Annotated in this window: 52 protein-coding genes (1 of these 52 cut by a window edge); 20 read left to right on the plus strand and 32 right to left on the minus strand. The window is 71.2% G+C overall.

The genetic code is table 11. The features are described 5' to 3' along the window. Positions 1-483, plus strand: the 3' portion of a protein-coding gene (locus tag EXE47_RS11060) for a hypothetical protein (RefSeq protein ID WP_137708282.1). 147 nt of this gene lie to the left of the window's left edge; only the last 483 of its 630 coding nucleotides appear in the window; the start codon falls outside the window, past its left edge; its stop codon occupies positions 481-483. 24 nt (positions 484-507) lie between these two features. Here EXE47_RS11060 and EXE47_RS11065 read toward each other — a convergent pair whose 3' ends face one another. From EXE47_RS11065 to EXE47_RS19210, 4 genes are all read right to left on the minus strand, one after another. Beyond that, complete coding sequence (locus EXE47_RS11065) at positions 508-1,035, minus strand: hypothetical protein (protein WP_049929451.1); 528 nt, start codon at positions 1,033-1,035, stop codon at positions 508-510. Positions 1,036-1,082: 47 nt separating this feature from the next. Beyond that, positions 1,083-1,406: a BolA family protein gene (locus EXE47_RS11070; RefSeq protein ID WP_049929450.1), complete on the minus strand. Its 324-nt coding sequence runs from the start codon at positions 1,404-1,406 to the stop codon at positions 1,083-1,085. Between the two features lie 80 nt (positions 1,407-1,486). After that, positions 1,487-2,425, minus strand: coding sequence for a DUF1028 domain-containing protein (locus EXE47_RS11075; RefSeq protein ID WP_049929449.1), 939 nt, complete (start codon positions 2,423-2,425; stop codon positions 1,487-1,489). A 145-nt stretch (positions 2,426-2,570) separates the two neighbouring features. Then, positions 2,571-2,717, minus strand: a complete 147-nt coding sequence (locus EXE47_RS19210) for a TrmB family transcriptional regulator sugar-binding domain-containing protein (RefSeq protein ID WP_303647939.1) — start codon at positions 2,715-2,717, stop codon at positions 2,571-2,573. Positions 2,718-2,865: 148 nt separating this feature from the next. On the opposite strand from EXE47_RS19210, the gene EXE47_RS11085 reads away from it, so the two are divergent. Then, the gene (locus EXE47_RS11085; protein ID WP_137708283.1) at positions 2,866-3,543 is read left to right on the plus strand and encodes a nucleotide exchange factor GrpE; all 678 of its coding nucleotides are present in this window, start codon (positions 2,866-2,868) and stop codon (positions 3,541-3,543) included. 13 nt (positions 3,544-3,556) lie between these two features. Here the strand turns inward: EXE47_RS11085 and surE are convergent, their stop codons facing one another. Next, entirely contained in the window at positions 3,557-4,351 is a 795-nt protein-coding gene (surE, locus tag EXE47_RS11090; protein WP_049929447.1) for a 5'/3'-nucleotidase SurE, read from the minus strand. A gap of 127 nt (positions 4,352-4,478) precedes the next feature. On the opposite strand from surE, the gene EXE47_RS11095 reads away from it, so the two are divergent. Next, on the plus strand, positions 4,479-4,778 hold the full coding sequence (locus EXE47_RS11095) for a DUF5798 family protein (protein ID WP_086216810.1): 300 nt from the start codon (positions 4,479-4,481) through the stop codon (positions 4,776-4,778). Positions 4,779-4,801: 23 nt separating this feature from the next. Here EXE47_RS11095 and EXE47_RS11100 read toward each other — a convergent pair whose 3' ends face one another. Together EXE47_RS11100 and purD are read right to left on the minus strand one after the other, a co-directional pair. After that, the gene (locus tag EXE47_RS11100) at positions 4,802-5,350 is read right to left on the minus strand and encodes a DapH/DapD/GlmU-related protein (protein ID WP_049929445.1); all 549 of its coding nucleotides are present in this window, start codon (positions 5,348-5,350) and stop codon (positions 4,802-4,804) included. A 75-nt stretch (positions 5,351-5,425) separates the two neighbouring features. Beyond that, positions 5,426-6,709, minus strand: coding sequence for a phosphoribosylamine--glycine ligase (purD, locus tag EXE47_RS11105; RefSeq protein ID WP_094494898.1), 1,284 nt, complete (start codon positions 6,707-6,709; stop codon positions 5,426-5,428). A 141-nt stretch (positions 6,710-6,850) separates the two neighbouring features. Between purD and EXE47_RS11110 the strand changes: the two genes are divergently transcribed. Both EXE47_RS11110 and EXE47_RS11115 read left to right on the plus strand, forming a co-directional pair. Beyond that, positions 6,851-9,097, plus strand: a complete 2,247-nt coding sequence (locus tag EXE47_RS11110; protein WP_137708284.1) for a thioredoxin domain-containing protein — start codon at positions 6,851-6,853, stop codon at positions 9,095-9,097. Between the two features lie 58 nt (positions 9,098-9,155). Next, complete coding sequence (locus EXE47_RS11115) at positions 9,156-10,280, plus strand: geranylgeranyl reductase family protein (RefSeq protein ID WP_049929442.1); 1,125 nt, start codon at positions 9,156-9,158, stop codon at positions 10,278-10,280. Positions 10,281-10,319: 39 nt separating this feature from the next. On the opposite strand, the gene EXE47_RS11120 is transcribed toward EXE47_RS11115, so the two are convergent. After that, a complete protein-coding gene (locus EXE47_RS11120) occupies positions 10,320-10,799 on the minus strand; it encodes a TRAM domain-containing protein (protein WP_049929441.1) in 480 nt (159 codons plus the stop codon). A gap of 96 nt (positions 10,800-10,895) precedes the next feature. Between EXE47_RS11120 and EXE47_RS11125 the strand changes: the two genes are divergently transcribed. Beyond that, positions 10,896-12,134: a mandelate racemase/muconate lactonizing enzyme family protein gene (locus EXE47_RS11125; protein ID WP_089307595.1), complete on the plus strand. Its 1,239-nt coding sequence runs from the start codon at positions 10,896-10,898 to the stop codon at positions 12,132-12,134. A 177-nt stretch (positions 12,135-12,311) separates the two neighbouring features. Here the strand turns inward: EXE47_RS11125 and EXE47_RS11130 are convergent, their stop codons facing one another. Beyond that, positions 12,312-13,097, minus strand: coding sequence for a PHP domain-containing protein (locus tag EXE47_RS11130; protein ID WP_049929439.1), 786 nt, complete (start codon positions 13,095-13,097; stop codon positions 12,312-12,314). Positions 13,098-13,277: 180 nt separating this feature from the next. On the opposite strand from EXE47_RS11130, the gene EXE47_RS11135 reads away from it, so the two are divergent. Continuing rightward, positions 13,278-15,389, plus strand: coding sequence for a peroxidase family protein (locus EXE47_RS11135; protein ID WP_137708285.1), 2,112 nt, complete (start codon positions 13,278-13,280; stop codon positions 15,387-15,389). Positions 15,390-15,437: 48 nt separating this feature from the next. Here the strand turns inward: EXE47_RS11135 and EXE47_RS11140 are convergent, their stop codons facing one another. From EXE47_RS11140 to EXE47_RS11165, 6 genes are all read right to left on the minus strand, one after another. Further along, a complete protein-coding gene (locus EXE47_RS11140; RefSeq protein WP_089307593.1) occupies positions 15,438-16,655 on the minus strand; it encodes an MFS transporter in 1,218 nt (405 codons plus the stop codon). Positions 16,656-16,736: 81 nt separating this feature from the next. Beyond that, positions 16,737-17,372, minus strand: coding sequence for a hypothetical protein (locus EXE47_RS11145; protein WP_137708286.1), 636 nt, complete (start codon positions 17,370-17,372; stop codon positions 16,737-16,739). Then, positions 17,362-18,474 (minus strand): DUF3179 domain-containing protein, encoded by a 1,113-nt coding sequence (locus EXE47_RS11150; RefSeq protein WP_086220017.1) that lies wholly within the window; start codon positions 18,472-18,474, stop codon positions 17,362-17,364. Before EXE47_RS11150 ends, EXE47_RS11145 begins: the two co-directional genes overlap by 11 nt. A 103-nt stretch (positions 18,475-18,577) precedes the next feature. Continuing rightward, positions 18,578-19,150: an MOSC domain-containing protein gene (locus tag EXE47_RS11155; RefSeq protein ID WP_094494227.1), complete on the minus strand. Its 573-nt coding sequence runs from the start codon at positions 19,148-19,150 to the stop codon at positions 18,578-18,580. Further along, a complete protein-coding gene (locus EXE47_RS11160) occupies positions 19,150-19,557 on the minus strand; it encodes a hypothetical protein (RefSeq protein ID WP_049929432.1) in 408 nt (135 codons plus the stop codon). The genes EXE47_RS11155 and EXE47_RS11160 overlap by 1 nt, the downstream gene beginning before the upstream one ends. Before the next feature lie 55 nt (positions 19,558-19,612). Then, positions 19,613-20,530: a PLP-dependent cysteine synthase family protein gene (locus tag EXE47_RS11165; protein WP_049929431.1), complete on the minus strand. Its 918-nt coding sequence runs from the start codon at positions 20,528-20,530 to the stop codon at positions 19,613-19,615. A 218-nt stretch (positions 20,531-20,748) separates the two neighbouring features. On the opposite strand from EXE47_RS11165, the gene EXE47_RS11170 reads away from it, so the two are divergent. After that, complete coding sequence (locus EXE47_RS11170) at positions 20,749-21,135, plus strand: thioredoxin (protein WP_049929430.1); 387 nt, start codon at positions 20,749-20,751, stop codon at positions 21,133-21,135. Positions 21,136-21,162: 27 nt separating this feature from the next. On the opposite strand, the gene EXE47_RS11175 is transcribed toward EXE47_RS11170, so the two are convergent. After that, entirely contained in the window at positions 21,163-21,378 is a 216-nt protein-coding gene (locus tag EXE47_RS11175; protein ID WP_049929429.1) for a hypothetical protein, read from the minus strand. 110 nt (positions 21,379-21,488) lie between these two features. Between EXE47_RS11175 and EXE47_RS11180 the strand changes: the two genes are divergently transcribed. Then, on the plus strand, positions 21,489-22,232 hold the full coding sequence (locus EXE47_RS11180; protein WP_049929428.1) for a ThuA domain-containing protein: 744 nt from the start codon (positions 21,489-21,491) through the stop codon (positions 22,230-22,232). Positions 22,233-22,335: 103 nt separating this feature from the next. Here EXE47_RS11180 and EXE47_RS11185 read toward each other — a convergent pair whose 3' ends face one another. After that, positions 22,336-23,004, minus strand: coding sequence for a helix-turn-helix domain-containing protein (locus EXE47_RS11185; protein WP_086216718.1), 669 nt, complete (start codon positions 23,002-23,004; stop codon positions 22,336-22,338). An 84-nt stretch (positions 23,005-23,088) separates the two neighbouring features. Here EXE47_RS11185 and EXE47_RS11190 point away from each other — a divergent pair, with 84 nt between their 5' ends. After that, positions 23,089-24,741: an NADH-quinone oxidoreductase subunit D gene (locus tag EXE47_RS11190; protein WP_049929426.1), complete on the plus strand. Its 1,653-nt coding sequence runs from the start codon at positions 23,089-23,091 to the stop codon at positions 24,739-24,741. A gap of 195 nt (positions 24,742-24,936) precedes the next feature. Here the strand turns inward: EXE47_RS11190 and EXE47_RS11195 are convergent, their stop codons facing one another. The 3 genes from EXE47_RS11195 to pyrB form a co-directional block, all read right to left on the minus strand. Continuing rightward, positions 24,937-25,797: a hypothetical protein gene (locus EXE47_RS11195; RefSeq protein ID WP_089307588.1), complete on the minus strand. Its 861-nt coding sequence runs from the start codon at positions 25,795-25,797 to the stop codon at positions 24,937-24,939. A 395-nt stretch (positions 25,798-26,192) separates the two neighbouring features. Beyond that, on the minus strand, positions 26,193-26,651 hold the full coding sequence (gene pyrI, locus EXE47_RS11200; RefSeq protein ID WP_049929424.1) for an aspartate carbamoyltransferase regulatory subunit: 459 nt from the start codon (positions 26,649-26,651) through the stop codon (positions 26,193-26,195). Next, complete coding sequence (gene pyrB, locus EXE47_RS11205; protein ID WP_049929423.1) at positions 26,648-27,595, minus strand: aspartate carbamoyltransferase; 948 nt, start codon at positions 27,593-27,595, stop codon at positions 26,648-26,650. The genes pyrI and pyrB overlap by 4 nt, the downstream gene beginning before the upstream one ends. Before the next feature lie 210 nt (positions 27,596-27,805). Here pyrB and EXE47_RS11210 point away from each other — a divergent pair, with 210 nt between their 5' ends. Next, entirely contained in the window at positions 27,806-28,123 is a 318-nt protein-coding gene (locus EXE47_RS11210) for an ASCH domain-containing protein (protein ID WP_049929422.1), read from the plus strand. A 21-nt stretch (positions 28,124-28,144) separates the two neighbouring features. On the opposite strand, the gene EXE47_RS11215 is transcribed toward EXE47_RS11210, so the two are convergent. Further along, positions 28,145-28,480: a 2Fe-2S iron-sulfur cluster-binding protein gene (locus tag EXE47_RS11215; protein ID WP_049929421.1), complete on the minus strand. Its 336-nt coding sequence runs from the start codon at positions 28,478-28,480 to the stop codon at positions 28,145-28,147. Positions 28,481-28,562: 82 nt separating this feature from the next. Next, positions 28,563-29,069: a hypothetical protein gene (locus EXE47_RS11220; protein ID WP_137708287.1), complete on the minus strand. Its 507-nt coding sequence runs from the start codon at positions 29,067-29,069 to the stop codon at positions 28,563-28,565. A 105-nt stretch (positions 29,070-29,174) separates the two neighbouring features. Here EXE47_RS11220 and mvaD point away from each other — a divergent pair, with 105 nt between their 5' ends. Together mvaD and EXE47_RS11230 are read left to right on the plus strand one after the other, a co-directional pair. Next, on the plus strand, positions 29,175-30,173 hold the full coding sequence (gene mvaD / locus EXE47_RS11225) for a phosphomevalonate decarboxylase MvaD (RefSeq protein WP_049929418.1): 999 nt from the start codon (positions 29,175-29,177) through the stop codon (positions 30,171-30,173). An 82-nt stretch (positions 30,174-30,255) separates the two neighbouring features. Continuing rightward, complete coding sequence (locus tag EXE47_RS11230) at positions 30,256-30,615, plus strand: hypothetical protein (RefSeq protein WP_086216754.1); 360 nt, start codon at positions 30,256-30,258, stop codon at positions 30,613-30,615. Between the two features lie 27 nt (positions 30,616-30,642). On the opposite strand, the gene EXE47_RS11235 is transcribed toward EXE47_RS11230, so the two are convergent. From EXE47_RS11235 to EXE47_RS11270, 8 genes are all read right to left on the minus strand, one after another. After that, positions 30,643-30,984, minus strand: a complete 342-nt coding sequence (locus EXE47_RS11235; protein WP_089307585.1) for a DUF6176 family protein — start codon at positions 30,982-30,984, stop codon at positions 30,643-30,645. A gap of 76 nt (positions 30,985-31,060) precedes the next feature. Further along, positions 31,061-32,611 (minus strand): deoxyribodipyrimidine photo-lyase, encoded by a 1,551-nt coding sequence (locus EXE47_RS11240; RefSeq protein ID WP_086216756.1) that lies wholly within the window; start codon positions 32,609-32,611, stop codon positions 31,061-31,063. Between the two features lie 71 nt (positions 32,612-32,682). Next, positions 32,683-35,127 carry a DEAD/DEAH box helicase gene (locus EXE47_RS11245; RefSeq protein WP_137708288.1) on the minus strand — a complete coding sequence of 815 codons (2,445 nt, stop codon included), beginning with the start codon at positions 35,125-35,127 and terminating at the stop codon, positions 32,683-32,685. Positions 35,128-35,250: 123 nt separating this feature from the next. Then, positions 35,251-35,916: a GNAT family N-acetyltransferase gene (locus EXE47_RS11250; protein ID WP_137708289.1), complete on the minus strand. Its 666-nt coding sequence runs from the start codon at positions 35,914-35,916 to the stop codon at positions 35,251-35,253. 104 nt (positions 35,917-36,020) lie between these two features. Further along, the gene (locus EXE47_RS11255) at positions 36,021-36,809 is read right to left on the minus strand and encodes a mechanosensitive ion channel domain-containing protein (protein ID WP_137708290.1); all 789 of its coding nucleotides are present in this window, start codon (positions 36,807-36,809) and stop codon (positions 36,021-36,023) included. Between the two features lie 3 nt (positions 36,810-36,812). Continuing rightward, complete coding sequence (gene dacZ, locus EXE47_RS11260; RefSeq protein ID WP_049929410.1) at positions 36,813-37,622, minus strand: diadenylate cyclase DacZ; 810 nt, start codon at positions 37,620-37,622, stop codon at positions 36,813-36,815. A gap of 155 nt (positions 37,623-37,777) precedes the next feature. Next, positions 37,778-39,403, minus strand: coding sequence for a GMC family oxidoreductase (locus EXE47_RS11265; protein WP_137708291.1), 1,626 nt, complete (start codon positions 39,401-39,403; stop codon positions 37,778-37,780). Between the two features lie 110 nt (positions 39,404-39,513). Next, positions 39,514-40,242 (minus strand): SDR family NAD(P)-dependent oxidoreductase, encoded by a 729-nt coding sequence (locus EXE47_RS11270; protein ID WP_049929408.1) that lies wholly within the window; start codon positions 40,240-40,242, stop codon positions 39,514-39,516. A 269-nt stretch (positions 40,243-40,511) separates the two neighbouring features. On the opposite strand from EXE47_RS11270, the gene EXE47_RS11275 reads away from it, so the two are divergent. The 4 genes from EXE47_RS11275 to EXE47_RS11290 all read left to right on the plus strand — a co-directional run bounded on the left by EXE47_RS11275 (position 40,512) and on the right by EXE47_RS11290 (position 44,394). Next, positions 40,512-41,132: a class I SAM-dependent methyltransferase gene (locus EXE47_RS11275; protein WP_049929407.1), complete on the plus strand. Its 621-nt coding sequence runs from the start codon at positions 40,512-40,514 to the stop codon at positions 41,130-41,132. Positions 41,133-41,215: 83 nt separating this feature from the next. Then, positions 41,216-42,328 carry an aldo/keto reductase gene (locus EXE47_RS11280; protein WP_137708292.1) on the plus strand — a complete coding sequence of 371 codons (1,113 nt, stop codon included), beginning with the start codon at positions 41,216-41,218 and terminating at the stop codon, positions 42,326-42,328. A gap of 57 nt (positions 42,329-42,385) precedes the next feature. Continuing rightward, positions 42,386-43,042 (plus strand): hypothetical protein, encoded by a 657-nt coding sequence (locus tag EXE47_RS11285; RefSeq protein WP_049929405.1) that lies wholly within the window; start codon positions 42,386-42,388, stop codon positions 43,040-43,042. After that, positions 43,042-44,394, plus strand: a complete 1,353-nt coding sequence (locus EXE47_RS11290; RefSeq protein ID WP_094580695.1) for a hypothetical protein — start codon at positions 43,042-43,044, stop codon at positions 44,392-44,394. The genes EXE47_RS11285 and EXE47_RS11290 overlap by 1 nt, the downstream gene beginning before the upstream one ends. 145 nt (positions 44,395-44,539) lie before the next feature. Here EXE47_RS11290 and EXE47_RS18710 read toward each other — a convergent pair whose 3' ends face one another. Beyond that, positions 44,540-44,710 (minus strand): HVO_0758 family zinc finger protein, encoded by a 171-nt coding sequence (locus EXE47_RS18710; protein WP_167373059.1) that lies wholly within the window; start codon positions 44,708-44,710, stop codon positions 44,540-44,542. 171 nt (positions 44,711-44,881) lie between these two features. Here EXE47_RS18710 and EXE47_RS11295 point away from each other — a divergent pair, with 171 nt between their 5' ends. The 3 genes from EXE47_RS11295 (at position 44,882) to EXE47_RS11305 (ending at position 47,888) form a co-directional block, all read left to right on the plus strand. Continuing rightward, positions 44,882-46,066: an MFS transporter gene (locus tag EXE47_RS11295; protein WP_049929403.1), complete on the plus strand. Its 1,185-nt coding sequence runs from the start codon at positions 44,882-44,884 to the stop codon at positions 46,064-46,066. A 110-nt stretch (positions 46,067-46,176) separates the two neighbouring features. Further along, on the plus strand, positions 46,177-47,361 hold the full coding sequence (locus tag EXE47_RS11300) for a glycosyl transferase family 2 (RefSeq protein WP_137708293.1): 1,185 nt from the start codon (positions 46,177-46,179) through the stop codon (positions 47,359-47,361). A gap of 2 nt (positions 47,362-47,363) precedes the next feature. Beyond that, entirely contained in the window at positions 47,364-47,888 is a 525-nt protein-coding gene (locus EXE47_RS11305) for a hypothetical protein (protein WP_049929401.1), read from the plus strand. A 19-nt stretch (positions 47,889-47,907) separates the two neighbouring features. On the opposite strand, the gene EXE47_RS11310 is transcribed toward EXE47_RS11305, so the two are convergent. Then, positions 47,908-48,357 carry a DUF5804 family protein gene (locus EXE47_RS11310; RefSeq protein WP_137708294.1) on the minus strand — a complete coding sequence of 150 codons (450 nt, stop codon included), beginning with the start codon at positions 48,355-48,357 and terminating at the stop codon, positions 47,908-47,910. Positions 48,358-48,447: the final 90 nt, after the last annotated feature.

Here is a 48,447-nt window from a genome sequence, read left to right on the forward strand (position 1 = left end):
GCGCCGGTGACGTTCGCCGCGGTCGCGACGGGCGTCGTCGCGCTCGCGGTGGCCGGGATCCTCCTGTACGCCGCGCCGAAGTTCGCGCTGCTGACGCGCCTGGCGCTCGGCGAGGCCGACGCGGAGGGGGACGCTCGCCCGGACCGGATCGCCGAGAACGCGGGCGGCGTGGTCCACTGGCTCGTCGTCTTCGGGGCGGTGCTCGTCGCGTACCGCGGGCTCGCGGGCGTCGCGGTCCCCGTGTTGAACGGCGCCGCGTGGGCGTACGACGCCGCCTTCCTGTTCGTCGCGCTCGTCCCAGTGGTGTTCCTCGTCGCCCGCCTGACCGTCACGGTCGACCCGCTCGCTGAACTGGTCGCCGACCGCGTCGCGGGCGGCGCCGGCGCCGCAAATGACGACGGTGCCGGCGACGACGACGAGGTCGACGACTCCGCGGCCGAATTCGACGAGCCGACTGCGAGCGAGACCGGCGAGGACGGCTGACCGAAACGCCGACGCCGCACTCCATTATTTAAAAACGAACGGGAGCGTGACGAGCGCCCCGTTGATCCCGAACGCGACCAGCAACAGCAGCCCGAGCGGCGGATCGTCGCCCGGATAGGTCGCGAGCAGCACGAGCGCGCCGACTCCCAGCGCGGCCAGCCCGAGCGTCAGCGCGGCGTCCGACCACCGGTTCCAGGCGTCGTCGAGCGCGGGTTCGAGCCTCGCGAGCGGCCGGTCGGTCTCGGGGTCGTCGCCAGCACGGTCGGATCGGTCAGTCCACGCCGTATCGTCGACCGGCTCGTCGAGCCACGCGTCGCCTTCGGCGGTCCGTTCCGCTGTTCCACGTGAACCCGAATCCCCCCGGCCGAGCAGCCGCCGGATCCCGGAGCGGCCGGCGGCCGCGAACAGCGCCGCGACCGCGACCGCGGCGAGTCCGCCGAGGACGGTCGCAGAGGTGACGCGCGCCTCGACGGCCAGAAAGAGCGCGACGAACGCCAGCAGCGAGACCGCGGCGAGGACCCCGCGGACGGCGCGGACGAGTTCGGATCGCATCAGCGTGGAGGGTGGAAGCGGGAAGTCGGCGAAAACGCGGCGCAGTTTCAGGCCTCGTCGACGGGGAGCAGCCCGGCATCGCGGAGGTCACCGGCGAGCGCACCGTCGCCGTGCTCCACGTACGCTTCGGGCGTGTACGTCTTGATTTCCAACGCGTGGACCGACTGCGTCATGTGATCGCCGACCGCGTCGTACACGCGCTGGTGCTGGTCGACGAGCGATTCGCCCTCGAAGGCCGGCGAGACGACGACGGCCGCGAAGTGGGCGTCCTCGTCCTCGTCGTTGTGGATCCGGGGCGCGGTGACCCGGGCGACCGCGTCGGGGAGGTCCGCCTCTATGAGGTCGGCCACCCTGTCGGGTTCGATCGGCATGGTCCCGCTCGGTTGCGGAGGGGCAAAAGTCGACCGACCACGTCCGGCGGGGCGAACGCGCTCTGGCAAGGGGAGCGCGCTCAGACGCGGTCGAGCCGCGAGAGCCCGTTCCAGATAGCGTCGACGAGCCGCGACTCGGCGTCGTCACCGGGGGCCGTCTCCTCCCACCCGCGTGCGACGGCGTCCTCCAACACCGCGAGCGAGTGGTTCTCGAAGTTGTTCATGCCGCGGAAGGACTCCAGCGCGTCGCGAGCGTCCTCGCCGAACTCCGCGGTCGGCTCGCCGTCGTAGAAGCCGAGGTCGGCGAGCGCCGACCCGACAGCGACCGCCGTCTCGCCGGCCAGTTCCCGCGTCTCGTCGGGCGCCTCGCGTTCGAGGAGGGTCACGTCGTATATCTTGAACACGCGCTCCAACTCGTCGATCGGCCGCTCGTGGTCGTCGACGCGCACGTCGACCCAGCGGTCGTTCCTGCCGTCGTAGCCGCCCTCGGGCTTCGCGACGTACAGCGCCGCGGACTGCTCGCCGCGCTTGTCGCCACCGGCCTCGTTGCCCGCGTGGAGCGCGGCGATCAACCGTTCCGGGAGCCCCCCGTCGGTCTCCTCGAACGCCGCGGCCATCGCGTCGAGGGTGTCGGCGTTCTCCAAGATGTTCCCCTGAACCGTGTAGTGGTCACCCTGTCGGTCGCCCGCGTGGTCGTGACACTCGTCGCCCGTGAACGCCGCCGGGGGCTCCTCGGGGTCGACGCCGACGATCCCCACCTGCCGCGAGGGCGCCTCGTCGTCGGCGCCCGTGAGCCGGTCGATCGCCTCCGCGGGGGCGTGCCCCTCGCGGAGCAGGTCGAGCCCGTCGGGGCCGTAGGCGACGTTCGCGAAGCTCTGTGTGGCGACCGCGCCCGCGTCGGCGCTGACGAACGGGACGACGGCGCCGACGCCGACGAACTTGGACTGGACCGCGACGCCGACCGCGTCCGTCTCCGGATCGCGCGCGGCGATCGAGAACGTCGAGGGTCGAGGTGGCATACGGAACCGATCGTGGGTGGCGACGAGCATAAATCCGCCCGTCGCGCGAGCCAGAGTCGAGCGCTTCGGGCGGCGTCACGTCGCCACTTCGATCGGCGTCGCCCCCGCCGCCCCGATTCGCGTCACTCCGCCGCCCAGATTCGCGTCACTCCGCTAGCTCGGCCCAGGTCGGGGCCGCGGCGCCGGTCACGTGGATCCGGTCGGCCTCCACGTCCTCGTAGGCCGCGCCCCACCCGCCGACGGTCCACCGCTCGTTGCCGTCGTCGACGGCGATGGAGGCGATCCCCGTCAGCGCCGTGACGCTCGGGGCCTAGTCGGCGCCGACCGCGGCGTCGGAGCGGTGTTCGGCGTCGACGACCTCGCCGACGAGATCGCGGAGCGCTGGGTCGACCTCGCCGCGGTTCTGAACGCTTATCCCCGCCGACCGACTTCCATCGGGTATGAGCGACGACGACGCCGTCGATGTCGAGTCCGCCGACGACGAGGGCGACGCGGCGAGAGCGAACGGCACGGCGGAGGCGACCGCCGACGGAGCGAGCGGGGAGTCGGCCGCCGGCGACGACGGCGGCGCCCGCGCCGAGAGCGAGGCGCTGGCCGCGGCCGTCGCCGAGCACGACGAGGCGCTCGCCCGCGAGGTGGCGGCGCTGGAGGCGGACCTCGCCGAGACCCGCGAGGCGCTCCGCGAGCGCGACGAGGAGGTCGAAGAGCTGACGAGCAAGCTCGCCCGCGTGAAGGCCGACTTCAGCAACTACAAGGAGCGCGCGAAGCGGAAGCAGGAGGACATCCGGGAGCGCGCCTCGGAGGCGCTCGTCGAGCGGCTCACGCCGGTCCGGAACGACCTGCTGCGCGCGCTCGACCAAGACGAGGGGAGCGACCTCCGCCCCGGCGTCGAGTCGACGCTGGAGAAGTTCGACGACGTGCTCGCCGACGAGGGCGTCGAGGCGATCGACCCCGAGCCGGGCGAGGAGGTCGACCCCGCGCGCCATCAGGTGATGCTCCGCGTCGATAGCGAGCGCCCGGAGGGGACCGTCCACGAGGTGTACGAGCCCGGCTACGAGATGGGCGACCGCGTCCTGAGCGAGGCGAAGGTGACCGTCAGCACCGGCGACGGCGAGTAGCGCGGCCCGCTTTTCACGACCGCACCGTCGCCTCGTAGGCCTCCGCCAGCTCGTCGAGGCCCGCCTCCGGCTCGGCGGCGTGGGGGACCGATAGCGGCGAGACGGACACCTCGCCGTCCACGACGGCGCGCCGGTCGGTGCCGACGGGGTCCGGGACGTCGTCGTCGTTCATCAGGCCCCAGATCGGATCGGAGAACCCGACGCGACCGTCCCCGTTCCGTTCCGCGCGCAGCCCGTACCACGTCGAGGGGGTCGTGACGCGGAGCGGCGCGCGGTCCTCGTCCGCGATCGGCGCGTTGACGTTGAGGTAGTCCGCGCGGTCGAACACGCCCGCCTCGACCGCCTCGTCGACGAGGAACCGCGTCGCCCGGGCCGCGTGCGCGAAGTCGGCGCCCTCGAACTCGCGTTTCCACCAATCGTCGCCGCCGGGCACGTACATCGAGGCCGCCACCGCGGGCACGTCGAAGAACGCCGCCTCGACCGCCGCCGAGACGGTCCCCGACCGCCCGAGCGTGTACGCCCCGAGGTTCGCGCCCTCGTTACAGCCCGCGACGACCGCGTCGACCTCCGGGACGAGCTCGTCGAGCCCCGCGACGACGCAGTCGACGGGGGTGCCGTCGACGACGTATCCGAGTTCGTGGTCCTCGACGGCCACGTCCTCGGAGAGCAGACGGCCGACGGACGACTGGTCGGCCGCGGGCGCGACGACGGTCACCGCGTACTCCTCGGCGAGCGCGTCGTACAGCGCGCGCAGTCCCGCGGCGTCGACGCCGTCGTCGTTGGTCAGGAGGATCCGGTCCACGCTCATACCCGTATCAGGGGCGAGTCGGGCAAAAGTCCACCGTCGGTCGGGGCCGCGGCGGTCGGCGAACCGACGGTTCGGGAGGGCCGCACCGAACGGAAAAGCACACGTATCGCCGGACCGACGCGTCGGTATGGGATTCGGGGACACCGCGAAGAAGATCCAGACGCTCGCCGACCGCGCGGAGCGCACCTACAAGAAGATCAGCGAGCTCCGCGACGAGGTCGACGAGACGCAGGAGACGGTGATAGACACCTCCGAGCGCGTCAAGACGCTCGAAAACGAGATGGCCGAGCAGCGGGCCGTCCTCGACGCCGTCGCCGAGGAGGTCGGCGTCGACCTCGAACGGGTGAGCACCGAGGCACACATCACCGACGCGGAGGAGGAACGGACCGCGAGCGACGGCGGCGACGCGGACGACGACGCCGTGTAAACCGCTGCCGCGTAGCCCCCCGGTCAGTCGTCGCTCGCGGCCGGGTCCGACCGCGAGACGACCTCGGCCGGGACCCCCGCGACGGTCGCGCCCGGCGGCACGTCCTCCGCGACGAGCGAGTTCGCGGCGACGCGCGCGCCCTCACCGATCGTGACGCCGGGGAGTACGACCGCCCCGGCGCCGATCATCGCCTGCTCCTCGACGACAACGTCGCCGAGCCGGTACTCCTCGTGGAGGAACTCGTGACACAGCAGCGTGGCGTCGTACCCGATTATCGCGTCGTCGTCGACCCGGATCCGCTCCGGCCAGAACACGTCCGGTGTCGACTCCAGTCCCCACGAGACGCCCTCCCCGACCGCGACGCCGATCCGCCGGAGCAGCCAGTTCTTCAGCCGGAGGCTCGGGCAGATCCGCGCGAGGACGATGACGACGTAGTTGCGGACGACCGCGAGCGGCGACTTCGCGTCCGGCCACGACCACAGGGAGTTCCGGACGCCAGGCGTCGGGAACCTGTCGAGGCGGTCGCTTCGGGACAAATCCTCGCGCGTCGCGTCTGGGTCGTCGTCTGTCACGTCACGCCGTTCGGACGGGGAGGATAAAAGGGTCGCTCCGGGCCGCCGACCCGCCGACCGAGCGGCCGGGCCGGTTCAGGGTCGCAGCTCGTCCATGTGGTCGATCCGGCGCTGGACGAGGTCGGCGGTCCCGATGTCGTGGCGGATGCGGACGCGGTCGCCCGCGGCGGCCAGGGCGTCCTCCGCTTGCGCCTCGGCGGCCGCGATCGAGTCACCGCGGCCGACGACGGCGAACGCCCGCGAGGTGGTGGTGTACAGCCCGCCGTCGCGCTCGTCGACGCTGGCGTAGTAGAGGAGCGCGTCCCCCGCGCTCTCCTCGTCGACCGCGATCGCCGCGCCCGCGTCAGGGTCGGTCGGGTAGCCGTCGGGGACCGCGTACTTACAGACGGTCGCCTCGCCGGAGAAGTCGAGCTCCGGGAGCGCGTCGCCGTCGCGAGCGGCGGCGAGCACGTCGACGAACGGCGTGTCGAGGACGGGCAGCGTGTTCATCGCCTCGGGGTCGCCGAACCGCGCGTTGAATTCGACGACCTTCGGCCCCTCGTCGGTGAGCATGAACTGTCCGTAGAGGACGCCCTTGTAGTCGGGGAGCGCGTCGACGACGGCCTCCAGCACGTCGACCGCGGCCTCGTAGTCGCCCTCGGCCATGAACGGGAGCGAGCGGCCGGTGTCGGTGTACGACCCCATCCCGCCGGTGTTCGGTCCCTCATCGCCCTCGTAGGCGCGCTTGTGATCCTGGACCGCGGGGGTCGTCCGCACGTCCCTGTTCGCGACGAACGCCTGAACCGTGAACTCCTCGCCGACGAGCCGCTCCTCGAGGACGACGCGGTCGTAGTCGGAGTCGCGGAGGTACGCCTTGGCCTCCGCCGCCGTCACTTGGTCGCCGATCACTTTCACGCCCTTGCCACCGGTAAGCCCGGCGGGCTTGACCGCGAGGTCGCCGTCGTACTCGTCGATGTGCTGGCAGGCCGCCTCGGTGTCGTCGAACACGGCGTAGTCCGGGCAGCCGGGGATCGCGTTCCGCTCCATGAACTCCCGCTGGTACGCCTTGTCCGTCTCCAGGCGGGCCTCCGCGGCCCGCGGACCGAACGCGTAGACGCCGGCGTCGTCGAGGGCGTCCGCGACGCCGGCCTCCAGCGCCGACTCCGGGCCGATGACCGCAAGGTCCGCGCCGACCGCGGTCGCGTACTCGGCGACGGCCTCGGCGTCGGTCTCGTCGATCGACTCGAACCCGTCCGCGAGGCGCCGGATCCCCGGGTTCCGGACGCTCGCGCAGGCGTACAGCGCGCAGTCGTCAGCCACCGCTCGGGCGATCGCGTGTTCGCGGCCGCCGCCCCCCACAAGCAGCACGGTCTCCGTCATGCCCGACGGGTGACCGCACGGTAGTGTAAACCTTACTCTCTCCGCGGCCCGATATATGCTCGTTCGTGGATACCCGCGTCGCGGGCGGCGGCGCTCGGCGCGCCCCGGACGCCTTTTGTCGCGCCGGGCCGAACCGGGCCCATGTCACAGCCGACCGAGCGGAACCGCCTCGACGGGGAGGCGAGTCCCTACCTCCGACAGCACGCCGACAACCCCGTCAACTGGCAGCCGTGGGGCGACGCGGCGTTCGAGCGCGCCCGCGAGCACGACGCGCCGGTGTTCGTTTCCATCGGCTACTCCTCGTGTCACTGGTGTCACGTCATGGCCGAGGAGAGCTTCGAGGACGAGTCGGTCGCGGCGGTCGTGAACGACTCGTTCGTCCCGATCAAGGTCGACCGCGAGGAGCGCCCGGACGTCGACAGCACGTTCATGACCGTCTCCCAGCTCGTCACCGGCGGGGGCGGGTGGCCGCTCTCGGCGTGGTGTACGCCCGAGGGGAAGCCGTTCTACGTCGGGACGTACTTCCCGCCCGAGCCGCGGCGGAACCAGCCCGGGTTCCGCGAGCTCTGCGAGCGCATCGCCGACTCGTGGAGCGACCCCGAGCAGCGCGAGGAGATGGAGCGGCGCGCCGACCAGTGGGCCGAGAGCGCGCGCGACGAGCTGGAGTCGGTGCCGACGCCGGAACCGCCGGCTTCGGAGGAGGGGGGCCCCTCGCCGCCCGGCGACGACCTGCTCGACACGGCCGCGGCGGCCGCGCTGCGCGGCTACGACGAGGAACACGGCGGCTTCGGGAGCGGCGGCGCGAAGTTCCCGATGCCGGGCCGGATCGACCTCCTGATGCGGGCGTACGCCGGCCGCGGCCGCGACGCGCTCCTGTCGGCCGCGACCGGAACCCTCGACGGGATGGCCGACGGGGGGATGTACGATCAGATCGGCGGCGGGTTCCACCGCTACGCGGTCGACCGCGAGTGGACCGTCCCCCACTTCGAGAAGATGCTGTACGACAACGCCGAACTACCGATGGTCTACCTCGACGGCTACCGGCTCACCGGCGACCCGAGGTACGCTCGCGTCGCGAGCGAGTCGCTAGCGTTCCTCGACCGCGAGCTGCGACACGAGGGCGGCGCCTTCTTCAGCACGCTCGACGCGCGGAGCCGACAGCCCGCGAGCCGCCGGGACGACGGGGATGCGAGCCGCGGAGACGGCGAGGGCGCGAGCGACGGCGAGGACGTGGAGGGCGCCTTCTACGTCTGGACGCCCGAGGAGGTGGACGCCGTCCTCGACGAGCCGGCGGCGTCGCTGGCGAAGGAGCGGTACGGGATCCGGCCCGGCGGGAACTTCGAGCGCGGCACGACGGTCCCGACGGTCGCGGCGTCGGTCGCGGAGCTGGCCGCGGACCGCGAGCAGTCGCCCGAGGCGGTCCGCGAGACGCTGACCGAGGCGCGCACGGCGCTGTTCGACGCCCGCGAGTCGCGACCGCGGCCCGCCCGCGACGAGAAGGTGCTAGCGGCGTGGAACGGGCGTGCGATCTCGGCGTTCGCGCGGGCCGGGGACACTCTCGGCGAGCCGTACGCCGAGAGCGCCCGCGAGGCACTCGACTTCTGCCGCGACCGGCTCTACGACCCCGACGCCGAGACCGGCGCGCTCGCCCGGCGCTGGCTCGACGGCGACGTGCGCGGGCCGGGGTACCTTGACGACTACGCGTTCCTCGCCCGCGGCGCGCTCGACACCTACGCCGCGACCGGCGACCCGGAGGCGCTCGGATTCGCCTTAGATCTGGCCGACGCGCTCGTCGCGGAGTTCTACGACGCGGACGACGATACGATATACTTCACGCGCGACCTCGACGGGGACGGGACCGGCGGGGCGGGAGAGCGCGCCGACGCGGGCCCGCTCATCGCCCGGCCGCAGGAGTTCACCGACCGGTCGACGCCGTCGAGCCTCGGCGTCGCGGCCGAGACGCTCGCGCTCCTCGACGGGTTCCGGACCGGCGGGGAGTTCCGGGAGATCGCCGAGCGCGTCGTGACGACCCACGCCGACCGGATCCGCGGCGGTCCGCTCGAACACGCCTCGCTCGTCCGGGCCGCGGACCTCGTCGAGACCGGGGGGATCGAGGTGACGGTCGCCGCCGACGAGGTGCCGGACGAGTGGCGCGAGACGCTCGGCGAGCGGTACCTGCCGGGCGCGCTCGTCGCGCCGCGCCCGGCCACGGACGCGGGGCTTGACGAGTGGCTCGACCGCCTTGACATGGTCGAGGCCCCGCCGATCTGGGCGGACCGGGACGCGACCGACGGCGAGCCGACCGCCTACGTCTGCGAGGGGTTCGCCTGCTCGCCGCCCCGGACCGACCTCGACGCGGCGCTCGCGTGGCTCGGCGGCGACGAGTGATCCGCGAACCGGTCGGGAGCCGGAACCGTTTAGCCGTCTCGGGACGGTGATTACGGGCGTGTACGACTTCGTCGTCGTCGGAGCGGGGCCGGCCGGGTCGCGGTTCGCGCGCCGGGCCGCCGAGGCGGGACGCGAGGTCCTCCTGCTGGAGTCGGGGACCGTCGGCGAACCGCTGGCCTGCTCCGGCCACGTCTCGACGGACCTCTGGGAGTACGTCGACGACGGGGCGGTAGACCGGCTCCGGCAGAACCGAGTGTTCGGCGCGCGGTTCCACGTCGGCGGGCCGGAGTCGGCCCCCTATCCGTTCTACAAGCGGGAGCCCGTGTCGAACGTGATCGACCGGGTCGGCCTCGATCGGACCTTGGCGGACCTCGCCGAGGACGCGGGCGCGGACCTCCGGGAGGGCCACACCGTCGTCTCGGTCGACGAGCGCGGCGACCGCGTCGTCGTCGAGGCTAGCCTCGCGGACGGCGCCACCGAGCGCTTCGAGGCGCGCATGGTCGCCGGGTGCGACGGTCCGACCTCGCGGGTGCGCCGCGCGCTCGACCTCCCGGAGCCGGACGAACTGCTCCACGGCGTCCTCGCGTTCGACGACGCGGCGGACGCGGGCGACTACGTCGACGTCCACCTCACCGCGCCGACGTTCTTCGCGTGGCGGATCCCCCGCGGCGACGCCGGCGTCGAGTACGGGCTCGCGGCGCCGCCGAGCGAGGACGTGTCGGCGGGCTTCGACCGGCTCACGGACGCGTACGGCGCGACGACGGACCGTCGCTGCTCGGGCGCGATCCCCGTGGGACCGCCGGCGCGGACGACGAGCGACCGCGGCTTCCTGATCGGCGACGCCGCCGCGCAGACGAAGCCGTTCACCGGAGGCGGAATCTTATACGGGATGCGCGCGGCCGACGTCGCCGCGGCGGCGATCGACCCGCGCGACCCGGCGACGCTCGCCGACTACGAGTCGCAGTGGCGCGAGGAGCTGTCGACGGAGATCCGGCTCGGGAAGGCGATACGGCGGTGCTACTCGCTGCCGGAGCCGGTCCAGCGGGTCGGGCTGCGGGCGCTCTCGGGCGAGATCGGCGTCCACATGGACGAGCCGTCCTCGTTCTTCTCGCCGTCGAACCTCCGGGCGCTGTTCTCGCGGGCCGAGCCGCCCGAGGAAGGCCGCGTAGAGAGAGACGCGTGACGGCGGCCTCGAAGGGTCTCGCGACCTCGCAGCGCGGCGCTACTCCTCGACGACGTTCGCGAACGAGACGTTCTCCCGGACGCTCGTGATCTCGACGGTCGGCTCCTCGCCGGGCTCGGCGTCGGGGACGATGACGACGTAACCGCGTTCGATCTTCGCGATCCCGTCGCCCTTGTCGCCCAGCGTCTCGATCGTCACCTCGCGGACCTCTCCCTCCGAGACGGGCGGGTCGGGTTGGACGGCCCCGGCGGCCCCGCGAGAGGTGGGTCGATCGCCCCCGTCGGACGGGGGGCCGCTGGCGTCGGCGTCGGCGTCGGGAACGGACGACGCGGCCCCGTCGTCGGCCGCCGCCGACGGCTCGCCGTCGGAGCGGTCGAGGACGGCGATCCGGTACGTCTCGCCGACGCTGACGCTTCCGTGTTCGATCTCCGACGCGGGGACGGTGACGACGTAGTCGTCGCCGCGGGACTCGACCCGACCCGTGTACAGACACGCGAGAGAATCCGTGATTTCGACCATGCCCACCCGTTGCGCGCACGGGGATGAAAAGCCACCTGTTCAAGCGTCCCACGCCCGATGGTAAACGTTTACCCTGTTCCGAATAAATCGGGGGGTATGAGCCGGAACTACGAGTCGCTCCACGACCCGAACGCGGAGTACACGATGCGGGAGCTCTCCGCCGAGACGATGGGGACCACGGGGACGCGCGGCGGCGATCGCAACGTCGAGATCACGGACGTCCAGACGACGATGGTCGACGGGAACTTCCCGTGGACGCTCGTCCGCGTCTACACCGACGCGGGCGTGGTCGGCACCGGCGAAGCGTACTGGGGCGCCGGCGTCCCGGAGCTGATCGAGCGCATGAAGCCGTTCGTGATCGGCGAGAACCCGCTCGACATCGACCGCCTCTACGAGCACCTGATCCAGAAGATGTCCGGCGAGGGCTCCGTCGAGGGCGTCACGGTCACGGCCATCTCCGGCATCGAAGTCGCGCTCCACGACCTCGCCGGCAAGATTCTCGACGTGCCCGCCTACCAGCTGCTCGGGGGGAAGTACCGCGACGAGATGCGCGTCTACTGCGACTGTCACACCGAGGACGAGGCGGACCCCGAGGCCTGCGCCGACGAGGCCGAGCGCGTCGTCGACGAACTCGGCTACGACGCGCTGAAGTTCGACCTCGACGTCCCCTCGGGCCACGAGAAGGACCGCGCGAATCGCCACCTCCGCCCCGGCGAGATCCGCCACAAGGCGGAGATCGTCGAGAAGGTCACCGAGCGCGTGAAGGACAAGGCGGACGTCTCCTTCGACTGCCACTGGACGTTCTCAGGCGGCTCCGCGAAGCGCCTCGCGGACGCCATCGAGGAGCACGACGTGTGGTGGCTCGAAGACCCCGTCCCGCCGGAGAACCTCGAAGTCCAGGAGGAGGTCACGAAGAACACGGTCACGCCGATCGCGGTCGGCGAAAACCGCTACCGCGTCACCGAGCTCCGCCGGCTCATCGAGAACCAGGCGGTCGACATCGTCGCGCCCGACCTGCCGAAGGTCGGCGGCATGCGCGAGACCCGCAAGATCGCCGACATCGCGAACCAGTACTACGTGCCGGTCGCGATGCACAACGTCGCCTCGCCGGTCGCGACGATGGCCGCGGCGCACGTCGGCGCCGCCATCCCGAACTCGCTCGCCATCGAGTACCACTCCTACGAGCTCGGCTGGTGGGAGGACCTCGTCGAGGAGAGTGTGATCGAGGACGGGTACATCGAGGTGCCGGAAGAGCCGGGCCTCGGCGTCACGCTCGACATGGACGCCGTCGAGGACCACATGGTCGAGGGCGAGACGTTGTTCGACGAAGCGTAAGCCGAAGTCGAACTCGATAGGAGAGCGAATCTCCGATTCGCGTCGTTCGATCCGGCGTAAGCCGGAGCGAGCCAGCAGCGCGAAGCGCTGCGCTGTTTGACGAGGCGTAAGCCGAAATCAAACGAGGAAATAGCTGCGTTTTCGAAGGTCGCTCTCTCGAGGGCGTGAGCGACCGCGTCAGGCGTCCGCGACGATCCGGTCGAGGGGGACCGGCTCCAGCCCGCGACGGTCGAGTTCCGTCTCGATCTCTTGTACCCGGGGATCGATCACGTCGGGCTCGTGGCTGTCGGTCCCGACGCTCACGTCGACGCCGGCGTCGACGAGGCGGTCGAGGAAGGCGGGGGCCGGGTGGAACTCGCCGTAGCCGTCGAGCAGCCGCCCGGCGTTGATCTCCGGGACGGTCCGCGAGTCGCGGAACGCCTCGGCGACCGCGGCGTAGTGGTCCTCGGTCGCGAACCCGCGGAGGTGGGGGTTGCGCTCGACCAAGTCCGGGTGCGCGGCGATCGCGAACAGCTCCGACTCGACCAGGGCGACCAGCTTCTCGAAGTACCGGTCGACGAGTTCGCGGCGCTCCGCCTCGGGCTTGTCGGCGAAGTGCGAGCGCGTGTGGACGTTGACGCCGTCGAGGTCGTGGACGCTGCCGACGGCGTAATCGAAGTCCGCCTCGTCGAGGAACTCGGCGATCGCGTCCGCGTGTTCGGGGTCGTAGTCCATCTCCGCCGCGTCGAACACGTCGACGTCGACGTCGTCGCGGACCGACTCGATCGCGTCGCGGCGCCGCTCGTAGGTCAGGTCGAGGTTGAACCCGAACGCGCGCTTGTGCTCCCGCGCGTTCGGCGCCGGCGAGACGTTACAGTGGTCTGCGAGCCCGATCCCGTCGAGCCCGGCGTCCGCGGCGGCCTCGACCATCCACCGGAGGAACGCCCCGTCCGAGTAGTTCGTGTGGGCGTGGTAGTCGTACACGACGGCAGTTCGTCTCGGGCGGACTCGAATGTTCGGGTCGCGTGCGAACGGCTGGCGTGCGGAGGCCCGTCAAGCGCGCGTCGCCCGACCGACGGGAGCGAAGCCAGCAATATAATCCGGGAAACGAGTTGAAAGTTCATTTAGATAATTTTTTGATACTTATGTGTGTCACATCAACCCATGGGTGCTACCGACAAGATAACATGTCGCGTCGTCGACGGCGATTCCCGGCCGCTGGCGGGGCGGATAGTCATCGGCGAACGGGAGGACGGCGACCGCATCGGCCACTGGATGACCGAGGACGACGGGAACTTCGTCCTCGAAGCGGACGGCGGCGCCGACCTCGACAAGGTCTCGTTCACCGTGCGGAACCCCGCGCGGGGCGGGACCGAGGAGCCGGTCCGACGGCGGCGGCGACCGGACGGGAGCGAGGCGGCGCTCCACCTCTCGGTGAACGCGCGCAGCGTCGCCCTCCACGGCGGGAGCGACCACCGCGGGATGAACGAGGCCGCGTGTACGGCCGCGGGCCCGGTCCGGAGCCACCGGTTCCACACGCAGTTCCCCGAGCTGGACCCGTACGACCGCGACGAGGAGTTACTCCGGACGCTCGGCAGCGCCGACGGCGAGGCGGGGGCGCCGATGATGGAGTCGCCCGACGACCCGGTCGGGGACGCCGAGACGCCGGCCGGCTACGGCATCTTCGGTCAGTTCGTCGACCACGACCTCACGTTCGACCCGACCTCCGACATCGACCGGCGCAACGACCCGGCCGCGCTGCGGAACTTCCGGACGCCGGCGCTCGACCTCGACTCGCTGTACCGGACGAACGCGGAGGCGGCACCGTTCCTCTACGACCACGAGACGGACGAGCGAAAGCTTCTCACCGGCGACGCGGTCGCGCCGGACGCCGAGGACGGCGGCGGGCTCTCGGGGCTCCCGGGGACGGACCTCCAGCGGAACGAGCAGGGGATCGCGCTGATCGGCGACCCGCGGAACGACGAGAACGTCGTCGTCTCGCAGCTCGAGCTCGCCTTCGTGAACTTCCACAACCGCGTCGTCGACCACCTCCGCGGTCCCGGATCGTCGCTCGTCGAGGACGGCGAGTCCGTCCTCGAAGCCGCGCAGCGACTCGTCAGGTGGCACTACCAGTGGGTCGTGCGACGCGACTTCCTCCCCCGGATCTGCGACCGCTACGTCCTGGCCGACATCGAGGAGCGGGGCCGACAACACTTCGTGCCGCCGGGGCGCACGCCGGCGATCCCGGTCGAGTTCGGAGGCGCCGCGTACCGCTTCGGCCACAGCATGATCCGACACGCGTTCGACGTCAACGACGAGGTCGGCGAGGTGCCGCTGTTCCCGACCGGCCCCGGGGACGGGCGGAACCTCCGCGGCGGCCGACCGGTCCCGAGTGACCTCGTCGTCGACTGGTCGCGGCTGCTCGACACCGGCGACGGCGACTACCAGCCCTCGCGGAAGATCGAGCCCCTCCTCGCGCCGACGCTGTTCAACCTCCCGATCGCCGGGGACTCCTCGCTCGCCGTCCGGAACCTCCGGCGCGGGAAGGCGCTCGGCCTGGCCTCCGGACAGGACGTCGCCGCGCGGATGGGGTACGATCCGATCCGCAACGAGGCGTTCGGCGACGAATCGGCGATCATGGAGGCGCTGCGGGCGCACGGTCGCGGCGCAGACCCCGACTCGCCGCTCTGGTACTACGTGCTCGCCGAGGCGGACTATCAGCAGGACGGCGAGCGACTCGGCGCGGTCGGCAGTCGGATCGTCGCCGAGACACTGATCGGGCTGATCGAGGCTGACGAGACCGCCTACCCCAACGCCGCGCCCGACGGCTGGGAGCCGAGCCTCCCGCAGCCGACGGCGACCGACGGGTACACGCTGGCGGACATCACGGCGTTCGCGGCCGAGGCGAACCCCGACGGACTGGTGATCGAGGCCGTCGACGCGGGCCAGGGGAGCGGCGGCGATGCGGGAGCTAACGGTGACGCCGGCGACGTGACCGGCGACGCGCTCGACGAGTCGGTGACCCTGCGGAACGCCGCGGCGGAGCCGATCGACCTGACCGGGTACGTCATCGACCTCGACGGCCAGCGCGACGACCTCCCGGACGCGACGCTCGGGCCCGACGAGACCCTGACGGTTCACGTCGGCGCCGGCGCGGACACGGCGACCGACCACTACCTCGGCCGCGACGCGCCCGCGCTCGACGACGAGGGCGAGGTCGTCACCGTGTACGCCCCCGACGGCGAGCGCACGACGAGGCGGCGGTACGTCGGTTAGGCGGCCGTACGTCGGCTAACGGGCAGTACGTCGGCGAGGCGCCATCCCTCACCGCCGCTCGCCGACGAGCGCGTTCGCGGAGATGACGAGGAACGCGACCCCCGACATGCCGGCGATGACGGCGAACGACGCGCCCCAGCCGAACAGGTCCGCGACGAGCCCGACGCCGACCGAGCCGGCCGAGCCGATCACCGTGTAGACGGTCCGTATCAGGCCGAACCCGGCGCCTCGTTCCGCGTCGCCAAGGGCGTCCATGAATCGCGGGTCGATGGCGGAGAAGAAGCTCGACCCGAGCCCGGCGAGCAGCACGACGATCCCGAGCCCGCCGACCGTCGGCAGCGCCGGCAGCCCGACCGGGACCGGCAGCCGGACGAGGTCGGGGAGCGCCACCAGCCCTCCGAGGCCGAGCGCGCCGCTGAGGAGGGCCGCGGCGATGCTCGTGTCGCGGCCCAGCCGGTCGGAGAGCCGGCCGAGCCCGACCTGCGCGCCGGCGCGGACGACGAAGAACGCCGAGAAGACGCCGCCGGCGAACGCGGGGTCGTACCCCCGGAGCTCCACGAGGAACGTCGGCAGGAAAGAGATGACGCCCTGCGCGACGTACGTGCCAAGCGTGGCGACGACGAGCGGGACGAGCACCTCACGGCGCCCGACCAGTTCGAGCAGCGGGCCGACCTGGAGCCGCTCCGCCATCGGCTGGTCGGGGCGCCGCGGCTCGGTCGGCCGGACCCGCCGCGCGAACAGGAGGAAGATGGGAACCCCGACGACCGCGGCCAGCGCGACCCCGGGCCGCCAGCCGTAGCGGACGCCGACCCACGTCGCGGCGACCGGCGCCACGAGCCCGGCGAGCGGGCCGCCGAGCGAGTGGATCCCGACCGCGGTGCCGAGGTCATCGAACGTCCGCGAGAGCAGCGTGGTCGCCACCGCGTAGTGGAGCCCCGCCACGAGCCCGAGGAGCACCGCCGCCAGCACGAACGCGGGGAAGACCGGTACGACGGCGAGCGCGAGGCTCATCGCGGTCGTGCCGCCGACGGCGACGAGGATCACCCGACGCTCGCCGAACCGGTCTGCGAGGATCCCGCTCGGGAACTGCGAGAGGCCGTAGGCGAACCACATCCCCGAGAGCGCCACCCCGACCGCCGTGTTCGAGACACCGAAGTCGTCGATGATGAGGGGGACGACTGGACTGATCGCCAGCCGCGCGAAGTACGTCACGAAGAACGCCAGCATACACAGCGTCAACACCGTGTGGCGGTACCGCCAGTTCATCCGACAGTCACGGGCGACTCATCGGGGCGGTCGGCCGTCAACACTTTCGGTTCCAGCAGGCCGTGAGCCGGTCGGGCGAGGTCAGCCCACGGCCCCCGGGTCGACCCGGCTCCCGACCCACAGGAGCGTGAGAAGGAGCCCGGCCACGGACGCCGGCATGAACCACCGGAACGCGGCGAGCAGTCCCGCCGAGGCCTGAAGGCCGATCACCGCCAGGAACGCGGGGCCGCAGCAGGCGACCCCGGAGAGGATCCCCGGAAGGCCCGCGGCGGCCCCCGCGCCGGCGCCGATCCGACAGGCCGAGGGGCCGCGCCACGCAACGACCGAGACGGCGAGCGTGACGCCGACGAGCACCGCGAGCGCGAGCCCGAGGGCGGCGTTGACGGGAGCGAAGAGGTACTCGACCGGTCCCGCGGAGAGCAGCGCCACGGGCTCGTACTGGAACGGCGCGACGCGCCGGGTCGCGAGCGCGACCGGGTCGGCGGCGACGACGAGGTCGAACCGCGGCGTCCCGGCCGACTCGACCGCGCCGGTGCGCAGACCGAGGTGGCCGAGTCCGAGGTGGTAGGCAACGAGATAGGCGCCGGTGACGGCACCCGCGGTCGCCCGGCCGTCGCGCCGACCGAGGGCGGCGCGGACGGCGAACACCGTCCGGCGGGCGAGCCCGGCGAGCCACGCGCGCGGCGACGCGGCCGGCGCGGCGGTCTCACTCTCCATAGCCCGCTCGCGTGTGCTCCCCGACGAACGCGGTGTCCGGGTAGAAGCCGTACCAGGCGAACCACATCGCGTCGAACGCGAGGAGCCGTTCGAGCGGCAGGTCCGCGGCCTCGAACCCGCCCTCACCGTCGACTCGGTACTCGTCGCCGTCCGGTTCGACCGCGACCTCGTCGGGGTTCCGGTAGACGTACCCCGTCGAAAGGGCAGGGTCGGCGACGGCGATGACGGCGGGGCCGCCCTCGCCGACGGTCCCGGTCAGCACTCGCTCCGAGAGCAGCGTGGTCTTGTCGAAGGCGACCGCGCCCGTCGCGGTCCGCGCCCCGATGACGACGGACTTCGCGTGGCCGTCCTCGGGGGACGCGAGCGGCGGGAACCTGGTCCCGTCCCGCACGTAGTACCCGCTCAGCGGCGCGTAGCTCCCGTACGGGTCGCTGTCGTAGCGGCGGACGTAGCCGGTCTCCTCGGTCATGAGGGAAGCGTCGGGATGTCGCGTCGCCCACTCGCCGGCGGTCGTCCACACGACGCGGAACTCGTCGAGGGTCTCGTCGGCCATCGACCCGTCGACCCCGGTGGCGAGCATCTGCGGCCACCAGCTGTCGGTGGCGCGGTCGTACATGATCAGGTTCGAGTTCACGAGCCGGCCCGACACGCCGAACGTCGTGTCGCCGCGACGGAACCCCTGTGCCGTCCCGGTGAGCGGGCAGTAGGTGATCGCGACCGACTCGCCGCCGACCTCGTCGTTGACGATCTCGTGGTGCGAGAGGATGCGACGTGGATACGCCTTCGCCTCGCCGCCGCGGACGACGCCGAACACCGGCTCGTTGCCAGCCATATCCGCCTCCGCGATCGGCCGAAACGCGGGGTCGTCGACGGAAGGGATCCCATCCTTGCCGACGCCGCCGTCGAGCGACTCGGAGACGAGGGTGTCGGCCTCGTACGCGAGGTGATAGCCGGCGTCGACGGTCGGCGGGGGAGCTCCGGCACCCGTGTCCTCAGCGCCTCCGGTGACGGAGTCCGTCGCTCGGCCCCCGAGGCAGCCGGTGAGGGACGCCCCGCCGACCGCCGCGATCCCGGCCAGCGCCGCGCGACGGGTTCGGTACATGTCGTCGTCTCCGGCTTCGAGCGTATAAAATCCGCAGCGCGGGTGTAATTCACACGCACAGCCGATCTCCGGCGGCAGTCCGATGCCCGACGAGGCGGGGTCGCTACTCGTGACCGCTCGACGATCGCTCCCGCAACCGGTCGGCGATCGCCGCGCCGGCGGTCCGCGGGTCGGCCTCCCGCACCGTCACCGGATCGCCGACGGCGACGGACCCCGGTTCGACCACGTCACAGCAGAGGCCGCCGCGGTTCCGGAGCGCCGACGCGAGGCCGTCCTCGCCGGCGAGCTCCTCGAGGTGCGCACACGGCGGTCTCCGTCGGGTCGGTCGCAGGAGGGCGTCGCCGACCGCGACGGTCGCGCCGAGGAGCGAGTCCATCTCCGCGCCGAACCCCTCGACGACCACGTTGCGACGGTGACGGCCGTCGCGCACGTCGATGCCGGTCGCCTCACGGACCGCGGTCAGCGCCTCCCCGGCGACGAGCGTGACCGCGCAGCCGTCGAGTTGGAAGTGGCCGTCGCCGCGGCGGTAGCGGTCCCCCTCCACGCCGTCGGGACGGACCTCGACCGCCTCGCGACGGACCGGCGGGGCGCCGCCCTCGGGGGCCGTCACGAGGCCGGCGACCGCGCCGGGGGTCGCGTCCGCGCTGGTCGATTCGGGTGGCCGGTCCGCCGGCATCAGGGCTCCCCGAGAAGCGTCGTGTCGTCCGGCTTCAGCCATTCGCGGTGCGCGTAGTAGAGCGCGGCGACCGGAGGCGCGGGGAGCGCGGCCAGCGCGTAGATCCACTTGAAGACGCCCAGGTCGGCGACGCGTCGCTCGGCGAGCGAGAGCGCGTCGAGCAGGATCGTTGCGGTCGCCAGGGGCGCGAGCAGGTAGCTGTGCGCGAAGGCGACGGCCGGTCCAACCGGGGTCGCAGGCGTCAGCAGCGCCCAGTCGACCGCGTACAGGACCGTCCACGCTCCGACGGTCACCGCTATCGCGGCGAGCCACGGTCCGTCGAAGCGGCGGTCCGAGCCCCCCGTCGGACCGCCGTCGGCCGGGTCGCGGTCGGGCGGCTCCGTCTCCGATTCGGCGCGCGTGTTCACGCCCGATCTGGGCGCCGAACGCTAATCAACACCGGGGTCGACCGCCGCGGCGCGGTCACTCGTCGAAGGTCCCCGCCGTCAAGTACCGCTCGCCGCTGTCCCAGAAGACGGTGACGACGAGGGGTTCCTCGCCGACGAACGCGCCGCTCTCGCGCAGTTCGGCCGCGACGACCTTCGCCGCGAGGTTCGACGCGCCCGACGACTGGCCGACGAGGATCCCCTCCTCGCGAGCGAGCCTGCGGCACTCGGTCTCGGCGTCGCCGAGTTCGACCGTGTGGACCTCGTCGATCAGGTCCACCTCGAGGTTCGGCGAGACGAAGCCCGGCCCCATCCCCTGGAAGTCGTCGGCGCTCGGCTCCTCGCCCGAGAGGACGGCGTTGTCCGCGGGCTCGACGGCGTCGATCCGGACGTCCGGGAACGCCTCTCGGAGACGGCGGCCGATCCCGGTGATCGTCCCGCCGGTGCCGACCCCGGCGACCAGGGCGTCGACGGTGCGGTCGCCCACCTGATCGAGTATCTCCGGGCCGGTCGTCTCGTAGTGCGCGCGGGGGTTGGCGGAGTTCTCGAACTGGCGGAGCTGGACGGTGTTCGGCTCCGCCTCCAGCTCGTCGGCGCGGTCCTTCGCGTCGGAGATGTCGCCGTCGACGAGCTCGACGGTGGCGCCGTACGCCCGCATGAGTCGGCGGCGCTCGATCGATTTCCCTTCGGGCATCACGAGGGTGACGTCGTAGTCGCGCGCCGCGCCGACCATCGCGAGGCCGATGCCGGTGTTGCCCGACGTGGGCTCGACGATGCGGTCGCCCCGCTCGATCTCGCCCGCCTCCTCGGCGGCCTCGACCATGTACAGCGCGGGGCGGTCCTTCGCCGAGCCGCCCGGGTTGCGGGACTCGACCTTCGCCGCGACCGTCGTCCCCGCGGGCGCGTCGACCCGCACCAGCGGCGAGCCGAGGGTCGACAGGATGTCGTCGTCCATTACCCGAACCGAGGCGGTCGTGACCCAAAGGCCCCGCGGACTCCGGCAATCGATGTCGCCCGCGGCTGGGGCTTCGGGGGTGTCAGCAGTCGGTCTGTAGCCGAGGACAGAAATCAGGTGTGTCTGCGAACTCGACGAGGTGTCGTCGACGGACCCGAAGCGAATGTGCTCTTGCCACCGACGCGCCGTTTACGTGCCTCCGTGATCTATCGATCCCAATGACTCTCGAAACGCTCGCGCCCGCGGACGACCTCGACGCGGACGCGTTCGACGACTCGGTTCTCGACGCGCTCGCGGCGGACGACTACGTGTTCAAAGTGTGGGGCGGCGACTGGTGTATCGACTGCCAGCGACAGCTCCCCGAGTTCGGTGCCGCGCTCGCCGCCGCCGGCGTCCCGGACGACCGCATCGAGTCGTTCCCGGTGACGAAGGGCCCGGACGGGAAGGAGGGCGAACTCGTCGAGGCGTACGAGATCGGGCTTATCCCCACCGTCGTCGTCGAGTCGCCCGAGGGCGAGGAGGTCGCGCGGTTCGTCGAGGAGGAGGCCGTCTCCATCGCTGAGTACCTCGCGGACCGGCTCGCGGACGTCGAAGCGACGGCCTGAGTCGACGTTCGGGGCCGCGACAGGGACTCAGCCGTCTTCGGCGTTCACGTCGCCGGCGTAGTAGAGCGCGGCCATCACGACGCCCATCGTGACCGCCTGAACCGTCGTCGACGCGCCGAGAGCGACGCCGACCGCGAGCACCGACGCCGTCACCACGGCGCCGGTGAAGAGGGCGTAGCGCAGCCGCGAGAGGCCGCGCGCCCAGTCGTCGGCCCGGCGGTACAACTGTCGGGGACCAGCCATGTTCCGTGGTCTCGCGCGCGGAGCAAGTACTTTCAGGTGGGCGCCTATCGCCGAGTCCGCGCGCCAGGGCGAGGCCGACCGCTCGAGTCGGTGCGGCGTCGACCCCGAGCATGGCACGCGTCACGGTCTGGAACGAGTACCGCCACGAGCGCGAGAGCGACGCCGTCGCCGAGGTGTACCCCGACGGCATCCACGCCGTCGTCGCCGACGCGCTCCGCGAGGGGGGCCACGAGGTCCGCACCGCGACCCTCGATGAGGGACCGGAGCACGGGCTCACTGAGGCGGTCTTGGACGACACCGACGTGCTCGTCTGGTGGGGCCACGCCGCTCACGACGAGGTGCGCGACGCGGTCGTCGACCGCGTCCACGAGCGCGTCCTCGACGGGATGGGCCTCCTCGTCCTCCACTCCGCCCACTACTCGAAGATATTCAGGCGGCTGATGGGGACCAGCTGCTCGCTGAAGTGGCGTGAGGCCGCCGAGCGCGAACGGCTCTGGGCGATCGAGCCGAGCCACCCGATCGCGGACGGGATCGGCGAGGCGATCGAACTCGACGAGACGGAGATGTACGGCGAGCGGTTCGACGTGCCGGCGCCGGACACGCTCGTCTTCACCTCCTGGTTCGAGGGCGGCGAGACGTTCCGCTCCGGCTGCTGTTACCGCCGCGGGAACGGGCGGGTGTTCTACTTCCGGCCCGGTCACGAGACGTACCCGATCTACTACGACGAGGACGTCCGACGGGTGCTCCGGAACGCGGTCGGCTGGGCGGAGCCTGGCGACGGGCCGACGCCCGAGTTCGGCAACGCGGACCCGAGAGAAGAGATCGACACGAGCGACGACCGGACCGTTCACTGAGGAGAATCGTCGAACGGGCGCGTCGTCGAACGGACGCGTCGTCGGACGGACGCGTCGTCGGCCTGGCGCATCGTCGGGCGAGAACGCCGTCAGCCACCCGCTGTCAGGCCACGTCGCGCAGTCGCATGAACGCGTTCATCATGGCCGATTCGGCTTTCCTGAGGTGTTCGGACGCGGTGCTCGGCGAGGCGCCGATCCGCTCGGCGACATCCGAGACGGACGCCGCGCGCGGGGACTCGTAGTAGCCGCACTCGACGGCGGCCGCGACCGCGTCGAACTGCCGGTCGGTCAGTCCCGGGTCGAAGAGGTGCTGGCGCCAGTCGTACTCGCCGATGCGGAGGACCTCGCTTTCGATCCGCTCCGGGAGCGCGGCGAGGCCCTCCCGGAGCGGCTCGTGATCCCCGAGGATCGTCAGCCTCGCGACGCCGCTCGGACGGAAGTCGATCGGCGGGACCACGACGATGCCGGTCCGCCGGAGCGACCCGAACATCGCGTCGTCGACGGCGTCGCGCCGTTGCGTGAGGAAGACGTAGTAGCCCGTCCCGTCGATCCGGGTGACCTCGAACTCCCGGATGCGGTCGACTGACCGCAGCGCGTCGACGTACACGTCGATGTCCCCTTCCACGTAGAACAGGAAGGTGTCGGCGGTCTCGTCGAAGAGGCTGCCGTGAAGGAGCACGTCCCGACCGATGGCGTCCGACTCGTCGACCAGTCGGTGCATCGGATGCATGAGTTCCGGCGGGTACCGGAGTTCGAGGCGCAGATACTTCACGGCGGACAATGACGACGGCGGTTTTATAAATATCCGTACTGAGCCGGCAGAAGCCTCGGGTCGTGCGCTCGCGTCTCTTCCGGTATGTCGACAGAGCTGCTGCGCGAGCGCGACGACGAGGAGACGGCGGACGCGTTTTCGTCCGTCCGCGGGCTGATCACGGGGCGTGAGAGCCACCTGAACGCCCCCGCGGCGAGGGTCCGACCCGACGCGGTTCAGGAAGCGCTCTCCACGCTGCGAGACGAGGCGGGGTACGACCACCTCGCCTGCGTCACGGCACAGGAGTACGAGAACCGGTACGAGTCGATCTACCACCTGCGCTCCTACGACGACCCGACCCGGGAGCTCAGCGTCGTGGTTCCCACCGACAAGGAGGACCCGGTCTCGGAGTCCGCCGCGTCCGTGTTCCGCACCGCGGACTGGCACGAGCGCGAGGCGTACGACCTCGTCGGGATCGAGTACGACGACCACCCGGACCTCCGCCGGATCCTGCTCCCCGAGACGTGGCAGGGGCACCCCCTGTCGATGGACTACGATAAGGATCAGCCGCAGATCGCCGCCCTCTCCGAGAACGAGCCGATCGAACCCGGGTCGTCGACCGCGACCGGCAGCGACACCATGCTGCTCAACATCGGGCCGCACCACCCCGCGACCCACGGCGTCTTACACCTCCAGGTCACCCTCGACGGCGAAACGGTCGTCGGCGTGGAGCCCGACATCGGCTACATCCACCGCTGCGAGGAGCAGATGGCGCAGTCCGGGACGTACCGTCACCAGATCATGCCGTACCCCGACCGCTGGGACTGGGGCGGCGCGGGGCTGCTCAACGAGTGGGCGTACGCCCGGGTCGCCGAGGACCTCGCCGACATCGAGGTGCCAGAGTACGCGCACGTCGTCCGCACCATGGCCGCGGAGTTCAGCCGGATCCTCTCGCACATGCTGGCGATGGGCGCGTACGCGCTCGACGTGATCGGCGACTTCACGGCGACGTTCATGTACGCCATACAGGAGCGCGAGCGCGTTCAGGACATCGTCGAAGACCTGACGGGCCAGCGGCTGATGTTCAACTACTTCCGGCTCGGCGGCGTCGCGTGGGACCTCCCCGAACCCCGTGAGGAGTTCCTGCGGAGCGTCCGCGAGTACCTCGACGGCCTCCCGCGCCGCATCGAGGAGTACCACGACCTCCTGACCCGGAACGAGATCCTCCAGCTCCGCACAGTGGACACGGGAACCCTCCCGCCGGAGGTCGCGAAGAGCTACGGCGCGACCGGCCCCGTCGTCCGCGGCTCGGGGGTCGACTACGACCTCCGCCGCGACGACCCGTACGGCTACTACGACGAGCTCGACTGGGATGTGGTGACCGAAGACGGCTGCGACAACTACAGTCGCCTGCTCGTCCGGATGGGCGAAGTCGAGGAGTCCGCGAAGATCATCGAGCAGTGCGTCGACCTGCTCGAAGACTGGCCCGAGGACGAGCGGACCGTTCAGGCGAACGTCCCGCGGACGATCCGGCCGGCCGACGACACGGAGATCTACCGGGCCGTCGAGGGCGCCAAGGGCGAACTCGGTATCTACATCCGCGCCGACGGCACCGACAAGCCCGCCCGGTTCAAGATCCGCGGGCCCTCGTTCTCGAACCTCCAGACGCTGCCGGAGATGGCCGAGGGGGAGTCGATACCGGACCTGATCGCCGCGCTCGGCAGTCTCGACACGATCATGGGAGAAGTCGACCGCTGAGGCGGCGCGGCGAGCCGACGGCTCATCGGTGTAGGACGACCGCCGCTACGGCGCGGACGTTGAAAGGCGACCGCCTCGCGCGAACGCGAGACGACCGGTTGTGTCGCACGCCGGCGGCCGGTCGAGTAGCAGTCGACCGCGGGCGTATTTAAACCCTCGTCCACGGAGTCGCAAGCGGACGGCCGACGCGCCCGGTCACTCCGGCCGGTGGACCTCGCCGTCGCGCGAGTCGGCGTCCTTCCGACGGACCGCGGCGGCCGCGTTGTTCGCGTCGTAGCCGAAGAACACGTCCTTCGCGTACGTCTCGGCGACCTCAGTCGCGTGGATCAGGTCGTCGACGTCGACCTCGACCGCGTACAGTTCCAGCGAGAACGGCGTCTCCGGCGGCGCGCCGTGGAGAGAGTAGTCGCCGCCGAGCATCGAGCGGAACCCCCGCGCGATGGTCTCCAGCCAGTAGGTCGTCGCGTACTCGGTGTCGTACAGCGGGACGACGAACTCGTCGACGTGGGCGGCGAGGCGGTCGATGTCGAGGCCGGCCCGCTCGTAGAGGTGGTCGGGGTACGGGTCGGGGTACAGCGTCAGCAGGAGCCGGCCGGGGACCAGATCGGCCGCTTCGGCGACGAAGTCGGTTATCACGTCCGCGCGCCAGTCGGCGAACTCCTCGCGGTCGCTCTCGGCGAACAGGCGCTCGCAGCGGTCGCAGTGACAGAACCCCTCGCGGGGGAACCCCACGTCGTCGAGGCGCACGTCCTCGTTCTCGGCGGCGCAGTCCGCGATGATCTCCAAGAGTCCCTCGCGGTACTCCGGGTGTGTCGGGCAGATGTACGCCCAGTCGAAGTAGTCGCGGTCGCGGGTCGCCGGCTCGCCGCGCTCGTCGACCGGGACGAGGTCGTCGTCCTCGCTCGCGGCCGCGTTGTCGCCGAAGCACGACACCATGTTCACGGCGTCCGGCAGGGGCTCGGCCGCCCGCCCCGTGACGTCTTTCACCTCGTAGAAGCCGAGGTCGAACGGCTCCATCGCGACCTCGTCGGCGTTGCGCGTGACGACCCCGTACATGGAGTTGTATACGTGACTGGTCGGTAAAAACGGACGGTATCGGGGTGGTCGATCGGGGAGGCGAGTCGACGCGGAGTCTAATTCGGCGTGCCGTGCGGCGAGTGGTGTGACGAGCGCGGCGTCGAGCGGAGAGCGCGAGCGCGGTGTCTCGCGGTTACTCCACTTCGACCGGCTGTTTGTCGCCGGCGAACAGGAAGTACGCGAGCGCGACGAGCGACAGGACGAGGACGAGCTTGGCTTTCTTGCTCATACCTGTCAGTTGGAACGGTGGGCGCTAAAACCTACCGGACCGAGAACAGGTCGCCCCGAATAGGTCGGAACAAGACAGGTCGCCCCGAGTAGGACGGACCGAAAACAGGCTGCCCCGAGCGGAGCGACCCGCGGCGCCGGCCGTCTCAGACGTCGATGTGATCGGCGATGTCGGACCGCAGGATCGTCGCGCAGTAGTCGCAGCGCACGCCGTCGGCGACCACGTCGAACCGCGTCTCGACCGGCTCGCCGGCGTTGGTGATACAGTTGCGGTTCGGACAGGAGAGCACGCCGGTGACGCCGTCGGGACGGGTGACCCGGTTCTTCTCGACGACCTCGAAGTCGCGGACGATGTTGATCGTCGCCTCGGGCGCGATGAGCGAGAGCACGTCGACCTCCGACTGCGACAGCTCCCGGTCCTCGACCTTCACGATGTCCTTGCGGCCGAGCCGGTCGGAGGGGACGTTCATCCCGACGGAGACGCCCAACCCCTCGGAGCCGTCGATGCCTAAGATTGCGAGGACGTTCAGCGCCTGGCCCCCCTCGACGTGGTCGATAACGGTGCCGTCGCGGATCTTCGAGACGCGCAGCTCGTGATCGCTCATCGACCCACCTCCGTCCCCTCGTCGCCGTCGGGGTTCGCGTTCTCCAACAGGGTGTCGAGCAGCGCCATCCGCACCGGGATCCCGTTGTGCGCCTGCTCGAAGTAGCGGGCGTGGTCGGTCTCGTCGACGTCGGGCGCGATCTCGTCGACGCGCGGGAGCGGATGCATCACGGTGAGGTCGTCGGGGGCGTCCGCCAGCGTCTCGGCATCGATCTGGTACTCACCCGCGACGCGGTGGTACTCGTTCTCGTCCGGGAACCGTTCCTTCTGGATCCGGGTGACGTACAGCACGTCGAGCTCGTCGAGGATGGGTTCGAGATCGTCGTGTTCGCGGATCTGCGCGCCCGTCTCGTGGAGGTCGAAGCGCACGGAGCGCGGGAGCCGCAGCGACTCGGGGCTGATGAAGTGCTGGTTGGCGTCGAACTCCGTCAGCGCGGCCGCCAGCGAGTGGACCGTCCGGCCGTACTTCAGGTCGCCCATGACCCCGATCGTGAGGTCGTCGAGCCCGTGGTCCTCGCGGATCGTGTGGAGGTCGAGGAGCGTCTGGGAGGGGTGTTGTCCGGCGCCGTCGCCCGCGTTGACGACCGGCACGTCGACGCGCTCCCCGGCGAGCGTCGCGGCACCCTCGCTGGGGTGGCGGAGGACGAGGGCGTCCGCGTACCCCTCGATGACGCGGACGGTGTCGGACAGCGACTCCCCCTTCGAGACGGACGAGGAGTCGACGTCGCCCATGTCGATGGTGTTCATCCCGAGGCGCTTGGCCGCGCTGTCGAAGCTCATCCGGGTCCGCGTGCTCGGCTCGAAGAAGCAGAGCGCGAGCACGCGGCCGGCGTGCCGGTCCGCGTAGGCGGCGGGGTCGTCGGCGACCGCCCGGGCCCGGTCGAGTACGGCCTCGATGTCATCCCGCGAGAGCTGGGTCGCGGTGATGAGGTGGTCCTGTCGCATCGTCAGAGATGGGTGTCGGCAGTATCTTGAATCCCTCGGCTCGGGGCGCAGCGCGGGTGTTCACGGACGTGCGTACCCGCTCGGGTCGCCGTTTCGATATCCGCAACGCGCCCCGAACCGGTCCGGGATCGGCGCGACAGAGTCGAAGACTCGCCGCCGTGCCGGCCCCTCGCCGCCGTACATAAGCCGCCGCGGACCGAAGCGGATCGCATGGCAGACAACGACCCGGCCGACCTGCTCCCGAACGACCGCGTGAAGCAGGCGGCCCTCGACGGCGAGGTGACGCAGCTCCACCGCGGGAACCGATACGGCGAAGAGGGCGACACCTTCGAGATCGACGGCGTCGCCTTCGAACTGGTCGAGGTGACCGAGCGCACGCTCGGCGACATGACCGACGAGGACGCGAAGCGCGAGGGGTCGCCGTCGCTGTCGGCGTACAAGGAGCGAATGGTCCGCGCCCACGGCGGCAACTTCGAGTGGGACGACGACGCCGACGTGGTCAGACACCGGTTCGAGCGTGCCGAGTAGGACCGGAGATGATGAGGTAGTTCAGTCGTCGTCCGCGGCCGCGCCGTCGCCCGCCGCGGTCGCCGCGTCGTCCTCGATGCTCGGCGGGTACTTCCCGCGGTCGAGCTTCAGATCGGACTGCGGGCGGGCCATACAGGTGAGCGCGTACCGCTCGGCTTCCTCGTCGGAGAGGCCGCGAGCCGCGGGCTGTGTCACCTCGCCCTCGACGATTTCGGCGGAGCAGGCGAGACACATCCCGACGCGGCAGGAGTACTCCTGAGCGATCCCCTCCTCGAAGCAGGCGCTGAGGATCGTCTCCGTGTCGGCCACCTCGATCGTCTCGTCGGTGCCGACGAATTCGACGGTGTACTCTGTCATGGCGCGGAGTACCCGCCGACCGGTCAAAAAGGGTTCCCTCTATCCCGTCGCCGGCGCGGGGACGGAAGCGAGCGCTCGGTCGCTACGCGGCGGCGTCCGAGCGCTCGTTCCGCCTGTCCCGAACGGTCCGCGCCACGACTAACACGCCGACGGCGACGAGGAAGTCTCGACCGATCGATCCGAACACGTCGACCCACAGGCGCATGATCTGCGGGTCGGCCGCGAAGGTGCCCGACCACAGCAGGGTCCTGAGCGAGTGGGGAGCGACTCCGACGTACTGTCCCGCGAGCCCGCCGATGAGCGCGCCCGCGAAGAGCGCGAGTAGCGACCGGCCGGTCAGTGGAATCCGCGAGCCGGGAGCGATAAGCGCGTAGAACGCGACGAACAGAAGCCCCGGCACCACGAGGTAGGTTCCGGCGACGTCGACCACGAGGTCGAGCGGCGTTCGGGCGGTCACCGGCTGTCCCTCCCGTATCGCGTACTGGCGGGACCGAGTCACGGCTTCGAGGAACACCACTCCCGCCGTGACGGCGGCGAGGGCGTACGGCTTCGCTCGCGGCCGGCGGAGGAGCGCGTCGCAGCGGACCATGTCGGGCCCTGCGTCGCATCTCAGTAATATCTTGTTCCGACAACGGTCGCGCACCGCCTCCCACCTATCGCAACGACTAATCCCCCGCCGGACGCTTCCCGAGACATGACCGGCAAGGCCACCGCGCGAGCCCACCCGATTCAGGGGCTCGTCAAGTATCACGGGATGCGCGACGAGGAACTGCGGCTCCCGTACCACGACAGCATCAGTCTCTGTACCGCGCCGACCGCCACGACGACCACCGTCGAGTGGCAGCCGGACGCGAGCGAGGACGCGTACGTCATCGGCGGCGAGGCGGTCGACGGCCGCGCGGCCGAGCGCATCGACATGGTCGTCGACCACGTCCGCGACCTGGCCGGCGTCGACGCCGCCGTCCGACTGGAGAGCGAGAACTCCTTCCCGTCGAACATCGGGTTCGGCTCCTCCTCGTCGGGCTTCGCGGCCGCCGCACTCGCCCTCGTGGAGGCCGCGGGCCTCGACATGTCTCTCCCGGAGGTCTCAACGGTCGCCCGCCGCGGCTCCTCCTCTGCCGCCCGCTCGGTGACGGGCGCGTACTCGCGGCTCGACGCCGGGCTCAACGACGAGGACTGTCGCTCCTCCCGGCTCGACGTGGGGGTGAGCGAGGACGGCTTCGACCCCGAGGAGGACCTCCGAATCGTCGCCGCACACGTCCCCGCGTACAAGGAGACGGAGGAGGCCCACCGCGAGGCCGCCGCAAGCCACATGATGCAGGCGCGGACCGCGCACGTCCAAGACCAGCTAGTCGAGATGACCGACGCGCTCCGCACGGGCGACTTCGACCGGATCTTCGAGACGGCGGAGCACGACTCGCTGTCCCTGACGGCCACGACGATGACCGGCCCCGCGGGATGGGTGTACTGGCAGCCCGAGACGATCGCCGTGTTCAACGCGGTGCGCGAACTCCGCGAGTCGGGCGTCCCCGTCTACTTCTCGACCGACACCGGGGCCTCGGTGTACGTGAACACGCTCGCGGACCACGTCGACGAGGTCGAGGGCCGGATCGCCGAGATCGGCGTCGACACCGACGTCTGGGAGGTCGGCGGTCCGGCGCGCGTCCTCGACGAGAGCGAGGCGCTGTTCTGAGGGGCGGGACGGGCGGGGCAGAACCGGCGCTGGCGGAGTCTGTCGCGGTGATTTATGAGCCCGCGGAATGAATGAAAGTGACATGTCACCGATCGCCGACGCGATCCTCGCGTTCGACGGGCCCGCGCCCCGGGTCGTCGCCGATCTCCGGAGCGTGTCGTTCGAGGTCGAACACGTCCGCGAGGACGTGGAGGACCGCTACTCGGACGCCGACCTCGACGAGGCGTACCAGCTGGTGATGTCGAACCAGATCACGGGCGACGACTTCAAGCGCCTCGTGGGGAAGAGTCGGTACGCTGCGCAGACGCTGTTCTTCGACGACCTGGTGGTGTTCCTCTTCCCGTCGAACCGATACGACGCGGTGTTCGCGTCGTTCGACTACGACGAGTCCTTCCCGGTGAACGAGCTGGTGAGCGCGGTCTCTGAGGCGACGACCGAGTGACCGCGCGGCGGAACCGGTTCCCGGGCGTTAGCGGTCGGGGTTTTCGAGGTGATAGAGGAGGTCGTACTCGCCGACGTTCTCGCCGGTTTCGAGGACCTCGCTCAGCACGCGCTCGTGCTCCTCGTCGATGTCGTGGGACGACTCCTCGTACGCCTCGTAGACCGCGTCGATGTCCTCGGCTTTCATATAGTAAACGAGGTAGTCCCCGTCGTCGGCGTGCTCGACGAACGCGGTCTCGGAGTACATCCCTTCGTTGCGCAGGGTTTCAACCGCCTCGGACTCTCGATCCCGAATCTCTCGCGCCCACGCTTCGAGCCGCTCGGTCGCTCCGGACTCGATCCGCTGTTTCGTGAGGACGACGTCGACCATACGGCCGGGTCGCGCCCGTTTCACCTAACGGTTGTCCGCCTTTGTTAACTGTTGGCACGCTCTCGGACGGCGGGAGTCAGTCCTCCTCCGGGTCCTCGCCGCGCGCCCGCTTGTACATCGCGAGCGCCTCCTCGCGGCGCTCCGAGTGGTCGACGATCGGCGCGGGATACGCCGGGGCCGCGTTCGCGCGCTGTGTCGGCGACAGCTCGTGCCACTCGTGGATGAGGTCGGGCTCGACGCCGCGCAGTTCGGGGACGTACGCCGTGATGTACTCCGCGTCGGGGTCGTATCGCTCGCCCTGCGTCATGGGGTTGAAGATGCGGAAGTACGGCTGCGCGTCGGTCCCCGTCGAGGCTGCCCACTGCCAGCCGCCGTTGTCGTTCGCGGTGTCGTGGTCGGCCAGCCGCTCGCGGAAGTGGTCGTAGCCGTGCCGCCAGTCCGCGAGCAGGTCCTTCGTGAGGAAGGAGGCGACGATCATCCGCACGCGGTTGTGCATGAACGCCTCCTCGCGCAGCTGGCGCATCCCGGCGTCGACGATGGGATATCCCGTCTCGCCGCGCTTCCACGCCGCGATCTCGTCGGGGTCGTCGCGCCAGTCGATCCCCTCCTCGTACTCCTTGTAGTTCGCCGTCACCACCTCGGGGTTGTGGAAGAGGACCTGCGTGTAGAACTCCCGCCACGCCAGCTGCTGTTGGAACTCCTCGACCTGCTCGGGGGCGTCGTCGGGCCGCGCGTCCGACGCCGCCTCGGCCATCGCCTCCTCGGTCGCCGCGTACGCCTCGCGGACGCCGATCTCCCCGTACTTGAGGAAGGTCGACAGCCGCGAGGTCGCGTCCTCGGCGGGGTAGTCGCGCTCGGCCTCGTAGGCGAACACCGCCTCGTCGAGGAAGTCGGAGAGGCGCTCGCGCGCGGCAGCGGTCCCCGCCGGCCCGACATCGGCGTCCGGCTCGGCGAAGCCGAGGTCGGCGGGCGTCGGGAGGTCGCCCACCGTGGCGACGGGGAGCGCGTCGACGCCGGCGTCGGCCACCGTCGCGTCGCCCGCGTCGGTCCCGTCGATAGCGTCGACCGCGTCCGTCAGTCGGTCGGCGGCGGCGAGCGCAGCGCCGGTCGGCGCGGAAAGGGGGTCGTCCTTCGCGCGGTCGGTCCACTTCTTCCAGTAGTAGCTGTACACGGAGTACGGGTCCCCGGCGTTCGTCCGGATCGCGTCGGGGTCGTGGAGGACCGCGTCGTGGTGGGCCTCTCGCGCGACGCCGGCCGCGTCGAGCGCGCGTCGAACCCCGGCGTCGCGCTCGCGGGCGAGCCCCGAGTAGTCGCGGTTCCAGACGACGCGCTCGGCGCCGAGCGCCTCGGCGAGGCGCGGGAGCAGCGCTTCAGGGTCCCCGTGCGCGACGATCAGGTCGCTCCCGCGCTCGCGGTACGCCTCGCGGAGCGCCGCGAGCCCGTCGAGCAGGCGGCGGACCCGCACGTCGCTCGCGTGGTCGAGCACGTCGGGGTCGAAGACGAAGACGGGCGCGGCGGGCCCCTGGTCGGCGTCTTCGCTCGTGTCTCCGTCGCCGGCCCCCGCAGCGGCCGCTAAGCCGACGTTGTCCGCGACTCTGAGGTCCCGTCGGTGCCAGAACAGCTCCATGGGATCCGCACGGACGCGTCCACCGTGAAACCACCGGGACCGGCGGAGGCTTGACTGGCTCCGAGCAGGTCCTATCGGGCGTCCGCGTCGGCCCCCGTGAGCGATTCGAGCAGTCGCACGGCCGGCGCTTTCGCCAGCGGGTCGTTCCCGTTCCCGCAGTGGGGCGACTGGACGCAGGCGGGGCAGCCACCCTCGCAGCCGCAGGTGTCGATCAGCCGCGCGGTGCGGGTCATCAGCTCCTCGATCCGCCGGTGGCCGCGGCGCGTGAGTCCGACGCCGCCGGGGTAGCCGTCGTAGACGAACACCGCCGGTCCCTCAGTGTGCGGGTGGTGGGGCGTCGAGATCCCTCCCACGTCGGCCCGGTCGCACAGCAGGTGGAAAGGGAACAGCGAGATGATCCCGTGTTCGGCGGCGTGGATCCCGCCGTTGAACGCGTACTCGCCGCCCGGGATCGGCTCGCCGTCGACATCGACGCCCGAATCGGGCGCACCTCCGTCGGCGCTGACCTCGGGATCTCCGGCGTCCCCATCGTCGAGCGCGTCGCCGAGTCGCCGCATCTCGCGCTCGACGTCCGCGGGCACGGGGAAGTACAACGACTTCGTCCGTAGCGTCGTCTCCGGGAGGTCGAGCGTCGACTCGCCGAGCGACTCCCCGGTCGCCGCGTCTTTCCGCACGAACCCCGTGATCTGCTCGGTCACCGTGACGTCCGCGAACCGGACGGGCACGTCGGGGCGCGCCGAGAGCGCCCGCTCGTCGAGGTCCTCGTTCACGACGATGTCCTTGTCGGAGCGCACCTGCGTGTAGTAGTCCGCCCACGACTGCTGGAGCTCGGCCACGTCGCGGTCGAGGTCCAACTCGACCACCTCGTAGGTGCGGCCCTGCTGGTGGTAGATCGCGCCCGGGTGGGCGTCGCGGAGCGCGTCCGCGAAGGCGAGCGTCGCGACCGTCTCGCCGCTCGACCGCTCGATCAGCGATATCTCGCGCTCCTCGGCCGTGCGGAGGTTCACGGACTGCTGGGGGCTTCCGTCGCCGGCGTGGACCCAGCGCGTGCCCTTCGCGGCCTCGCGCCGTTCGAGGGCGCCCGCCTCGGTCAGGCCGGCGACGACGCCCGGGAACGTGTCGCCGAAGAAGCGCTCGTCGTCTGGAGAGAGCCAGTTCTCGTCGGCCGCGCAGGCGACGTGGCCGGGCATGAGCTGCCCGTTCTCCGGGTCGCAGATCGCGTCCTCCGGCGGCGCGTCGAAGAAGTCGCTCGGGTTGCGCATCAGGTACTGGTCGAGCTGGTCCTCGCCCCCGACCATGACGACCGTGGCCGGGTCGTCGCCGCGACCGGCCCGCCCCGCACGCTGGTGCGCGGACATCCGCGTGCCGGGGTAGCCGTCCAGCACCACGGCGTCGAGCCCGCCCACGTCGACGCCGAGTTCGAGGGCGCTCGTCGACCAGACGCCGCGGAGGTCGCCCGCGTGGAGGTCGGCCTCGATCTCGCGGCGTCGGTCGTCGGTGAGCGCCGCCTGGTACGCGCCGACCTTCCCTGCGAGGTCGCGCTCCCCCCGCTCGCGGAGGTCGCTCGCGCTGTCGGTCGCGTACTGCTCGGCGGTCTGGCGGGCGCGGGTGAACGCGAGCGTCTGCTGGCCCGCCGTGACGAGGTCGACGAAGAGGCGCTTGCTCTCCGTGTGGCTCGACTTCCGGCGGCCGCTGCCGCGCTCCTGCCAGTCGTCGTCGTACTCGGGCGGGTTCCACAGCACCCAGTCGCGCGGCCCGCGCCCCGAGGTGTCCTCGTCGACGAGGGCGATCCCGTCGGGGTCGCGGCCGGTAACGGTCGCGACGTGGTCGACGGGGTTGTTGATCGTCGCCGAGCAGCAGACGAACTGCGGCGCGGAGCCGAATCGCTCGCAGGTTCGCGCGAGCCGGCGGAGGGTCAGCGCGACCTGCGAGCCGAACACGCCGCGGTAGCTGTGGACCTCGTCGATTACGACGTGCTCCAGCGAGGAGAAGAACCAGTCCCACAGGCGCCCCGCGTACGGGAGCAGCGCGTAGTGGAGCATGTCCGGGTTCGAGAGGAGGACGGTTGGGCGGCGGTCGCGCACGTCGCGCTTCTCCGCCCGCGAGAGCCGCCCGGTGTACGAGTCGACCGACACGCGGCTGCCGAAGCCGAGGTCGGCCGCGAGCTCGGACAGCGACTCCTCCTGGTCGGCTATCAGCGCGTTCTGCGGGCCGATGTACAGCGTGCGCCCGCCGTGGTCCATCGCGGCCTCGAACGCCGGGACGGTGTACGCGAGCGACTTGCCGCTGGCCGTCTCGGTCGCGAGCACGACATCGTCGCCGTCACGGACCGCGCCGATGGCGTCGGCCTGATGCCTGTAGAGCCGCTCGATGCCGCGGTCCGCGAGCGCGTCGGCGAGCCGCGGTTCGAGGTCGACATCGGCGAACTCCGGCTCGCGCGCCGGGAGCCGCCGTTGGTCGGCGATCTGTCCCTCGTAGAAGGGGCGGTCTCGCAGCCACTCGATGGCGTCGTCCACGGTTACGATACCCTCGGGTCGGCGGGGCCTAACGGTTGCGGTGGCACCGAGGAGAGTGCGGCGTCGACCGGGCGGTTGCGGGAACGCTGTGGCGACCAGTCGCCCGCGGGAGCGCCGTGCCGCTCAGTCGTCCGCGGGCGATCGCTCAGGCCCGCCGTCGGTCGGTGAGAGGTCGACCGCCGGCTCCGCGGGGCCCTCGCGGGCGAGCGGCGGCCAGCGGACCTCGGTCGCGATCGGCTGGTCGAGGTCGACCCGCATCCGGAGGTCGCCGCGCCGCTCGACGACTTCGAAGCCGACCGTCCGGTAGACGCTCCGCGCGGGGCGGTTCCCGGTCTCGACGTGGAGTTCGATCCCGTCGCGGCCGGCGGCCGCGGCGTTGGCGATCACGTGACGGCACAGCTCCGTCCCGACGCCGCGGTCCTGCGCGTCCGGGTGGACGAAGACGGCGAGTTTGGGGGTGTCGGCGTCGGTCGGGGTGTACATCGCGTGGCCGAACAGTTCGCCGTCCCGCTCGGCGACGACGTTGTTCCCCTCCGACAGCATGGATCGGATCCAGTCGACGCGCCGGCGCCGGCTCACCGGCGGGAGCCCCTGCGCGCGGTGGGGGCGGCCGAACCGCTCGTACATCTCTGCGAGGAACGGCTCGTCCGCGTCGGTCGCGGGCCGGATCGTCCAGCGCGCGCCCTCCTTGTCGACGAAGCGCGGACACCGCGGCGGGCAGTGCGGCGTCCCCTCGCACTCGCTCCCGTCCCAGCCGTCGCAAGCGGCGCTCGCGGTATCGGAGGTCATGTATCAATGTTGGCGTCGGGTCGTGTTATAGGGTGACAACGACTTTCACAGCGTGAGAATCGGTAACGGAGTCGGCGTCGGCCGCAACGTGGTCGGATCGGGGGTTACTCCCGGATCAGCACGATCCCCTCGCGGAACACGACGTGGTTCGGGAGGACGTGCTCTTCGCCGTCGGTCTCGATGTGGGTGACGAAGAGGTCGACCTCCTGAACGACGCCGCGCTCGCCGGCGACGCGGACCTCGTCGCCGATGCTGTACGGCTGTCGGAGCAGGAGAAAGACGCCGGCGGCGGCCGACGCGACGAGGTCTTTCGTCGCGAGCGCGGCGAACAGCACCACCGCAAACGCGTACGCCGCGAGCAGCACGATGAGCGCGAGCGTCTGAACGCCCACCTGTCCGAGGGCGATGAGCGCGGCGACGTAGACGACGCTGTAGTTCACGACCGTCGGGAGCACGCCGAGTTCGGGGAGCTTGATACCCCGGAGGCGCTCGGCGACGAGCAGCTCCACCTTGTCGCCGACGACGACGCCGACGATGACGACGACGGCGGCGACGAACAGCCGCGGGAGGAAGGCGGCGACGCCGGACCAGAACTGTTCGAGGTAGTTCACGTCTGCGACCGTGAGGGCGACGATGACCGCGACGGCGACGATGAAGTAGCTCGACAGCTGCGCCAAGATCCGCACCGTCGAGGTGTCGAACTCGCGGGCCGTCCGCTCGAAGGTGGTCCCCTCGATCACCTCGGGGACGCCCGCCCGGCGGAGCAGCCGGCGGTTGATCACGCCGGTGAGGTACGCCAGCGCGAGACCGAAGAGGAGCACCGCCAGCGCCAGCCAGATCCGGTACCGCACGTTCAGGAGGAACTCTGGGACGGTGATCTGGACCGCGGACATGAGTCAGTACTCCTCCGGATCGATCTCCAAGACGAGTTCGCCCGCCTTGAACGCCCGGACGAGCCCGTCCGACTCGGAGAGGACGATCGCGGTCGAGTTGGTGTCGCGGGTGATCGCGGCCCCGGACATGTGGCGCGCGCCGAGGCCCTTCGGGATGTCGACCCCCTCGGCGGCGGGTTCGAGGTAACGGTACGCCGAGACGATCTTCCCGGAGTCGGAGACGACGAACGCGCCGTCCAGCCGCGAGAACTCCTTGAGCATGACGTTCACGATGGGGTCGCCGACGTGGACGTGGCTCTTCTCGAATGGGTTGTACGACAGCGGCCGCGACTTGTTCATCACCTTCCCCGCGTCGCCGACGACGAACAGCGCGCCCACCGGCTTCCCCTTTTGTCCCTTCTGACCGAGTTCGATCGCGACCTCGAACACGTCGCGGATCACGCTCGGCTCGGCGCGGGAGTTGGCGAACAGGTCGAAGATGCCGGTGTGGATACTCTCGTCGACGGTGACCCGGACGACCGCGTCCGAGCCGCCCTCGAAGACGGAGGCGACGCACGCGACCTCGTCGCCCTCGGAGACGAGGTCCGCGTCCATCGCGCCCTCGATGCCGAACCGGATCCGGTCTTTCACGTTATCGAAGGGGAGCGGGAGATCGACGAACGTCTCGGCGTCGACGTCGTTGTCGGGCGCGACGACGACGACCTCGCTCCCGCCGTTCGCGAACCGCTCGTAGAAGGAGCTCGTCGGAGAGAACAGCAGCGCGGCGTCGACGTCAGCGACGAGGTCCGCCAGGTGGTCGGTGAGCGAGTCCATTGACGCAACTGACACGAGGAATCCGTATAGTCGTTGCGTCGGCGTCGTGCGTGCGTCTGACGCCGAGCGAGAGCGGCGGCGGCGCGATCCGGAGCGAAGCGGCCAGCGGGGCGCGGTCCGGAACGAAGCGGCCGCTGGTGCGGGCCCGAACCAGGTCAGTCGTCGGCGGCCGCGGCCGGCTCCGTCGCGCTCGGCGTCGGTCGGTCGCGGATCAGGTCCGCCGCCCGCTCGGCGACGGCGATCGTCGGGGCGTTCGTGTTGCCGCCGACGAGCGTGGGCATCACGCTCGCGTCGACGACGCGGAGCCCCTCGACGCCGTGAACCCGAAGCTCCTCGTCCACGACCGCCGCCTCGTCGTCCCCCATCGCGCACGTGCCGACGGGGTGGTACACGGTGTGGCACGTGTCGCGGACGTGCCGGGCGATCGCCTCGTCGGTCTCGGCGTCCTCGCCGGGCCACACCTCGCGCCCGACGTGCCCGGCGAGCGCGTCCTGCCGGGCGATCTCGCGGGCGCGCTTGACCCCGTCCACGAGCGTTTCGAGGTCCGCGTCCGCGTCGAGGTAGTTCGGGTCGATGATAGGGTCGTCGAACGGGTCGGCGGAGCGAAGCGTGACGCGCCCGCGGCTCTCCGGCCGGAGTTGCGTCGCGCCGATCGACAGCCCCCGCCCGGTCTCAGGGTTCGCGAAGCCGTGGTCCATGAAGTACGAGGGAGCGAAGTGGAACTGGAGGTCGGGCCGGGAATCGGCGCCGTCGGTGCGGACGAACCCGCCGGCCTCGGCGACGTTGGAGGTCAGCTTCCCGCGCTTGCGGAGGAACCAGTTGAAGACGTCCAGCAGGCCGCCGGCGTCGTCGAGCGTGCTGATGTCGCCGTCGGTCTCGTAGACGGTGAACGCGAACAGGTGATCTTGGAGGTTCCGACCGACGCCGGGCGACGCCGTCTCGACATCGATGCCGTGGTCCGCGAGGTGGTCTGGGTCGCCCACGCCCGAGAGCATGAGGAGCTGCGGGGAGTTGACCGCGCCGGCGCTGAGGAGGACCTCCTCGGCGGCCCCCGCGGACCGGCTCTGATCGTCCTGACTGTACTGAACTCCCGTCGCGCGACCGTCCTCGATGGTCACCTCGGTCACCTGCGCGCCGGTCTCGGCAGTGAGGTTCGGTCGGTCGAGGGCGGGCTTGAGGTACGCGTCGGCGGCGCTGTGGCGTTCCCCGTTCTTCTGCGTGACGTGGTACATCCCCACGCCCTCCTGTGCCGCCCCGTTGAAGTCGTCCGTGCGGTCGTAGCCCGCCTGCGCGGCGGCGTCGACAAACGCCTGGGAGACCGGTCGCGGCGAGGACTGGTCCGTCACGTTGAGCGGCCCCGCGGACCCGTGGTAGGGCGATCCCGACGGCGTGAACGTCTCCGCCCGCTTGAAGTACTCCAGCATGGTCTCGTACCCCCAGCCGTTGTTGCCGAGGCCCGCCCAGTCGTCGTAGTCCGACGGGTGGCCGCGGATGTAGATCATCGCGTTCGTGGAGGAGCACCCGCCGAGCGTCTTACCGCGCGGCCAGTAGAGCCGTCGACCGCCGCAGCCGTCCTGCGGCTCGGTGTAGTACTCCCAGTCCGCGTCGCTCTCGAACAGTTCCGGAAAGCCCGCCGGGATCCGCATGTTCCGGTCGTCGTCGGGTGTGCCCGCTTCGAGGAGCAGCACGCTCCTGTCCGGATCCGCGGTGAGTCGGTTCGCGAGGACGCAGCCCGCAGAGCCCGCCCCGACGACGACGAAGTCGTATTCCGTGTCTGTCATAGACTAGCATGTGAGAGACTAGTATTTAAACGGATCAGCGACTACGAGGTCGCTCGGGTCACGCCGAATATGACTGGACAGACCGGGGTCGAAGCCGACGGGGCCGCGCGTCAGTGCGTCGTCCACCCGCCGTCGATCGAGAGGTTGACTCCGGTGATGTACGAGGCCTTGTCCGAGACGAGGAACGCCGCCGGTTCTGCGATCTCTTCCGGTTCGGCGATGCGGCCGATCGGCGTCTGACTGAGGACGAACTCGTAGAAGGAGTCGTCGTTAAGCTCTGACGCAGTCATCTCGGTCTCGACGAAGCCGGGACAGATGCTGTTCACCCGGACGCCGGCGTCGGCGTAATCGACGGCCGTCGTTCGGGTGAAGTTGACGACAGCGCCCTTCGCGGTCGCGTACGCGGCCGTCTGCGGTCCCCCGACCAGTCCGAACACCGACGCGACGTTGAGGACCGCCCCCGAGGACTCGCGCAGGTACGGCATAGCTGCTCGCGTCCCGTAGATGACGCCGTTGAGATTGACCTCTAACAACTTGTGCCAGTCCTCGAGCGACGTCTCCTCGACCGTTCCAGTGAGCCCGATCCCGGCATTGTTCACGAGGATGTCCAACCCGCCGTGTTCCTCGACCGTCTGTTCGACCAGCGATTCGACGGATTCGTACGACGAGACGTCGCACTGGACGAACGAACAGCCGAGCTCCTCGGCGGTCTCTCGTCCCGCCTCCTCGGTCCGGTTCGCGATCACGACCGACGCCCCTTGATCGACGAACTCCGCAGCGATGGCCTTCCCGATGCCGGCCGAGCCGCCGGTGACGATAGCGGTCTTTCCGTCGAGCATATTTACTCGTTTGTGTGTATATTTTGTATTTCTTTCGGAATATTGATACTGATATGTACTTCCCTCGTTTCGTTGTACCGGGAATCCGCCGGGCGTTTGAAGTCCGCTACGACCGTACTAATGGGTTTAAACGCGCGATAACGGCCGCGTACGGAGTACGAACGTCGGAGGGCCGTCGGCGCCTGACGCGTCCAAGCGGGCCGCGGCGGCGTCGGCGCACACCGCGCGCCGTTCGACGGCGTTATGCCTCGCTGCCAGAATCGTTATCCGTGAACATCAACACCGTCCGAGACTCCTGGACGAACCGGACGGGCGAATACTCGCCGGCGTACTACGCCCACCGCGGGCCGAACAAGACGAGCGAGCTGATCCGTGAGGGCCTCGACGCGCGCCTCGACCGCGACGCGGCCGTCCTCGAGCTGGGGTGCGGGTCGGGCCGGCACCTCGACCACCTCGCAACCCACGGCTTCGAGGACCTCTCTGGCGTCGACATCAACCCCGGGGCGTTCGACGAGATGCGGGACGCCTACCCCGAGCTCGCCGCCGACGGGACCTTTCACTGCGGCGCGATAGAGGACGTGGTCGGCGGGTTTGACGACGGCGCGTTCGACGCGGTGTTCTCGGTCGAGACGCTACAACACCTCCATCCGGACGCCGAGCCGGCCTTCGAGGAGATAGCGCGGATCACCGACGAGCTTCTGATCACGGCCGAGATCGAGGCCCCGACGCAGGGGTCGGCGTCAGCTCCGCCGGACGTGAACTACGTCGACGAGGGGACGCCGCTGTTCTACCGGGACTGGGGCGAGGTGTTCACCTCGCTCGGGCTCGTCGAGGTCGACGTCACCCGCGGGAAGCGAGACACCACGCGGACCTTCCGCGCGTCCCGTTGACAGACGCCCGTTCCTGACGCGGTGTGAGCGCGACCGGCGGTCTCCCGCGCGACTTTTACCCGCGAGCCGACAACTCCGGACACATGGCGACTCGCGAGGCCCTCTGGGGGTACCGGAACCGGTTCGGCGACGCCTTCGGGCGCACCTACTTCCGGCGGTTCGGTCCCGGCGCCGTCTCCAGCGTCGGGATCGGGACGTACCTCGGCGACCCGACGCCCGCGGTCGACGAGGCCTCGCGCGAGTCGATCGAGCTGGCGCTCCGGTCCGGCGTGAACCACGTGGACACCGCGGCCAACTACCGCTGCGGCCGCGCCGAGCGCGTCGTCGGCGAGGCGCTCCGGGACGCCCCCCTCGACCGGGAGTCGGTGGTCGTCGCCACGAAGGGCGGCTTCCTCCCGTTCGACGGCGAGCGACCGAGCGACCCGAGCGCGTACGTCCGCGAGCGCTTCGTCGAGCCGGGGATCGTCGACCCCGACGACCTCGCGAACGGGGCGCACGCGATGACCCCCGACTTCCTGGAGTGGTCGCTCGACCGCTCGCTCGACCGGCTCGGCCTCGACGCGGTCGACTGCTTCTACGTCCACAACCCCGAGACGCAGCTCGCTGTCAGGTCGCGTGGCGACGTGTACGACGCGCTCGAAGCCGCGTTCGAGGCGCTCGAACGCCGGCGCGCCGCGGGCGACGTCGGGGCTTACGGCGTCGCGACGTGGGACGCGTTCCGCGTTGCGGAGGACGGCGACCGGTACCTCTCGCTCGCGGAGGTGCTCTCGCGGGCCGAGGCCGCCGGCGAGGCGGTCGGCCCCGACGACGACCACGGGCTCACGGCGGTCCAGCTCCCCTTCAACGTCGCGATGGCGGACGCGTTCACCCGGCGGAACCACCGCGCGCCGTCCGAGGGTGACGCGGACGGGCCCGTCTCGGCGCTCTCGTTCGCCCACGAGGCCGGGCTCTCAGTGGTGACGAGCGCGAGCATCGGACAGGGAGACCTCGCGGTCGAGGGCGCGGTCCCGCCTGACGTCGACGCGACGCTCGCCGGGGAGACGCCGGCCCAGCGCGCGCTCAACTTCGCGCGGAGCGCACCGGGCGTCACCTCGTCGCTCGTCGGCACGACCGACCCCGACCACGTCCGCGAGAACGTCGCCGCCGGCACCTTCGACCCGCTGGGCGCGTCGGCGTTCGACGCCGTCTTCGAGTGACCGCGGACGACGACCGGCCCCAAAAGAGGTTTACCCGGACCGACGGTATCGCCTCCTATGTCCCCCACCCGACGAGCCCTCCTCCGCGGCGGCGCCATCGGCGCTATCGCCGCGCTCGCCGGCTGCTCCGGCGCGGACGGCACAGGATCAGAGTCGGTCCGACGGCAGGTCTCCGGGACGGACACGGACCCGACCGTCCTGAAGCCGCGGAACCCGAGCGGCGACCCGGTCCTCCTCGACGGGAGCGCGACCAACGGCGCCGGAGAGCCCGTCGCGATCGACCGCGAGCTCGTCACGAGCGCCGAGCGGGCGGCCGAGCTGCTCGTGGCCGAGGACGTCGCCGAGGCGGACCGCGATCGGATCCGGTCGTTCCTCGACGAGACCGACTACGACGCGGAGACGGTGTACGTGTCGCCCGCCGGCATCGAGTCGTGCGAACGACTCCACATCGAGTCCGTCTCGTGGGATCCCGGGCACGTGGAGTTCGAGTACTGCCGCGAGCTCAGGCCGCCGGACGAGGCCTGTGAGGCCGACGCGCGGGTCGCGCTCGCCCTCCTCTTCCGGCTTCCGGTCGTCCTCGACGACCGGCTCACCGGGTCCGGCTCCAGCGGTAGGTCGCCGTGTCGGACTACGGACACGGAGTACGCGGTGATCGACGGGAACGCGACCGTCCCCGGGAACGCCACGGCGACCGACGAGTGGGGTGAGCTCTGATGCCGCGGGGGCTCACCCGGCGCGGCGCGCTCGCCGCTGCCGGCGCCGCCGCGCTCGGCTCGCTCGCCGGCTGCTCGGGCCGAGGGAGCGAGCGGCGGTTCTGGGACGATCCGCCGTCGCTCGACGTCGACGCCGTTCCACGCGAGTTCGACGATTCCGTCCCGGCTCGGCCGCGGATCGTCCCCGTCGGCTTCGAGCCGGAGGTCGCCGCCGCGTTCGCGGACCGCGTCGACCGCCTGCTCAGCCCGATCCCGGACCCCCTGACCGCGGAGCGGCTCCCGCACGGCGGGTTCCGCGGGCGCATCGAGGCGGAGCGGGCGGCGGCCCGCGAGGCGCTGCCGGGGCCCGACGAGCCGCTCGTTCCGCTGGAAGCGGTTAAGCGGTACTCAACGGCGCGCGATCACGCCGCGAGCGCCGTCGGCACGTGGGCGGGCGTGACCGTCGAGGGCGATCCGGGAGCGGTGGCGCCCGACGTCGGGGCGGTGCGTCAGCGCGCGTCTGAGACGCTGGACGCGCTCCCCGGTCCCGCCGCGGACCCCCTGGCGGGCGCCGCGGTCTACGGCCCGATCGAGCGGTGGTACGACGAGGCGCTCCGCCGGACGCTGGTCGGCAGCGGGAGTCCGGCCGACGAGGCGAACCCGATCCGCGCGGGAGAGGCGGTCGGAGACGTCGAGCGGGTCCAGTCGTACGTCGAGGCGGGACGGTACCTCGGCGACCGATACGCGGCCTCGCTCGCCGACCCGCAGCCGGTCGCCGAACCGATCCGCCGCGAAATGGACCGCCTCGGCAGCGCGGTCGGCGACCGGCTCCGCGAGCTCCACGGCGAGGGGGTCGAGGACCTCAGGGAGAACCCCGGCCCGGAGGCCTTCGTCGACGAGCGCGCCGTCGCGCGGGACGCGCCGAGCGCCGACCTCCTGTCGAGCGCGGTCTACCGGAGCTTCGACGGGCTGTGGTTCGACCCGGTCGCGGTCGGCGACTACGAGCCCGACCACCCGGCGACCGGGCTGACCCGGACCGCGCTCGTCCAGACCCGGCTCCGAGCGGTCGACGCTGTCGCCGCGCGCGTCGAGGCGGGCGACACGATGTTCCCGGACGACGCCGCGGCGATCGGCGCGGCGCGGGGCGCGGCGGTCGAGTCCGCCGCGGCGCTCGCGGAGAGCGAGAACCCGCTGGCGCGGTGGCTGGCGACGCAGTTCCTGCCGCTGTTCGCGGAGCAGGACGACGCGCTCGCGGCCGACGAGCGGAGCGCGCTCTCGGCCGCCACGGCGTACGCCGAGTACCGGTGGATCGAGATCGTCGCGGACGAGGCGGGGGCGGTGGCGGAGTCGGTCGCGACGGCGATCGATTCGTGAACGGCGACGGTCAGCGAGGAGAGGCGCGAGCGGTAGTCGAAGTCCGGCAGCGCGGCGGAGGCCGGTGCGGTGCGGGGGAGAGCGATTCGGAGCGGAGTGGTGCGGCGCGGGGGCCGGTGCGGTGCGACGACGGGCGAGACGACGGTCAGCGGAGCTCCTTGAACCGGCTTCCGCACTCCGGACAGATGCGGACGGAAAACACTTCGTCGGGGTCGTTCTCCTTTTTCAACACCTTTTCGCAGTCGGCACAGTTCAGCCGCTCGTAGGTGTCCTTCATCAGGTCGCCGTCGCGGAGTCCCTTGCGCGTGGATTTCATACTCCGCCGTTCGTCGTCGGGGCGGATAAAAACCCCGTACGACATCGGTCTGACGCGTCGAGCGAGATCGGCACTCGGCGGAGGGACGCGGCCGCAGCCCGCGAGCGGCTCCCGAGATCCGGGTGCGTGCGCTTCCGCAACGCTTGTGTCCGGGCGCGGAGAAGCGCCGCCGTGTCACGGACCCGGCTGTTTGGATCGCTTTGCGCGCTGGTGTTCCTCGTCAACTTCGCGCGCGTCGTGTTCGCCCCTCTGGTGGGAGAGTTCATCGACGCGTTCGGGATCCGCGAGGGGACCGCCGGGCTCATCGTCACGCTCGCGTGGCTCGGCTCGGCCGCGCCGCGCATCCCGGCCGGCTGGGCGCTCACGCGCTTCGCGCGGCGGCGCGTCATCCTCGTCTCCGGCGCGATGCTGACCGCGGGGGCGCTCGGCGTCGCCCTCGCGCCGAGCGTGCTCGCGCTGATGGTCGCCGCCTTCGCGATCGGCTTAGCCTCCGGCGTCTACTTCGTCGCCGCGAACCCGTTTATCGCGGAGCTGTTCCCGCAGCGCGTCGGACGCGTGATGGGCGTTCACGGCATGGCCAGCCAGCTCGCCGCCGTCATCGCCGCGCCCGCCGTCACCGTCGCGCTGTGGTACGACTGGCGGTACGCCTTCTACGCGCTCGCGCTCGCCGCGGCCGCCAGCACGGTCGTGTTCGTCGCGCTCGCGCGGCGGACTGACCTCCCGGACGCCGGCGCGAGCGACACCGACTTCCTCGGGGCCGCCCGCGGCGAGTGGAAGCTGATCCTCGCGGGCATCGTGCTGATGGGCCTCACGAGCTTCGTCTGGCAGGGCCTGTTCAACTTCTACGAGCTGTACATGATCGACAAGGACCTGACGCGGTCGACCGCGCGGAACCTCTTGACGGTGATCTTCGCCGCCGGCGTGCCCGCCTTCCTCGTCTCGGGCGACCTCGCCGACCGGCTTCCCCACGTCCCGTACCTGCTCGGCATCGTCACGGCGTTCGTCGGCGGGGTCGTCCTCGTGGTCGTCGCCGAGGGGCTGGCGGCGGTGATCGCCGCGAGCGTCGTCGTGGGGTTCGCCATCCACATGCTGTTCCCCGCTGGCGACACGTACCTGCTCGCGTCGCTGCCGGACGAGTCCCGCGCGTCGGCGTACGCGATGTTCTCGGCCGGGATGATGTCAACGCAGGCGGCCGGCTCCTGGGCCGTCGGCGAGGCGATCGAGGCGGGCGCGACGTACGACGCCGTCTTCCTCTCGCTCGCCGGGGGGCTGGCGCTCCTCGTCGCGGCGTACGCGGTGCTGTACCGCCTCGGACGCGTTCCCGGGGGCGCGGCGGGCGCGACGCGGAGGGTCTGAGGCGACGCCCCGAGCGCCGACCCCGCGGCCCGGCCGACCCCCCGCTCGGGGACCGACGCCGGGTTGGGGCACCGCACCTGTTTTGGTCGTCGCTCCCGTGTGATCGGTAAATGGAGTACGTTCAGGAGCGCGTGACGACCCTCCACGCGTTGACCGACCACCGGCCCGACGCCCCCACGGACCGCGCGGCGGTCGTCGTGCCGATGACCGAGCGCGAGTACGGGACGCTCGCGGCCGAGCGCGTGCTCTCGACGCTAGAGACGGTCGACCCCGCCCGCGTGATCGTTCCGCTCCGGGCGTCGCCCGACCGCGCCGGCCCGTTCGCGGACTGGCTCGACGGGTTCGACCTCGACGTCGAGACGCTGTGGTGCGACGGCCCCGAGCTCGCCTCGCTGCTCGAAGCGCGCGGGCTCGACGGCGACCGCGGCAAGGGTCGGGACGTGTGGCTCGCCCTCGGTCGCGCGCTCGACGAGGAGTTCGTCGTCGTCCACGACGCCGACACGAAGACCTACTCGCCGGCGTTCGTGAACCGGCTGCTGTTCCCGCTCGGGGAAGGGTACGCGTTCTCGAAGGGGTACTACGCCCGCGTCGAGGACGGCTCGCTGTACGGGCGGCTGTTCAGGCTGTTCTTCCGGCCGCTCGTCCGCGCGCTCGGCGACGCCGCGCCGGGGCGGGAGCCGGACGTGCTGGCGTACCTCTCGGCGTTCCGCTACGCGCTCGCCGGCGAGTTCGCGGCGACGAGCGAGCTCGTCTCCGAGCTCCGAGTCCAGCGCGGCTGGGGGCTGGAGGTCGGCACGCTCGGCGAGGCGTTCGACCGCGCCGGGTTCGCCGACAGCGCGCAGGTCGACCTGGGGAGCTACGAGCACGACCACCGCTCCGTCGAGGGGCCGACCGGCCTTGCGGACATGAGCCGGGCGGTCGGCGAGGCGACCCTGCGCGCGGTCGAAGACGCCGGCGTCGACGTCGACTACGACGGCCTCGCCGAGCGCTACCGCGAGGCCGCCGAGACGCTGGTCGACGGCTACGCGACCGACGCGGCGTTCAACGGGCTCTCGTACGACGCCGCCGACGAGCGGTCACAGGTGGCGACGTACGCCGAGGCGCTGGGGGAGCCCGGGCCGGACGCTCGACTCCCGGCCTGGCGGAACGCTCCCGTCGACCCCGACGAGGTCTTCGAGGCCGCGACCGCCGACCTCGACGGGGCTCGGGGCGGGGGCACGGACGGCGGAACCGGCGCCGGCGGCAGCCCCGCGACCGACGCCGGACAGACGGGGCCCGCGCCGGGAGAGGACTGACGATGGCGCACGGGAGCGGGCCGAGCGTGGCCGCGCGCGACGACCTCGCCGGCGTCGTCGACCTGTTCGAGTGGCTCACCCGCGCCGAGCTCTCGCGGGCGCTCTCAGAGCTGGCGTTCAAACAGCGGACCGAGGCCGACGAGGCCGCCATCGACGCCGCGATCGACCTCGCGGTCGACGAGTACGCGCTCGTGCCGGCGCCGGACGGGGCGCTCTCCGGGGACGACGTGACGGGCCACACCGCCGAATCGACCGCGCTCGCGGTCGGTCCCGCCGCGTTCCCGACGCTCCCGGAGGGCGCCGAGGACCTCCCGCACATCCTCGACGTGCCCGACCGGGGCGTCGACCGCGAGGCGCTCGCGGACGCGGTCCTCGACCGGCTCCGCCGCGAGGCGGTGACGGCGATAGACGAGGGGGACGCCGAGCGACTGGAAACGCTCGCGGACGTGACCTACGACGTGGAGGCGTGGGCGCCGGTCGACGTGGGCCCGGTCCGGACGCGGATCCTCGCCGAAGTGGACGAGTGACGGCGTCGGACTCGGGAGCTTACCCCGAGAACTCTGACTCGCTCACGCGGACGACGAGCGTCTCGTCGACATCGCGGAGGTCGTACTCGGGCGTCTCGCCCTGTCGCCGCCGGACGTAGAGGGGTTCGACCGGGAGACCGTCGACGAGACCGAACATCTTCAATCGCTGGTCGGTCTCCTCGGGCGGCACGTCGCCGTCGCGGACCTCGCGGGCGAGGTCGCGGGAGAGCCACTCGTCGGACGCGACGGAGGGCTCTAACACGAGCGCCTCCTCGACGAAGCGGACGAGGTACCAGTCGAGGTCGTTGAGGAGCGAGACGGCGGCGCCGAGGCTCACGGTGTCGACGGCGACGCTGTTCTCGAACGGCTCCTCGATTCGGTAGGTCGCGAGCGCGTCGCGAGCCGTCTCGCGGGAGAGCAGCTCGTAGGAGAGCTCCACGTCGGGGTCGCGAACGTACCGGTCGCGCAGCGAGCCCTCGACCCGCGAGAGCGAGAGCCGCAGTTCCGGCCCGTCGTCTGACTCGTCGTCGCTATCGGTCCCGAGACAGCCGGCGGCGGC

Source organism: Halorubrum sp. GN12_10-3_MGM (assembly GCF_005435235.1).
GTDB classification, from domain to species: Archaea; Halobacteriota; Halobacteria; order Halobacteriales; family Haloferacaceae; genus Halorubrum; species Halorubrum ezzemoulense.

What these genes read in the sequence shown, in the direction of transcription:
- EXE47_RS11065 (WP_049929451.1), bottom strand. Translation starts at nt 1,035, where the DNA reads ATGCGATCCGAACTCGTCCGCGCCGTCCGCGGGGTCCTCGCCGCGGTC.
- EXE47_RS11070 (WP_049929450.1), bottom strand. Translation starts at nt 1,406, where the DNA reads ATGCCGATCGAACCCGACAGGGTGGCCGACCTCATAGAGGCGGACCTC.
- EXE47_RS11075 (WP_049929449.1), bottom strand. Translation starts at nt 2,425, where the DNA reads ATGCCACCTCGACCCTCGACGTTCTCGATCGCCGCGCGCGATCCGGAG.
- EXE47_RS11085 (WP_137708283.1), top strand. Translation starts at nt 2,866, where the DNA reads ATGAGCGACGACGACGCCGTCGATGTCGAGTCCGCCGACGACGAGGGC.
- surE (WP_049929447.1), bottom strand. Translation starts at nt 4,351, where the DNA reads ATGAGCGTGGACCGGATCCTCCTGACCAACGACGACGGCGTCGACGCC.
- EXE47_RS11095 (WP_086216810.1), top strand. Translation starts at nt 4,479, where the DNA reads ATGGGATTCGGGGACACCGCGAAGAAGATCCAGACGCTCGCCGACCGC.
- purD (WP_094494898.1), bottom strand. Translation starts at nt 6,709, where the DNA reads ATGACGGAGACCGTGCTGCTTGTGGGGGGCGGCGGCCGCGAACACGCG.
- EXE47_RS11110 (WP_137708284.1), top strand. Translation starts at nt 6,851, where the DNA reads ATGTCACAGCCGACCGAGCGGAACCGCCTCGACGGGGAGGCGAGTCCC.
- EXE47_RS11120 (WP_049929441.1), bottom strand. Translation starts at nt 10,799, where the DNA reads ATGGTCGAAATCACGGATTCTCTCGCGTGTCTGTACACGGGTCGGGTC.
- EXE47_RS11125 (WP_089307595.1), top strand. Translation starts at nt 10,896, where the DNA reads ATGAGCCGGAACTACGAGTCGCTCCACGACCCGAACGCGGAGTACACG.
- EXE47_RS11135 (WP_137708285.1), top strand. Translation starts at nt 13,278, where the DNA reads ATGGGTGCTACCGACAAGATAACATGTCGCGTCGTCGACGGCGATTCC.
- EXE47_RS11140 (WP_089307593.1), bottom strand. Translation starts at nt 16,655, where the DNA reads ATGAACTGGCGGTACCGCCACACGGTGTTGACGCTGTGTATGCTGGCG.
- EXE47_RS11145 (WP_137708286.1), bottom strand. Translation starts at nt 17,372, where the DNA reads ATGGAGAGTGAGACCGCCGCGCCGGCCGCGTCGCCGCGCGCGTGGCTC.
- EXE47_RS11150 (WP_086220017.1), bottom strand. Translation starts at nt 18,474, where the DNA reads ATGTACCGAACCCGTCGCGCGGCGCTGGCCGGGATCGCGGCGGTCGGC.
- EXE47_RS11155 (WP_094494227.1), bottom strand. Translation starts at nt 19,150, where the DNA reads ATGCCGGCGGACCGGCCACCCGAATCGACCAGCGCGGACGCGACCCCC.
- EXE47_RS11165 (WP_049929431.1), bottom strand. Translation starts at nt 20,530, where the DNA reads ATGGACGACGACATCCTGTCGACCCTCGGCTCGCCGCTGGTGCGGGTC.
- EXE47_RS11170 (WP_049929430.1), top strand. Translation starts at nt 20,749, where the DNA reads ATGACTCTCGAAACGCTCGCGCCCGCGGACGACCTCGACGCGGACGCG.
- EXE47_RS11175 (WP_049929429.1), bottom strand. Translation starts at nt 21,378, where the DNA reads ATGGCTGGTCCCCGACAGTTGTACCGCCGGGCCGACGACTGGGCGCGC.
- EXE47_RS11180 (WP_049929428.1), top strand. Translation starts at nt 21,489, where the DNA reads ATGGCACGCGTCACGGTCTGGAACGAGTACCGCCACGAGCGCGAGAGC.
- EXE47_RS11190 (WP_049929426.1), top strand. Translation starts at nt 23,089, where the DNA reads ATGTCGACAGAGCTGCTGCGCGAGCGCGACGACGAGGAGACGGCGGAC.
- EXE47_RS11195 (WP_089307588.1), bottom strand. Translation starts at nt 25,797, where the DNA reads ATGTACGGGGTCGTCACGCGCAACGCCGACGAGGTCGCGATGGAGCCG.
- pyrI (WP_049929424.1), bottom strand. Translation starts at nt 26,651, where the DNA reads ATGAGCGATCACGAGCTGCGCGTCTCGAAGATCCGCGACGGCACCGTT.
- pyrB (WP_049929423.1), bottom strand. Translation starts at nt 27,595, where the DNA reads ATGCGACAGGACCACCTCATCACCGCGACCCAGCTCTCGCGGGATGAC.
- EXE47_RS11210 (WP_049929422.1), top strand. Translation starts at nt 27,806, where the DNA reads ATGGCAGACAACGACCCGGCCGACCTGCTCCCGAACGACCGCGTGAAG.
- EXE47_RS11215 (WP_049929421.1), bottom strand. Translation starts at nt 28,480, where the DNA reads ATGACAGAGTACACCGTCGAATTCGTCGGCACCGACGAGACGATCGAG.
- EXE47_RS11220 (WP_137708287.1), bottom strand. Translation starts at nt 29,069, where the DNA reads ATGGTCCGCTGCGACGCGCTCCTCCGCCGGCCGCGAGCGAAGCCGTAC.
- mvaD (WP_049929418.1), top strand. Translation starts at nt 29,175, where the DNA reads ATGACCGGCAAGGCCACCGCGCGAGCCCACCCGATTCAGGGGCTCGTC.
- EXE47_RS11230 (WP_086216754.1), top strand. Translation starts at nt 30,256, where the DNA reads ATGTCACCGATCGCCGACGCGATCCTCGCGTTCGACGGGCCCGCGCCC.
- EXE47_RS11235 (WP_089307585.1), bottom strand. Translation starts at nt 30,984, where the DNA reads ATGGTCGACGTCGTCCTCACGAAACAGCGGATCGAGTCCGGAGCGACC.
- EXE47_RS11240 (WP_086216756.1), bottom strand. Translation starts at nt 32,611, where the DNA reads ATGGAGCTGTTCTGGCACCGACGGGACCTCAGAGTCGCGGACAACGTC.
- EXE47_RS11250 (WP_137708289.1), bottom strand. Translation starts at nt 35,916, where the DNA reads ATGACCTCCGATACCGCGAGCGCCGCTTGCGACGGCTGGGACGGGAGC.
- EXE47_RS11255 (WP_137708290.1), bottom strand. Translation starts at nt 36,809, where the DNA reads ATGTCCGCGGTCCAGATCACCGTCCCAGAGTTCCTCCTGAACGTGCGG.
- dacZ (WP_049929410.1), bottom strand. Translation starts at nt 37,622, where the DNA reads ATGGACTCGCTCACCGACCACCTGGCGGACCTCGTCGCTGACGTCGAC.
- EXE47_RS11265 (WP_137708291.1), bottom strand. Translation starts at nt 39,403, where the DNA reads ATGACAGACACGGAATACGACTTCGTCGTCGTCGGGGCGGGCTCTGCG.
- EXE47_RS11270 (WP_049929408.1), bottom strand. Translation starts at nt 40,242, where the DNA reads ATGCTCGACGGAAAGACCGCTATCGTCACCGGCGGCTCGGCCGGCATC.
- EXE47_RS11280 (WP_137708292.1), top strand. Translation starts at nt 41,216, where the DNA reads ATGGCGACTCGCGAGGCCCTCTGGGGGTACCGGAACCGGTTCGGCGAC.
- EXE47_RS11285 (WP_049929405.1), top strand. Translation starts at nt 42,386, where the DNA reads ATGTCCCCCACCCGACGAGCCCTCCTCCGCGGCGGCGCCATCGGCGCT.
- EXE47_RS11290 (WP_094580695.1), top strand. Translation starts at nt 43,042, where the DNA reads ATGCCGCGGGGGCTCACCCGGCGCGGCGCGCTCGCCGCTGCCGGCGCC.
- EXE47_RS18710 (WP_167373059.1), bottom strand. Translation starts at nt 44,710, where the DNA reads ATGAAATCCACGCGCAAGGGACTCCGCGACGGCGACCTGATGAAGGAC.
- EXE47_RS11300 (WP_137708293.1), top strand. Translation starts at nt 46,177, where the DNA reads ATGGAGTACGTTCAGGAGCGCGTGACGACCCTCCACGCGTTGACCGAC.
- EXE47_RS11305 (WP_049929401.1), top strand. Translation starts at nt 47,364, where the DNA reads ATGGCGCACGGGAGCGGGCCGAGCGTGGCCGCGCGCGACGACCTCGCC.